Source organism: Helicobacter saguini, from assembly GCF_000762875.2.
GTDB classification, from domain to species: domain Bacteria; phylum Campylobacterota; class Campylobacteria; order Campylobacterales; family Helicobacteraceae; genus Helicobacter_A; species Helicobacter_A saguini.
The window spans coordinates 115,343-173,013 of sequence record NZ_JRMP02000005.1 but is presented as its reverse complement, the minus strand read 5'-3'; the positions used below and the strand labels follow the sequence as shown (position 1 = coordinate 173,013).

56 protein-coding genes and 1 pseudogene (1 of these 57 cut by a window edge) are annotated in these 57,671 nt (G+C 34.8%); 29 read left to right on the top strand and 28 right to left on the bottom strand.

Annotation, left to right across the window (positions count from 1 at the left end; translation table 11 throughout):
• The 4 genes from LS64_RS04745 to LS64_RS04730 all read left to right on the top strand — a co-directional run.
• Nucleotides 1-697: the 3' portion of a DNA adenine methylase gene (locus LS64_RS04745; protein ID WP_034572224.1), read on the top strand. The gene continues 548 nt to the left of window position 1, outside the view; 697 of the gene's 1,245 nt are visible here — the last part of the coding sequence; its start codon lies beyond the left edge, outside the window; its stop codon occupies nt 695-697.
• Entirely contained in the window at nt 679-1,656 is a 978-nt protein-coding gene (locus tag LS64_RS04740; RefSeq protein ID WP_081948331.1) for a DNA adenine methylase, read from the top strand. Before LS64_RS04745 ends, LS64_RS04740 begins: the two co-directional genes overlap by 19 nt.
• A gap of 7 nt (nt 1,657-1,663) precedes the next feature.
• On the top strand, nt 1,664-3,547 hold the full coding sequence (locus tag LS64_RS04735; RefSeq protein ID WP_034572222.1) for an AlwI family type II restriction endonuclease: 1,884 nt from the start codon (nt 1,664-1,666) through the stop codon (nt 3,545-3,547).
• A 344-nt stretch (nt 3,548-3,891) separates the two neighbouring features.
• Nucleotides 3,892-4,413, top strand: coding sequence for a sugar O-acetyltransferase (locus LS64_RS04730; protein WP_052062772.1), 522 nt, complete (start codon nt 3,892-3,894; stop codon nt 4,411-4,413).
• A 16-nt stretch (nt 4,414-4,429) separates the two neighbouring features.
• Here the strand turns inward: LS64_RS04730 and LS64_RS04725 are convergent, their stop codons facing one another.
• Complete coding sequence (locus LS64_RS04725; protein ID WP_034572220.1) at nt 4,430-5,830, bottom strand: restriction endonuclease subunit S; 1,401 nt, start codon at nt 5,828-5,830, stop codon at nt 4,430-4,432.
• Nucleotides 5,831-5,985: 155 nt separating this feature from the next.
• Between LS64_RS04725 and LS64_RS04720 the strand changes: the two genes are divergently transcribed.
• The gene (locus LS64_RS04720) at nt 5,986-6,165 is read left to right on the top strand and encodes a hypothetical protein (protein ID WP_138127245.1); all 180 of its coding nucleotides are present in this window, start codon (nt 5,986-5,988) and stop codon (nt 6,163-6,165) included.
• 9 nt (nt 6,166-6,174) lie between these two features.
• On the opposite strand, the gene LS64_RS04715 is transcribed toward LS64_RS04720, so the two are convergent.
• The 6 genes and pseudogenes from LS64_RS04715 to aroC form a co-directional block, all read right to left on the bottom strand.
• Entirely contained in the window at nt 6,175-6,462 is a 288-nt protein-coding gene (locus tag LS64_RS04715) for a GIY-YIG nuclease family protein (protein ID WP_034572218.1), read from the bottom strand.
• Between the two features lie 168 nt (nt 6,463-6,630).
• Nucleotides 6,631-9,132, bottom strand: a pseudogene (locus LS64_RS04710) (type I restriction-modification system subunit M); the annotation flags it as partial.
• Nucleotides 9,129-9,560 carry a GtrA family protein gene (locus LS64_RS04705; protein WP_081948476.1) on the bottom strand — a complete coding sequence of 144 codons (432 nt, stop codon included), beginning with the start codon at nt 9,558-9,560 and terminating at the stop codon, nt 9,129-9,131. The gene LS64_RS04705 and the pseudogene LS64_RS04710, both read right to left, overlap by 4 nt.
• 190 nt (nt 9,561-9,750) lie before the next feature.
• Nucleotides 9,751-10,857: a biotin synthase BioB gene (gene bioB / locus LS64_RS04700; RefSeq protein WP_034572854.1), complete on the bottom strand. Its 1,107-nt coding sequence runs from the start codon at nt 10,855-10,857 to the stop codon at nt 9,751-9,753.
• Between the two features lie 96 nt (nt 10,858-10,953).
• Nucleotides 10,954-11,829: a succinate--CoA ligase subunit alpha gene (gene sucD / locus LS64_RS04695; RefSeq protein ID WP_034572851.1), complete on the bottom strand. Its 876-nt coding sequence runs from the start codon at nt 11,827-11,829 to the stop codon at nt 10,954-10,956.
• Between the two features lie 99 nt (nt 11,830-11,928).
• Nucleotides 11,929-13,059, bottom strand: coding sequence for a chorismate synthase (gene aroC, locus LS64_RS04690; protein ID WP_034572848.1), 1,131 nt, complete (start codon nt 13,057-13,059; stop codon nt 11,929-11,931).
• A 201-nt stretch (nt 13,060-13,260) separates the two neighbouring features.
• On the opposite strand from aroC, the gene LS64_RS12380 reads away from it, so the two are divergent.
• The 5 genes from LS64_RS12380 to LS64_RS04675 all read left to right on the top strand — a co-directional run bounded on the left by LS64_RS12380 (nt 13,261) and on the right by LS64_RS04675 (nt 17,844).
• Complete coding sequence (locus LS64_RS12380) at nt 13,261-13,401, top strand: hypothetical protein (protein ID WP_160659370.1); 141 nt, start codon at nt 13,261-13,263, stop codon at nt 13,399-13,401.
• A 51-nt stretch (nt 13,402-13,452) separates the two neighbouring features.
• The gene (locus LS64_RS04685) at nt 13,453-13,932 is read left to right on the top strand and encodes an outer membrane beta-barrel protein (protein ID WP_160659371.1); all 480 of its coding nucleotides are present in this window, start codon (nt 13,453-13,455) and stop codon (nt 13,930-13,932) included.
• An 85-nt stretch (nt 13,933-14,017) separates the two neighbouring features.
• The gene (locus LS64_RS12375) at nt 14,018-14,155 is read left to right on the top strand and encodes a hypothetical protein (protein WP_160662268.1); all 138 of its coding nucleotides are present in this window, start codon (nt 14,018-14,020) and stop codon (nt 14,153-14,155) included.
• Nucleotides 14,156-14,168: 13 nt separating this feature from the next.
• Nucleotides 14,169-15,998, top strand: a complete 1,830-nt coding sequence (locus LS64_RS04680; protein WP_034571233.1) for a DUF2972 domain-containing protein — start codon at nt 14,169-14,171, stop codon at nt 15,996-15,998.
• 64 nt (nt 15,999-16,062) lie between these two features.
• Complete coding sequence (locus tag LS64_RS04675) at nt 16,063-17,844, top strand: DUF6056 family protein (RefSeq protein WP_034571229.1); 1,782 nt, start codon at nt 16,063-16,065, stop codon at nt 17,842-17,844.
• Between the two features lie 14 nt (nt 17,845-17,858).
• On the opposite strand, the gene LS64_RS04670 is transcribed toward LS64_RS04675, so the two are convergent.
• The 3 genes from LS64_RS04670 to LS64_RS04660 all read right to left on the bottom strand — a co-directional run bounded on the left by LS64_RS04670 (nt 17,859) and on the right by LS64_RS04660 (nt 19,484).
• Nucleotides 17,859-18,686 (bottom strand): energy transducer TonB, encoded by an 828-nt coding sequence (locus LS64_RS04670; protein ID WP_052062428.1) that lies wholly within the window; start codon nt 18,684-18,686, stop codon nt 17,859-17,861.
• 109 nt (nt 18,687-18,795) lie between these two features.
• Nucleotides 18,796-19,071 carry a hypothetical protein gene (locus LS64_RS04665; protein ID WP_052062427.1) on the bottom strand — a complete coding sequence of 92 codons (276 nt, stop codon included), beginning with the start codon at nt 19,069-19,071 and terminating at the stop codon, nt 18,796-18,798.
• A complete protein-coding gene (locus tag LS64_RS04660; protein ID WP_052062426.1) occupies nt 19,032-19,484 on the bottom strand; it encodes a hypothetical protein in 453 nt (150 codons plus the stop codon). The genes LS64_RS04665 and LS64_RS04660 overlap by 40 nt, the downstream gene beginning before the upstream one ends.
• 158 nt (nt 19,485-19,642) lie before the next feature.
• Between LS64_RS04660 and LS64_RS04655 the strand changes: the two genes are divergently transcribed.
• The 3 genes from LS64_RS04655 (at nt 19,643) to LS64_RS04645 (ending at nt 24,036) form a co-directional block, all read left to right on the top strand.
• Complete coding sequence (locus tag LS64_RS04655; RefSeq protein WP_064773705.1) at nt 19,643-20,332, top strand: hypothetical protein; 690 nt, start codon at nt 19,643-19,645, stop codon at nt 20,330-20,332.
• A gap of 104 nt (nt 20,333-20,436) precedes the next feature.
• Nucleotides 20,437-23,211, top strand: coding sequence for an alanine--tRNA ligase (alaS, locus tag LS64_RS04650; RefSeq protein ID WP_034571226.1), 2,775 nt, complete (start codon nt 20,437-20,439; stop codon nt 23,209-23,211).
• A gap of 42 nt (nt 23,212-23,253) precedes the next feature.
• Nucleotides 23,254-24,036: a hypothetical protein gene (locus LS64_RS04645; RefSeq protein WP_034571223.1), complete on the top strand. Its 783-nt coding sequence runs from the start codon at nt 23,254-23,256 to the stop codon at nt 24,034-24,036.
• A gap of 18 nt (nt 24,037-24,054) precedes the next feature.
• Here LS64_RS04645 and rpmE read toward each other — a convergent pair whose 3' ends face one another.
• Nucleotides 24,055-24,255 (bottom strand): 50S ribosomal protein L31, encoded by a 201-nt coding sequence (rpmE, locus tag LS64_RS04640; protein WP_034571220.1) that lies wholly within the window; start codon nt 24,253-24,255, stop codon nt 24,055-24,057.
• A gap of 97 nt (nt 24,256-24,352) precedes the next feature.
• On the opposite strand from rpmE, the gene xseB reads away from it, so the two are divergent.
• Entirely contained in the window at nt 24,353-24,556 is a 204-nt protein-coding gene (xseB, locus tag LS64_RS04635; protein ID WP_237416276.1) for an exodeoxyribonuclease VII small subunit, read from the top strand.
• A gap of 142 nt (nt 24,557-24,698) precedes the next feature.
• Nucleotides 24,699-26,288, top strand: a complete 1,590-nt coding sequence (locus tag LS64_RS04630) for an amidohydrolase family protein (protein WP_052062425.1) — start codon at nt 24,699-24,701, stop codon at nt 26,286-26,288.
• 16 nt (nt 26,289-26,304) lie between these two features.
• On the opposite strand, the gene pbpC is transcribed toward LS64_RS04630, so the two are convergent.
• Nucleotides 26,305-29,037 (bottom strand): penicillin-binding protein 1C, encoded by a 2,733-nt coding sequence (pbpC, locus tag LS64_RS12370; protein WP_052062424.1) that lies wholly within the window; start codon nt 29,035-29,037, stop codon nt 26,305-26,307.
• Between the two features lie 25 nt (nt 29,038-29,062).
• The gene (locus LS64_RS04620) at nt 29,063-29,407 is read right to left on the bottom strand and encodes a hypothetical protein (protein ID WP_034571217.1); all 345 of its coding nucleotides are present in this window, start codon (nt 29,405-29,407) and stop codon (nt 29,063-29,065) included.
• Between the two features lie 61 nt (nt 29,408-29,468).
• Here LS64_RS04620 and LS64_RS04615 point away from each other — a divergent pair, with 61 nt between their 5' ends.
• Nucleotides 29,469-30,194 carry a hypothetical protein gene (locus LS64_RS04615; protein ID WP_034571214.1) on the top strand — a complete coding sequence of 242 codons (726 nt, stop codon included), beginning with the start codon at nt 29,469-29,471 and terminating at the stop codon, nt 30,192-30,194.
• 9 nt (nt 30,195-30,203) lie between these two features.
• Here LS64_RS04615 and galU read toward each other — a convergent pair whose 3' ends face one another.
• Nucleotides 30,204-31,025, bottom strand: a complete 822-nt coding sequence (galU, locus tag LS64_RS04610) for a UTP--glucose-1-phosphate uridylyltransferase GalU (protein WP_034571211.1) — start codon at nt 31,023-31,025, stop codon at nt 30,204-30,206.
• Nucleotides 31,026-31,163: 138 nt separating this feature from the next.
• Here galU and LS64_RS04605 point away from each other — a divergent pair, with 138 nt between their 5' ends.
• The 4 genes from LS64_RS04605 to LS64_RS04590 all read left to right on the top strand — a co-directional run bounded on the left by LS64_RS04605 (nt 31,164) and on the right by LS64_RS04590 (nt 33,994).
• Nucleotides 31,164-31,586: a hypothetical protein gene (locus LS64_RS04605; protein WP_034571209.1), complete on the top strand. Its 423-nt coding sequence runs from the start codon at nt 31,164-31,166 to the stop codon at nt 31,584-31,586.
• Between the two features lie 36 nt (nt 31,587-31,622).
• Nucleotides 31,623-32,411 (top strand): MBL fold metallo-hydrolase, encoded by a 789-nt coding sequence (locus tag LS64_RS04600; RefSeq protein ID WP_081948296.1) that lies wholly within the window; start codon nt 31,623-31,625, stop codon nt 32,409-32,411.
• 24 nt (nt 32,412-32,435) lie between these two features.
• A complete protein-coding gene (mqnF, locus tag LS64_RS04595; protein WP_052062423.1) occupies nt 32,436-33,704 on the top strand; it encodes an aminofutalosine deaminase family hydrolase in 1,269 nt (422 codons plus the stop codon).
• Between the two features lie 62 nt (nt 33,705-33,766).
• Nucleotides 33,767-33,994 carry an HP1242/YdcH family protein gene (locus LS64_RS04590; protein WP_034571207.1) on the top strand — a complete coding sequence of 76 codons (228 nt, stop codon included), beginning with the start codon at nt 33,767-33,769 and terminating at the stop codon, nt 33,992-33,994.
• A gap of 144 nt (nt 33,995-34,138) precedes the next feature.
• On the opposite strand, the gene LS64_RS12365 is transcribed toward LS64_RS04590, so the two are convergent.
• The 4 genes from LS64_RS12365 to LS64_RS04575 all read right to left on the bottom strand — a co-directional run bounded on the left by LS64_RS12365 (nt 34,139) and on the right by LS64_RS04575 (nt 38,606).
• Complete coding sequence (locus LS64_RS12365) at nt 34,139-34,294, bottom strand: hypothetical protein (RefSeq protein WP_160659372.1); 156 nt, start codon at nt 34,292-34,294, stop codon at nt 34,139-34,141.
• A gap of 506 nt (nt 34,295-34,800) precedes the next feature.
• A complete protein-coding gene (gene exaC, locus LS64_RS04585) occupies nt 34,801-36,309 on the bottom strand; it encodes an acetaldehyde dehydrogenase ExaC (protein ID WP_034571205.1) in 1,509 nt (502 codons plus the stop codon).
• Nucleotides 36,310-36,492: 183 nt separating this feature from the next.
• Nucleotides 36,493-37,803: a tetraacyldisaccharide 4'-kinase gene (locus LS64_RS12360; RefSeq protein WP_052062422.1), complete on the bottom strand. Its 1,311-nt coding sequence runs from the start codon at nt 37,801-37,803 to the stop codon at nt 36,493-36,495.
• Between the two features lie 65 nt (nt 37,804-37,868).
• Complete coding sequence (locus LS64_RS04575; RefSeq protein ID WP_237416275.1) at nt 37,869-38,606, bottom strand: DsbA family protein; 738 nt, start codon at nt 38,604-38,606, stop codon at nt 37,869-37,871.
• Nucleotides 38,607-38,788: 182 nt separating this feature from the next.
• Between LS64_RS04575 and LS64_RS04570 the strand changes: the two genes are divergently transcribed.
• From LS64_RS04570 to LS64_RS13135, 7 genes are all read left to right on the top strand, one after another.
• Nucleotides 38,789-40,141 carry a hypothetical protein gene (locus LS64_RS04570; RefSeq protein ID WP_034571199.1) on the top strand — a complete coding sequence of 451 codons (1,353 nt, stop codon included), beginning with the start codon at nt 38,789-38,791 and terminating at the stop codon, nt 40,139-40,141.
• 36 nt (nt 40,142-40,177) lie between these two features.
• A complete protein-coding gene (locus LS64_RS04565) occupies nt 40,178-41,047 on the top strand; it encodes a DNA-processing protein DprA (RefSeq protein WP_052062421.1) in 870 nt (289 codons plus the stop codon).
• A 60-nt stretch (nt 41,048-41,107) separates the two neighbouring features.
• Complete coding sequence (locus tag LS64_RS13935; RefSeq protein ID WP_419879987.1) at nt 41,108-43,453, top strand: MBOAT family O-acyltransferase; 2,346 nt, start codon at nt 41,108-41,110, stop codon at nt 43,451-43,453.
• Nucleotides 43,454-43,571: 118 nt separating this feature from the next.
• Nucleotides 43,572-44,576: a hypothetical protein gene (locus LS64_RS04550; protein ID WP_034571193.1), complete on the top strand. Its 1,005-nt coding sequence runs from the start codon at nt 43,572-43,574 to the stop codon at nt 44,574-44,576.
• A 96-nt stretch (nt 44,577-44,672) separates the two neighbouring features.
• Entirely contained in the window at nt 44,673-44,867 is a 195-nt protein-coding gene (locus LS64_RS04545) for a hypothetical protein (RefSeq protein ID WP_138127243.1), read from the top strand.
• A 74-nt stretch (nt 44,868-44,941) separates the two neighbouring features.
• Nucleotides 44,942-45,106, top strand: a complete 165-nt coding sequence (locus LS64_RS12355; RefSeq protein WP_160659374.1) for a hypothetical protein — start codon at nt 44,942-44,944, stop codon at nt 45,104-45,106.
• Nucleotides 45,107-45,196: 90 nt separating this feature from the next.
• Nucleotides 45,197-46,987: an amidophosphoribosyltransferase gene (locus LS64_RS13135; protein ID WP_237416274.1), complete on the top strand. Its 1,791-nt coding sequence runs from the start codon at nt 45,197-45,199 to the stop codon at nt 46,985-46,987.
• Here LS64_RS13135 and LS64_RS04530 read toward each other — a convergent pair.
• The 7 genes from LS64_RS04530 to LS64_RS04500 form a co-directional block, all read right to left on the bottom strand.
• Nucleotides 46,950-47,879, bottom strand: coding sequence for a methyltransferase domain-containing protein (locus LS64_RS04530; protein WP_052062420.1), 930 nt, complete (start codon nt 47,877-47,879; stop codon nt 46,950-46,952). The two genes, LS64_RS13135 and LS64_RS04530, sit on opposite strands and share 38 nt — an antisense overlap.
• Nucleotides 47,867-48,634: a pimeloyl-ACP methyl esterase BioG family protein gene (locus LS64_RS04525; protein ID WP_052062419.1), complete on the bottom strand. Its 768-nt coding sequence runs from the start codon at nt 48,632-48,634 to the stop codon at nt 47,867-47,869. Before LS64_RS04525 ends, LS64_RS04530 begins: the two co-directional genes overlap by 13 nt.
• 41 nt (nt 48,635-48,675) lie before the next feature.
• Nucleotides 48,676-49,197, bottom strand: a complete 522-nt coding sequence (gene ppa, locus LS64_RS04520) for an inorganic diphosphatase (RefSeq protein ID WP_034571190.1) — start codon at nt 49,195-49,197, stop codon at nt 48,676-48,678.
• Between the two features lie 71 nt (nt 49,198-49,268).
• The gene (locus tag LS64_RS04515; protein WP_052062418.1) at nt 49,269-49,949 is read right to left on the bottom strand and encodes an ABC transporter ATP-binding protein; all 681 of its coding nucleotides are present in this window, start codon (nt 49,947-49,949) and stop codon (nt 49,269-49,271) included.
• 6 nt (nt 49,950-49,955) lie between these two features.
• Nucleotides 49,956-50,873 carry an ATP-binding cassette domain-containing protein gene (locus tag LS64_RS04510; RefSeq protein WP_052062417.1) on the bottom strand — a complete coding sequence of 306 codons (918 nt, stop codon included), beginning with the start codon at nt 50,871-50,873 and terminating at the stop codon, nt 49,956-49,958.
• A gap of 87 nt (nt 50,874-50,960) precedes the next feature.
• Nucleotides 50,961-52,205 (bottom strand): malic enzyme-like NAD(P)-binding protein, encoded by a 1,245-nt coding sequence (locus LS64_RS04505; RefSeq protein WP_034571187.1) that lies wholly within the window; start codon nt 52,203-52,205, stop codon nt 50,961-50,963.
• 86 nt (nt 52,206-52,291) lie between these two features.
• Nucleotides 52,292-53,845, bottom strand: a complete 1,554-nt coding sequence (locus LS64_RS04500) for a M16 family metallopeptidase (protein ID WP_237416273.1) — start codon at nt 53,843-53,845, stop codon at nt 52,292-52,294.
• 201 nt (nt 53,846-54,046) lie between these two features.
• Here LS64_RS04500 and LS64_RS04495 point away from each other — a divergent pair, with 201 nt between their 5' ends.
• Nucleotides 54,047-54,286 carry a DUF2443 family protein gene (locus LS64_RS04495; RefSeq protein WP_034571184.1) on the top strand — a complete coding sequence of 80 codons (240 nt, stop codon included), beginning with the start codon at nt 54,047-54,049 and terminating at the stop codon, nt 54,284-54,286.
• On the opposite strand, the gene ybeY is transcribed toward LS64_RS04495, so the two are convergent.
• Both ybeY and carA read right to left on the bottom strand, forming a co-directional pair.
• On the bottom strand, nt 54,283-54,909 hold the full coding sequence (ybeY, locus tag LS64_RS04490) for an rRNA maturation RNase YbeY (protein ID WP_081948295.1): 627 nt from the start codon (nt 54,907-54,909) through the stop codon (nt 54,283-54,285). The genes LS64_RS04495 and ybeY overlap by 4 nt on opposite strands.
• 72 nt (nt 54,910-54,981) lie before the next feature.
• Nucleotides 54,982-56,115, bottom strand: coding sequence for a glutamine-hydrolyzing carbamoyl-phosphate synthase small subunit (carA, locus tag LS64_RS04485; RefSeq protein WP_034571181.1), 1,134 nt, complete (start codon nt 56,113-56,115; stop codon nt 54,982-54,984).
• Between the two features lie 189 nt (nt 56,116-56,304).
• On the opposite strand from carA, the gene LS64_RS04480 reads away from it, so the two are divergent.
• Nucleotides 56,305-56,799 (top strand): ferritin, encoded by a 495-nt coding sequence (locus tag LS64_RS04480; RefSeq protein ID WP_034571178.1) that lies wholly within the window; start codon nt 56,305-56,307, stop codon nt 56,797-56,799.
• A gap of 17 nt (nt 56,800-56,816) precedes the next feature.
• Here the strand turns inward: LS64_RS04480 and LS64_RS04475 are convergent, their stop codons facing one another.
• Nucleotides 56,817-57,647 carry a non-canonical purine NTP pyrophosphatase gene (locus tag LS64_RS04475; RefSeq protein WP_034571176.1) on the bottom strand — a complete coding sequence of 277 codons (831 nt, stop codon included), beginning with the start codon at nt 57,645-57,647 and terminating at the stop codon, nt 56,817-56,819.
• Between the last annotated feature and the right edge of the window lie 24 nt (nt 57,648-57,671).

Here is a 57,671-nt window from a genome sequence, read left to right as displayed (position 1 = left end):
AGATTCTAGAATGATAGGCTTTATTCGCGATGATTTGGATATGAGATTAGAATCTAAAAGTATTAATCAAAAAGAGTTTTACATTTTACTTGCAAGTTTGCTTTATAGCGTTGATAAAATTGCAAATACGGTTGGGCATTATGATGCCTTTCGTAAAAATGTGGCACTTAAAAATCGTTTTAATTTTGAGCTTATAAAGCCACTTAAAAGTGATAAAAAAATAGAAATTTTTAGGGAAGATTCTAATATTTTGGCGCGTGAAATTTTGGAATCTAAAATAGACATAGCCTTTTTAGACCCGCCGTATAATTCAAGGCAATATAGCAGATTCTATCACTTTTTAGAAACGCTAACTTTAAATAATAAGCCACAACTTTTTGGCGTAGCAAAAAAACCAAAGCCACAAAACTTAAGCAAATACTGCACAAAAGAAGCAAAAAATACTTTCAAAGATTTAATACAAAATCTAGCAAAAATTAGCAAATTTATAATCGTTACTTATAATAACACAGAATCTGCAAACACGCGAAGCAACGCAATATTAAAAGAAAATGATATTAAAGAGATTCTGCAAACTTTTGGTAAAATTAGGCTTTTTGAAGTGGATTTCACTCCATTTAATAGCGGTAAAACAGATAAAAAAACAACATTTAAAGAGCATAAAGAAAGGATTTTTGTATGTCAAATCTCGCATTGATAGAATCTAATGTTATAGAATCTTTAGAATCTAACACGCAAAAATCTAATCTTTTCAACATAGATTCTAAACCCGTGCAAAGTCCGCTAAATTACATCGGTGGTAAGTATAAATTATTGCCACAAATTATGCCACTTTTCCCAAAAAATATAAATATTGCCATTGATTTATTTTGCGGTGGCGCAAATGTTGGGATAAATTTAAATGCAAAAAAGATTATTTTAAATGATAAAATGAGTGAATTAATGCAAATTTTTAAGCTTTTTAAAGAATCTAAAATGCAACATATTTTTATGCAAATTAATAAACTTATAGAATCTTTTGAGTTATCAAAAAGCCAATATTTTGGATATTTATATTATAAATGTGATAGTTCTAAAGGTTTATCAAGTTTCAATAAAAATAACTTTTTAAATTTGCGTAATGCGTATAATAAAAATAAAGATGCCCTTTATCTTTTCACACTTATTATTTTTAGCTTTAATAATCAAATAAGATTTAATGCTAAAGGCGAGTTTAATCTGCCTTGTGGAAAACGCGATTTTAACGCAAATATGCAAGAAAAACTTAAAAATTTTATGCAAATTTTGCAGACAAAAAATATAGAATTGCAAAATAAAGATTTTAGAAATTTTGATATTTCTAATTTAGATTCTAATGATTTTATTTATATTGACCCGCCCTATTTCCTAGCAAATGCAAGTTATAATGAAAATAATGCGTGGGGGGAAAATGATGAAAATGACTTGCTTGATTTTTTACTCAATCTAGATTCTAAAGATATAAAATTTGCGTTGTCAAATGTGCTTTTTCATAAAAATAAAACGCATAAGATTCTAGAATCTTTCTTAAAAAAACACACAAAATTTAAAATCCACAATCTAAACTTTAACTACAAAAATTGCAACTATCAAAGCAAAAACTTAGAATCTAAAGAAGTTTTAATCACAAATTATTAGGAATATTATGACTTTCCCACATTATAGCTATTTTGGTAATACAAGCCTTAGGGTTAAAAATCTACTTTATAATTTTGAATCTCAAATTTTATTATTTGATGAACTTTTTAAAAATGCGAATGCAAATGAAATTTGGGCAAATGATTCAACTTTGCAAATAAAATATTTAGAAATGTTGCAAACTCATAATTTGCTAGATTCTAAAAATACAACGACAAATTTAGGCACAAAAGATGCAAGGGTAAAGTCCGCGCCCCTTGAAGATTATAATCTAATCATTAGAAAAGAAAAGCTAATCACACCGCAAGGTTATGAATTATTAAATCTAATAAAAACGCAAAGTTATAAAATCAATAATGAATTTTTACAAATTGACTTAATTTCATTATTTTTCTTAAAAGCTAGTTTAAATTTCACAAAAAGCAAAGATTTATTACAAAAATATTTATGCGTATTTAAGGCATTTGATGGGACTTTAAGCAAAGATGAATTTATGTTTTTACCATTAATAAATAATTTTAAAAGTGTAGAATCTTTTATAGATTCTATAAAAAGAAAAAATGTTATAGAATCTTTATTGCAAAAAAGCATATTAGAATCTAGTAATTTAAAAATGTTTTTAAGCGACTTAGATTCTAAAAATCTAAAAACACAATATTTCAAAACTGCTAAGGGAGAAAAAAGCGCACTTAGTATAATTGCAACTTTAAAAGATATTTTATTACCATTTATAGAATCTAAAAATGCTGCCTTTTTAGAATCTTTAATAACTACAAAAGATTCTAAATACTTAGATTTTAAAAAGCTATATTTGCCCTACATTACAAAATCAAATAAAAAAGAGCAAAAGCTAAAAGATTTGCAAGATTTTTGCAGTGGCGATTTAAGCGAATTTGGAAAACGTTTTTTTAGACTTATTTTTAAGGCTAGGATTTTAGCGAATCTAAAAGATTATTATGATTTAAATGCTAGGTATTTGAATCTTACAGGTATTTTTGAATTTTTTAGCGATAAAGTTAGCATAAATGAAATTTTTAAGATTCTAATAAAACATTCACACTTTGAAAAGATTCTAAAAATTATAGAATCTAGTAAGGTTTCACAAACGCTTTTAAAAGAATATTTTAATGATAATGAAATCTTAGAATCTTTTAAAAAATATGATATAAAAACATTGCAAGATTTAAAAAACTATAAACAAAAGCAAGATAAAATCCGCCTTAAAAATCTTTTGAAAGAACGTTTTAGCAAGGGCGAAATTATTAAGATTCTAAAACTTTTTAATGATAGAAAAAATGATTTTTTAATCGCACAAAAGGTGAGCGAACAAGCGAGTGTGCCAACTATTTTTGAGTATATTATAGCGATTTGCTTTCATTATATCGATGATGAAAATGTGGATAGAATCTTGCAAGCTGGCTTGAGCTTAGATTCTAATATGCTGCCAAAAAGCCACGCAATAGGCGGAAACGCAGATATAATTTATCAATATGAAAGCCACTGCGTTATGATAGAAGCGACCTTGACTGATAAAACAAACCAACGCAGAGCTGAAATGGAAAGCGTGAGCCGCCATTTAGGAAATTTGCTTTTGAGTTTGCAATCTAATTTTAGGGCGAAAACTTATGCGATTTTTATCGCGCCACATTTGGATAAAAATGTGCTAAATGATTTTAGAATCCGCATTTTGTGCTACTTTGAAAATGATGTTGAATGTATAAAAGGGATGAATATTTTGCCACTTAGCGTAAATGATTTAGCTTTGATTTTAGAATCTAACATTGATTTTAAAACTTTGCAAACTAGATTCTATAACGCCTTTAAAAGCGAGACTTTGCACGGCAGTGCGTGGTATCAAAATGATGTTAGGGAAATGGTTAAAACTTTATAAATTTTTATAAAAAGCCCTTGACTTAGAGCAAGTATCATCTTTTATAATTGCGTTTTATTTTTAAGGAGAGAGTTATGAAAAAAATTTCTAAAGATTCTATAGAATCTAAAACGCGAGATTTAAAAAAAGATTCTAATATAGAATCTAAAATGCAAAAAACCAAAAAAGATTCTAAAAAAAGCGTGAAAAATATAGAATCTAAGTCGCTAGATTCTATAGAATTTGTAGAATCTATCCCTAGCAAAATAGGGCTTGATAGAAACCACAAAGAGTGGCGGCGAACTCCAGCACCCACGACAAATAGAGATGTTTTCACACGAGATATTGAAGGCGAGCTAGTCGATATGAATGATAAAGAATGCGACAAAATTATCAATGTGATAAATCACACAATGAGCCTAACTTTTAAATTGAATGAAAAGTGGCACACGCCGCAAAAGGTGCGAGAGATTTTTAGCGAAATTATCGGCGTCCCGCTTGATGAATCTGCGTGGATAATTCCGCCTTTTTATGTCGATTACGGGCGAAATATCCGCGTAGGACGCAACTTTTTTATGAATCAAGGCTGCACTTTTATGGACAGGGGCGGCATAAATATCGGCGATGATGTGTTTATCGCGCCGCGTGTGTGCCTTACGACTATTAATCACGACTTTCATCCGCGCCGCCGCAAAGCCACATTTTGCAAGCCCATAAATATCGGCAATCGCGTGTGGATAGGGATGAATGCCACGATTTGCCCGGGCGTAAATATCGGTGATAACGCGATAATCGCCGCAGGGGCTGTGGTGACAAAAGATGTCCCTACAAATGTAATAGTCGGCGGCAACCCAGCGCGGATTCTAAAAAGGATAAAAGATTCTTAAAAGATTCTATAGAATCTTAGTTTTTAGTTTGCAAGGCAGATTCTACCTTTTGCTTTGCAAGATTTAGCAATTCTTTGCTTTTAGTGCGTAGTTTAAAGCTTTCTTTGATTTTAGATTCTATATTTGCTTGAATCTTAGAATCTATTTTTGGGATTAGGATGTTTTGTAATTCATCTTTTGATATAGCCGTTAGTATAGTGCCGCTTGGGAATTTCTTTAAATAATTTTGAAAAAACTGCGATTTAAAAAGCACTAGCAAAGTTTCGCTATTTATTTCTTTTGTCTTTAGAACATAAAAGCCTGTTGAGACAATACAATTATCGTATTCTTTTGTGATTAAAGCACAGCTTGACAAGCTCCCCTCTATGCTAGAAACTATCAAATCGCCCTCTTTTACTAGCCTTCTTGCCCTTGTGGGTAAATCTTTGCCTAGCTCTTCTAAAGGCTCGTTAATCACGCCGTTACTACTAATATTTGCTAGTTCTATATAGCGGTATTTTTGCTCTTTTTTTGGTGTGAAATTAGAATCTTTTATTTCGTTTATTTCTAATTTGACATATCCTTTGGGGTAATTTTTAATTTTAGATTCTATATTTTCATACTTGCTTTGGTAGTATTCGCTATCTAGCCTACTTGTTTTTAGAAAGCTCTCTTTTAGGGTTTTTATAGTGATGTTTAAAGAATTAGATTCTAAAGATACAGAATCTAAATTTAATTCATTATATAGAATCTCTTCTGCTTCTTTATAAAGGGCTTTGCTAGATTCTAAAGCTTTGTGTGAATCTTTTACAAGTTTTTCTATTTCCAACTGAAATTCTTTAGAAAAAATGGGGATTTTTAGTTTCTCATAAAATGCAGTAGGCACTCTTTGTCTGCCACTTGTGCCGACCATATTATCTACTGCAATTTTTCTTATAGATTCTCGATTTAAAAAGCAAAAAATAAATTCTGTTGTAAATCTAGAATCTACTACACGAAATACATTAAATTCTGTGCTACCAAAGCCTATTTTGTTTTTTAAATCATAAGCTACGGCACATTTTCCATGTTCCATACAAGGCGTAATTTTTGCTATCAAAATATCATTTTCTCTAAAATAAGTATAACCAGATAAATATTCTTTTATTGTTCCCGTTTCTTGTTCGTTTATCACTCCGCTTCCTAAATTTTGCATTGATAAAAATGTTATTTCTAAATTTTTATTTAAATTTGAAATTTCTGTTTTTGATGGATTTATAATTGCTATTTTATTTAATGGTAAGTATTCGAAGTTATCACCATAAATAAGATTAGATTTTTTAAATGGCTCACTATCAATTCTAAAACTCTCATTATCCTTTTTTACAGAATCTAAAGACAAAACGCTAATTTCTAAATGTGGATATTTGCTTTGTAATCTTTGATTTAAATCACTCATTTTTTCTCCTTAATTTTCATAGTGAAATTATAGAATATTTTTATATTTTTTTAAGATTTTATAGATTGCAACGCTACGCTCACAATGACGTAGGATAGTCGTCTTATGATAAAGCGGTGTGTTGTGTTATTGCGAGATAAGCTACAAGGCTTGGCGTGGCAATCTATACGTCATTGCGAGACTTTTGCGAAGCGAAAGGCGAAGCAATCCATTTGTTGCGTTTTGGCTTTCGTTTGTGTGGATTGCAACGCTGCGCTCGCAATGACGACTTTTTGCGTCATTGCGAGAAGTCAGCGCGACTTCGTGGCAATCCAAAGTGTCATCGCAAACAATAGCGAATTAATTTACAATAAATCTTCATATAAATCTTTCCAAGTTGGATTAAAATTATTAATCAACTCTAGCTTTTTCTTTCTACTCCCAGCTTTTATTTGCTTTTCTCTTATAATCGCAGATTCTATATTTTCAAACATTTCATAATACACTAGATTTTTTAAATCATATTTACTTGAAAAGCCTTTAACTATTTTATTTTTATGTTCATAAATTCTTTTTATTAAATCACTTGTAACGCCTGTGTAAAGTGTGCCATTTTTCTTATTTGTAATGATATAAATATAGGCTTTTTTCATATTTATCCTTATTAAACATTAAGAAAAATTATACTATAATTCTTTTAATCCAAAGGGCTAGCCTGCCAGCGGTGCGGGCAACTCTTAAATGAGAAGGCTACTTTGGGTTCTTTTTAAAAATAATCATTTTAAATTCTTAATTTAGATTCTATAAATCTATTCTCTCCAAAAGCTTAAATTTTCCATTTTTGCAAAGTCTATAAAGGCTTCGGCGATACCATCTTGCGTTAAGCCATCGTGGTTAAATAAATCGTGTTTGACAATTAAATGTCCGTGAGTATCACGCAATGGTTGCTCTATGATAAAAGCTTCTTGTTTTAGCACTTTTTGCTTTTCTTTAGAATCTAATTTCTTATAAGATTCTAAAGAAATGATAGAATCTTCATATTGTAAAAAACTTGCTTTTTCCACACTTTCATATTTTTCGTTAAATTCTTTTAGGCTTAAAGTTTGCTCATTACTTTTATTATTTATAGTTTGTCTTAGTAGCGCTACTTTTTCTTTCACATAGATTTTATCCCCTGAGTTATCCTTGCTAGGTTCATTCATCGTAGCAAAAAAGATATTGTAATTTTCTTTAAAAGGGCAAAGATTATCATCCCATTTTTGTAAAAACAACACACTTGTTTTTGTGCCTGTGTGAGGCTTAAAGACATTTTGATGAAGTCCTACTACTGCTAAGATTCTAGCTCTTTTTGCTATAAATTCTCTTATATATTTATCACTTGAGTTATTGAATCTGCCTTGTGGTAAAACAATAGCCATTCGCCCACCAGGACGCAACATATTTAAATTTCGCTCGATAAAAAGCACATCTCTTGTGACAACAGGCTGTTCTTTAATCTTTATTTTTTTATAACCTTCATTTGTTCTTACTAGTGCTTGTGGATTATTTAAACAATCATCAAAGGTTGGATTTTCTAAAATTGTTTTATACTTTTCTATTTCATTTGCCTTAATCTTTTCAAAATTTATAGTATTTCTTAAGTCATAATGTTTAAGGATAGAATGCTCTTTTATATTTCCTGCAAAGGGTGGATTTGCCATTAAAATATCAAAATTAAAATGTGAATAATCGTTTGTTTCAAGGCTTTTATCAATTAAGTCATCTATATTTTTATTAAAAATTTTTGTTTCTTTATCAATATCTTTTTCACTATCCCATTTAGGAAAATTTAGTGAATTTAGTCTAAAAACATTAGTATGCCCATCTCCTGCTATGATATTTAGAGTCCTTGCTATACGCACGACTTTTTTATCAAAATCAATGGCAAAAACATTATTTCTAACATAATCTTCACACTCACTAATCTTTTTTTCAGCGGTAAATAAATGACTAGCTTTTAAACCCTTTTGTTTATAAATATTTTTCCACACATAAAAGCAAGTATGAATAGGAAAGCCACAACTCCCACTTGCTGTATCTATCATAGTTTCGCTATCTTTTGGATTTAGCATTTTTACACACATATCTATCACATAACGTGGGGTAAAATACTGCCCTTTTTCTCCTTTACTTTCTTTTTTCATTAGATATTCAAAGGCATCATCGATAATATCTAAGTTTGAATTAAAAAATTTGCATTCTTGCAATTCACTCACGCACACTTCTAAATGCGATGGAGTAAGACTTATAGTAGAATCACTCTCAAAAATCCCTTTCCATTTATTCTTAGCCTCGCTAAAAAGATTTTCAATTCTGTCTTTAAAAGTCTTGTCACCTGTGCCCTCATAATTTCTAAATTCTAAATTGTGCATTTGTTTATATAGCTTTTCTAGTTCATTTTTATCATTATATTTTTTTATAGTTTCATATTTTTCTATTAATCTTTCATCTTTTCTATATGTATTTAATTCATCATACAACTTTATAAAAATCAGTTTAAAAACTTCCTCAAAAGCATCTACGCCAGCCCCAGCTAAAACATCATCCTCTATCCTTAAGATTCTGCTTTTTAAATCATAGTCTTTATTCCCCTTGCTTAATGTATCCACTTGCAATAAATCAATATATTTAAAACTTTCATTTAATACTTCTTTTATACTTTGATTGTTACGTGGTAAATGATTCATATTTATAAAAGTATTTGGATTTTTTCTATGATAAATTAAGCAAGTTTGTCCATTACTCCACACTGCTAAGGGCGCACCTGTAGCGTGTGCGTAGCTTTTTAACTGCTCTAGGCCATCTTTTGCGTTTGGCTTTTTTAATTCCACTACGATATAAATGGAATCTTTATCATCTTTATTAAATATCACAATGTCCGCTCTTTTAGTATCGCGACCAAAGCTTATAGGATATTCTAACTTTATTCTATCTTTTGGATATTTATACTCATTAATTAATTTATCCAAATATAATTGTCGCACGATTTCTTCAGGGCTAAGTTTTACTTCTTTTTGTCGCACAAGGCAGGTTGTAAAGTATGCAATCTTTTTATTAGATTCTGTTGTTTTAGATTCTAAAGTTATTTTAGATTCTGGCGTTTTAGATTCTAAGGATGTTGTAGATTCTAAAGTTGCTTGTGATTTTAAGGGCTTTACCCCCCCCCCCCCGTTTGTATGCTTAGTTTCTTTTATAAAGATTCTAGATTCTAAATTATTTATAGAATCTTCATCAAATAAATCAAGCTTATAATGGCTATCTTTTAGTATTTCTTGCAAAATCATTGTTGCTCCTTTGTGTTTATTTTTGGGCTAGATTCTATAGAATCTTTTTGCTTAAAAGCCCAGAGTTTGCTAATTAGATAGCCTGTAATCGTGTAAATGACAGCTGCGATAACAAGCGAAATGTATTTGTCAATATGCAAGATTCTATAGCAAAGCGAAAGTGCTGCAAGGTTTGCAAGATACGAAATGCCCATCGCGATGATAAATCGAGTAAAGTCGCGTTTATGCGTGTTTTGCGACTTGAAAGTGAATTTTTTATTTAAAATATAAGAATTTAAAATGCCAACTGCGTTTCCTATCACATTAGCAATCTCAGGTATAATTCCCAAAAAAGTTAGCAAAATCGTAATACCAAATCCAACGCAAGTATTTACCACGCCAACTAAGGCATATTTTATAGCTGTGTTATTTAGAAGTTTTTTAATCATTTTATTATCCATTTTAGAACTTTTAGATTCTATAAGTTCATAATCTTTTAGAATCTTTTGCGTAGATTCTATAGAATCTTTTTTATGATTTTTAGATTCTACGCATTTTTTAGATTCTATATTTTAGAGTTTTTTAGAATCTTTTGGCTTTTTTATGTGTTTTGCCCTTAGATTCTATGTTTTAAATCTTTCACGCTTTCATTTCTAAAAAGCTCTCTTTTCTTAAATTAAGCCTTGCAAATAACGCGTCATCCTTGCTTGGCGCGGCGTTGCTTGTCGTTAATAATCTATCGCCATAAAAGACTGAATTTGCCCCCGCAAAAAAGCAGAGGGCTTGCATTTCTTCGCTCATATTTGAGCGTCCAGCGGATAATCGAATGTAGCTTTTTGGCATTAAGATTCTAGCTAGGGCGATAATCCTAATAAAGTCAAATTTGTCTAAATCCTGCGAGTTTTTAGAATCTATTTTGGAATCTTGTAAGGCATTTTTAGATTCCATAAAGTTATAATTTTTAGAACTTTTTATTATAGAATCTTGGCGTTTAGATTCTATAAATTCTTTAGAATCTTGCAATTTAGATTCTATAAAATTAGCATTTTTAGAATTATTTGACATTCCCAAAGGCGTGCCCGGGATTTTCACTAATTGATTTATAGGAATAGATTCAGGCGGCGTAGGCAAATTTGCCAAAAGCACAAGCATATTTATCCTATCTTTATTGCTTTCTCCTAGCCCCAAAATGCCGCCCACACAGATTTTGAGCCCCGCATCACGCACCGCTTTTATCGTATCTAGTCTATCTTCAAAAGTGCGAGTGGTTATCACTTGCGAGTAAAATTCCCGCGAAGTATCAATGTTGTGATTGTAAAAATCTAGTCCGCTTTCTTTCAACGCCTTTGCTTGTTTGGTATCCAAAAGTCCCAACGTAACGCAGGTTTCAAGCCCTAGCTTTTTTACTTCTTTGACAATCTCACAGATATTTTCAAGCTCTTTTTGGCTAGGACTTCGCCCTGATGCACCCATGCAAAAACGCGTGCTACCCTTGCTTTGCGCGATTTTTGCATACTCTAGAATCTGCTCTCTATCAAGCATACTCTCCTTTTTTACGCCGGTATCATAGTGGCTAGATTGCGCACAATAGGCACAATTCTCGCTACACGCACCCGTTTTCACACTCAAAAGTGTGCTAGTTTGCAGCATATTTTCATCAAAATTTTCTCGATGCACACCATGAGCGCGATACAAAAGCTCCATAAAAGGCAAATTAAAAATCTCATTTGCTTTTTCAAAAGTCATCAAATCTCCTAAAATTTTAAAATGCTATCGAAAATAGAATCTTAGATTCTATATTTGTATATTTTATTTTATAGAATCTACTAAATTATAAAAGTTCTACCCCAAAAGGTTTTTCATTGTGATTCCTATATCTGCAGGGCTTAAAGCCACGGCTACACCGGCATTTCGCAAGGCGTCTTGCTTTTCTTTTGCCGTGCCTTTGCCACCACTAACGATTGCTCCAGCATGTCCCATCCTTTTGCCCTTTGGTGCGGTAGCCCCCGCGATAAAGGCTACTACGGGCTTTTTTATTTTTTCTTTTATCAGTTGTGCAGCTTCGATTTCAAGGCTACCACCGATTTCGCCTACCATAACAATCGCCTCTGTTTCAGAATCTGCCTCAAACATCGGCAACAACTGCTTGTAGCTTAGCCCAATAATCGGGTCGCCGCCGATACCTACCGCCGTAGAAATGCCATAGCCTTGCCCTACTAGCTGATTTGCCGCCTCGTAAGTTAGTGTCCCACTCTTTGAAATAAGCCCGATATTTTTCGCGCCCTTTTTAAACACGAAGCCCGGCATAATGCCGATTTTGCACTCGCCACTCGTGATAATGCCCGGACAATTTGGACCGATAATGTCCATTTTGTGCTTTGTGGCGAACATTTTGGCGACCATCACATCGCGCGTGGGCGTGCCTTCCGTAATCACCACCGCCAAGCGAATGCCAGAGTTAGCAGCCTCCTTTATCGCATCGCCCACAAACGCAGGCGGCACCAAAATCATGCTAACCTCAGCGCCAGTCGCACTCACGGCTTCTTTGAGCGTATTAAACACGGGCTTATTTAGGTGCGTTTGTCCGCCCTTATTTGGCGTGACGCCGCCTACGATTTGCGTGCCGTAAGCCAAGCACTGCTCGCTGTGGAATGTCGCCTCTTTGCCTGTGAAGCCCTGCACGATGACTTTTGTGTCTTTATTGACTAGAATGCTCATGTGTGTCCTTTTAGAATCTGCTTTTTAAAAGATTAGCAAAATAGTTTGAAAAAACGCGAAAATACATGAAATTGTATGACTAAAATGTGTAACTATAATTTATTTATATATTTTTTTCAAACTATCAAGTTTGCTAGTTGCATTAAGCAAAAGCATATCAGCCAAAACCATTGCTACGATGCTCTCACACACCACGCTCCCACGCACGCCTACGCAGGGGTCGTGTCGCCCTTGCAGTTTCACACGCACATTATTGCCGTGAATATCGATTGTATCTTGGGCTTGAAATATGCTTGGCGTGGGCTTAAAATGCACCTTTATAATAATATCATTGCCATTGCTTATGCCGCCTAAAATGCCGCCGCTATGATTGCTTAGAAACTCGCCTTTTCCTAACTTTTTATCATTAAAATTAGCCTTTTTAGAATCCGTAAAGCTTCGCATAAAATCATTATTTTCGCTTCCCCTGCGTCTTGCAGATTCTATCCCATCGCCGATTTCTACCGCTTTTACCGCATTTAAGCCCATCAAATCACGCGCTAATATAGAATCTAGCTTGTAATTTAGCGGCTCACCAAGCCCTAAAGGAGCATTTTTCACACATAAAAACGCACTCGCACCCACGCTATCACCGCTCTTTTTAGCATTTAGAATCTGCTCTTTCATACTAGATTCTAAGTTAGAATCAAGTGCAAAAATCTCACTCTCACGCGCCCTTAAAAAATCGCTAAAACTAAACTCATTTAAAGGCGAAACCACGCTACCTACGCCATTTATCCCACTAAAAATAGCAATGCCAAACTCACGCAAAAGCAACTTCGCCAGCCCCCCAGCAAACACACGCGCCACGCTCTCACGCGCACTACTACGCCCACCGCCACGATAATCGCGCACGCCATACTTGTGATGGTAGGTAAAATCCGCGTGGCTAGGGCGAAACACATCTTTTATCGCACTATAATCCTTTGATTTAACATTCATATTTCGCACGAAAAAGCCGATAGGAGTGCCACTACTAAGCCCATCAAAAACGCCGCTTAGAATCTCCACTGCGTCATCTTCTTTGCGTGGTGTGGCAAATTTCCCGCCGCCTTGCCGCCTTGCTACTTCGCCTTGCAAAAACTCGGTGTCAATTTTTACGCCAGCTGGCATTCCACTTACCACGCCGCCGATTCCTTGCCCGTGACTTTCCCCAAATGATATGAATTGAAATAAGATTCCACTTTGCATGTCCGTGCCTTTAACTTAGATTCTAAAGATAGATTCTAACATTAAATATATAAAACAAGATGTAGTTTTACAATATTATGCAATAAAGTAACCATCCAAGAACAAAGCAACTTGTAATACGACAAAAATGGTAAAAAAGTTTTTATTTTGGCTATAATGAAAAGTTTGCGATTACGCAAAAATATTTTTTAGGAGTTTAAAATGAAAAAATTTTTGGTATGCAGTGTTATTGCTTGTAGTGCAATTTGCTTTGCGGATGATGAGATTGGTAGTGGTATATTTTTAGGGTTTGATACAGGATATGGGGTTAGTTTTGTCAAAACCACACAAACGCAAGGGTAGCAGACTAACTCTGCCACCACCACTATTGCCCCTAATAGTATAAATTTTGGTTTGAAAGCTGGGTACAATTTTTATTTCTTTAGTTTTCTTGGAGTGCGTGGGTATCTTGATTATCAATATGGCTTTAGCGTTAGTAGTCAAACTGAAACAGAGCAAAATCAAACTACAACCACAGGTAGTAAATTTTCTTTGCATCACATAACTTTTAATGTTGATTTATTGGCTAATTTCTTAAATACAGATAGTTTTAGTTTAGGTGGATTTGTTGGAATTGGTCTTGGATATGGGCATGCTAGCAATACTACAGCGAATGTCAATACAAGCACCACTACTAAATTAGCCGATGGATTTATTTTGCCTGTTAATGTTGGCTTAAGTATCATTGCTAGTGGACATCATAGGCTTGATTTTGGTGTGCGCATACCAACTATTGCTATGAATGCAGCCATCACTACGAACAATAATGCAAATAACAGACAAAATTCATATAGATATTTGCTGACTACCATAGGTTATAGTTATAACTTTTAGATTCTATAAATTTATTAAAATTTATAGAATTATCATTTTTTTTGCTAGAATGTTAAGCTTTTATTTTAGTTTAATAAGGTAAAACATGGCAAAGAAATCTATAGCCTTTAAATTAAAAAGAGAGACTTTTAGAATCTTAAGGCAACTTATATCGCTACCTAAGTTAAGTTTGCAAATATTATTGATAACGGGGGGGGGGGGTAATTGCCTTTCGTATTTATAAAATACAAAAGATTTTGAAAACGCACAACATTAAAGAAAAATTTAGCGATTTAAATTATCAAAATATAAAAAATGCTTTAATGGAATTTGCTTTTAGTAAAGAGTTTGATTTTAAAGATTCTATAGAATCTAATTTGGAAGATTCTAGTGTGAAAAATTCTAAAAATGCTAACTTTGAAGATTCTATAAATTTAGATTCTAAAAGTTCTAAGATTTATAATAACTTGAATGAAAAGTTAGAATCTAAAGGGCAAGATTCTAAAGATTCACAAAAAAACACAGAATCTAATTTGGAAGATTATAAAGATTCTAATAACACAACAGATTCCAAAAATACAGAATCTAAAAAAGCAAAAAATAAAAAACAACTATTTAAAATACTAGATTCTATCATTTATACAATTAAGATTCTAAATCCAAAAAATATAGAATCTTTTCTAAATTCAAGTGATTTTAAGACAGATTTTATTGATAAAAATCATCCTTATCCGCCGCTAATTAAGCCAGATTCAATAAATTATGATAGATTGCCACCACAAATTGCATGGCTACTAAATATTCCGCTGCCTAGCAATTATGAGCTAGTCTTGCTTACAAATGGCGGCAGTGCAAGCGATGTGAGTATGTATTGGCTGCGGCTTGCTGGCTTTGCGGTGAATGTTTTTTGGACGCTTGAGAAGGAAAAATATGTGCTTGATTATACGCTACTTTTAAAGGAGAAAAATGGCGAGATAAAACGCAAAATCGCCCTAAGTTTTACGCCTATTTTGTCGCAAAAAGGCGCGTTTTTACTTGCCAAAAATAGCAAGATTCTATATATCGCGCGCGACCCTTTTAGCCGTTATAAAGTTGGGGTAAATCATTTGGAGTGGGGGCAAATTATGGAAAATAAAAAGAAAAACCCTTTATCCACGCACTTTTTTCTAACTAGCGATTATAAGAATCTCTTTGTGGATTTTGCATATTATGGCTTTAGTGGTATTGTCAAAAAGCCTGAAATTGCGACTTTAAGCAAGGAATTTGTGATAAATGCGTATATTTTATTTACCACGATGTTTAACAAACTGCGTGATTTAGGGCTAGTTAGTGAGCTTTTTGTGATTGATTTTAATGAGCTTATGCCGCATAATGCGTATAATACGATGAAAAAAGTGGGAAAACATTTTAATTTTACGCCATTAGAAGAGATGCCTTGCTATACTGATAAAAGATATGGCGATTTATCGCCGAATCTACCTGTAACTTTAGAAGCAAAAAGTTGCGATATTCCTAATATTTTTGCTAGTGTTGGTGATAAAAAGTTATTAGATTCTATAGAATCTAACTCCTTAAGGGGTGGCAGGGCGGGAATAGATAAAATAGATTCTATAGATTCTAATAAAAATGTAGATGTTTCGCTGCCGCTCAACATGACGTCATATTCTAAAGAAAATATTAGTGTAAAAATCCACATAGGAATGTTTGACCATTTTAGAAATGCAAAAGATTTAATCGAAATTTCTAGCGAACTTTTTAGCGAAAAAATTATAATAGATAAAACTCAAATTAGATTCTATATTTCAAAATTTGAAATAAATACGCTAAAAAATAACCCAAAATTATTAGAATCTATTAAGATTTATCTAAAAGGATATATAAACGCACTAGATTCTAGAATCAAAGATATTCAAAAATATCTAATAAAAGAGCCACAAATATTAGCATATTTAGAATCTAATAAGCTCTTGTGCGATGAAATAAAGCAAAAAATGGACGTAGAGCTAAAATATTTTATTGACAACTACCCACAAATTGTAAAATCTTGGAAATACTACAATGAATTTATAAAAATGTGTGAAAAGTGAAAATAGATTCTAAAATTTAAAATTTAAATGTAAAATTACATTTATTTTAAAAAAGATTAACAATATGCAAACTATAAATTATATAAGGCGTTATGATATTCTCGTCTTGAGCGTGGTTTTTGTTTTTTTATTATTTATAAATGCGATTTTTCCACTGCAAAGTGATGATGTGAAATACGCCACTTTCACAAGTTTTGCAGATTCTATAAGCCACGCGAAAAAATTTTATATGGAGTGGAATGGGCGTTTGGGTGAGCTTATCCGCGTTAGCTTTGGGGATTATTTATCAACCTTTTGGTTTTATCCATTTTTTAATGCTGGGGTCGGCACGTGCGTGATTTATTTTTTCTTTTTTATAATGTATGAGCGATTTCCGCGAAATAATTTTGAAGATATTAGCACTATTTGCTTTATTTTGTTTTTTTTAATGAGTGCTACGATTTCCTTTGGCTCAGTTTTTTTTTGGCAGGCTGGGAGTATGAATCATTTGTGGGCGTGGTTTCTCATTTTGGCGTTTCTTATTCCTTATCGTGTGTTTTTGGCGCGGTATTTTGGGCGTTTTGTGGGGCTAGATTCTCATAATAATATGGAATCTAAGTCGCAAGATTGCATAGATTCTAAGAAAATAGATTCTATGGAATCTACTAACTCGAAATTAGATTCTAAAGATTCTATAGAATCTGCTAACGCTATTCACTCTAAAGATTCTATAGAATCTGTTACCCACCCCCTAACCCCCTCCGCAAGGGAGGGGGAATTAGATTCTAAAGATTCTATACAATCTAACCTATCGCCCACCCACCACCCTATTTCAAGTAGTGTGATACGCTCCATTGCAAGCATGGACAATAGCGTTTTGAAAACTTTGGCGTTTTTTATCCTTGCGTTTTTGGCTGGTTTTTCACAGGAATTAAGCATTGTGCTAATCATTACATTGCTCGCAATCACCGCACTTTGCTTTTTTAAAAAAATCGCCCTGCCAAAGTGGTATTATCTTGGAATCTTAGGCTTTATTTGCGGCTGGATTTTGCTTTATGTTAGCCCAGGTAGCACAAAGCGAATGCTACTTTGGATAGAGATGGGTCAAGCCCTTAGTATAAGTGATATTGCAAACTTGGGAATTGTCAATTTTGTTAAACGTATGCTAAAAATTTATAGTGCAAACTCTGGTTTTGGCACTATTACAATTTGTGCTGTGTGGCTAATCTGCGTATTTCAGGCAAATATTAGCCAAAAATCTAAGATTATTTTAAGCTTGGTTGCTACACTAATTTCTGTTCTTTTTTATGTTTTTAAGCTTGGGTTTATATTTTTACATCTTGGAATCTTATCATTATTTTTTTTTGCTTTTTATTATAAAAAATATAATATTAGATTCTATAAACTTATAATTATCAGCACTTTTTTATTAATATTATTATGTTTATATTTAGATTCTATAATACAATTAGGCTCAATTTTCCCTCGAGCTAAACTACATTTGGCATTCATAAATATGGCTTTAATGTTATCGCTAATGTTGTATTTGCACGACTTCAAATTCATTATAACATTGCGAAAAATCTTTGTAGTTTTGTGCATTTTGCAGATTTTGCATGTGGGCGTTGCGTGCGTGGATGCAAGGCTTAGGTGGAATAAAATGCTAGATTCTATCGCTTTGCAAAAATCACAGGGTAAGCGTGATATTGTGATAGATTCTAAGTATTACAAAACGCCACTATACAAGCGTTACGGCGACTGGGTGGACCCAGCTAGCAATCCAAATGATGAGTTCAACCAAGACTACGCAAAATACTTTGGCGTGGATACATTTGTCGCTAAAAATTTGAGTGAAGATTCTAAATAGATTTAAAAAAGAATTTATTTTACGTTTGCATAATATTCCTGCAAGTTGTAGCGGATAGGTAGGCTCAAAGTCACCTTGCCATTTTTTAGCATATCAGCTGGCGGGGCTGGCAGGGGCGAAGCACGTTCAAAAAGTGCCAACGTCTCGGCATTTAGCACATCATAAGGGCAGCCCTTTTTGATAGCACGACTTAGCACATTCCCACGCTCATCCATACTCACACGCACGATAATCACGCCCTCTTGCTCGCTAATAAGCGCGTCATTTGGATACTTTTTATATCTTGAGAGGTGCGCGGCTAAGATACTTTGATAGTTCGCCACATCGCTACTTTTGCTGCCTACTGCCTTTGTGGTGACTTGCTGCTGGGCATCTTGTCGCGGTGTGCTGGCACTTTGCTCCTTTGCCTCAGAATCTAGCTCAGCGCTCTTATCCGCACTCGCACTTTTCATTTCCACCGCTTTTGATTTAGATTCTAACTTTTCGCTAATTTCTTTGGCGCTTTTAAGCTCCGCATTCGAATCCAAAGCATCCGTAATGCTAGAATCTTTTTGCGCCTCCTGCTTTTGCTCCTTTGTCTCAACCTGCTGCTGCACGGGATTTGCCACTGCCTTTTTTTGATTGATGGCGACTTCTTTAAAGTCCTCAGTTGGCAGATTGCTAATCATCATTATGGATTGAAACGAGTCGCTAATCTCACCACTCAAGCCGCTATCCTCCATTGCTTTGTGTTTTGCCTCATAAAGCATAAAAGTGATTAACGCCAAGTGCAGTCCAAAAGAAAGGATAAAACTAATTATCCAGATTCTATAATTATTTATAAAATTTATTGTGTTATTCATAAGTTTTCCTATATTTAGAATCTTAAAATTATTTTATGAATATGGTGTAGCACCTATAGTTTAACTAACGTGCTATAGTATTATGATGTGTCATTGTAGCTAGAATTTATTAAAATTTCACATTTAGTCCCAAATGAAACATAAATGGCGTTTCAAATTCCACTTTATGCCAAATGTTTGCGTCAGTAGCGTTATTTGTTAATGCTCTAATATCAGCAGGTATATAGGTAGAGCGTTTTTCTTGTGTTTGATACATAAGGTATCGCACACGAAATTCAATCTCAAAAAGCCATATTTGATAACTTAAACCGGCATTTAAGCTCCCTCCAAAATGATTTTCATTTCCTAAATATTGAGTAGTGGTAAAGTTATAAATCGCACCCACACCAGCAAATACGCCAAGTCCACCATAATATCAAATTTATAATCGGCATTAAGTCCAATGGAATGCATTGTCATTCTACCAAGCGTTCCATCATTTGAGTTAAACAAAGTATTCATATAATCTGCATAAAGTCTTATACTATTACGAGGCAAAAAATATAAATCATAGCCAATTTTAACACCCCAGCTAAATCCACCTAGAATCTTGTCATATTCCCCAGGGACATCTTGCCAAAAGCTATTTGCAGCAGTTCTATACTCGTATTCTTGAGACATTTTTAAAACAGAAGCACCACCATATACACCAATAACAATTTTATTAGCACTATCCTTGCTTTTTTCTCCATTAGTTTCATCGGCAAAAACAGGATAAATAACAACGGCTAATAACAAGGGAATTTTTATAAATTTCATAATACTCCTCCAAAAAAGTGATATATGTCATTATAACGTAATTATTCTTAGAAATAAATTTAATGTCATAAAATAGTAATAAATAATAAAATATACTAGATTCTATAATTATAAACTTTATGCTAAAATTACAAAACAAATAAAATATAGAATCTAACATGAAAATCTTAAATGTGTTTTTTTTACTTTTTGTTTATAGTTTGTGTGTTGCATGTGCGGTTAATCGTCAAAATTTAAATGATGCACAAAGTGATTTACGAAGTTTTACTAGTGATGGGAGTTTTGTTCTTAGTGACCCTCCAAACGATAGGGCACGTATTTATTTCTTTCGTGATAATAGTAAGGTTGGTGCGTATTTGGGCTTTACTATTCGCATTATTTATGAACCAAATCTAAATTCAAAAGGTGAGCCAAACTATGATGATTATGTAGATAGTTTAGGTTATTTAGCCACAGGACGCACATTTTTTGCAGATATTTATGCTGGACATAAAGTAGCTATAGTTGCAAAAACAGAATTTATGAGCTATATCATTTTTACACCAAAAAAAGGTAAAATTTACTGCATTAAAGGTGATATGAAAAATGGAATAGGTATGCCAAGACCAAATATTAATTTTGTAAGTAAAAATGTGTGCGAAGACTCTTGGATTGATTATTTTAAGGTTGAAAATTTAGATTTCCAAAATCAATGGAGAAAAGTTTATAATGAACGTGGCGATAAGATTCTAAGTGAATCGCCTTTTAAAGATGAAGAAAAAAAGGAAGTTAAACAAACTACAGAATCTAAAAAGATTAAAACAGATTCTAAAAAACCTACAAAAACAAAAGTTTCAAAAAAACCATGATTTTTTATATTTAATTATGTTTGATGTTTATAATTGCCCTTATAACTTTACTTTCAAATTTTATTGTATAATTTCAGATTCTAAACCCGGTTTAAAGGAACATGATGGATATTCGCTCTTTGTATTTGGATTATTTTGAAAAAAAAGGGCATAAGGTGTATAGCTCGATGCCGCTTGTGCCTGATGATGCTAGCCTGCTTTTTACAAATGCTGGTATGGTGCAGTTTAAGGATATTTTTACAGGCAAGATTCCCATTCCAAAGCCGCCACGCGCGACTAGTTCGCAGCTTTGCATTCGGGCTGGGGGTAAGCACAATGATTTAGAAAATGTCGGCTACACCGCGCGTCATCACACGCTTTTTGAGATGCTGGGTAATTTTAGTTTTGGTGATTATTTTAAAAAAGAGGCGATTGCGTTCGCGTGGGAATTTGTGACGCAGATTCTAAAGTTTGACAAAAATGACTTGTATGTGACCGTGCATGAGAGTGATGATGAGGCGTTTAATCTTTGGTGCGAACACATTTCGCCTGATAGAATCAAACGAATGGGCGATAAAGATAACTTTTGGCAGATGGGCGATACAGGTCCGTGTGGTCCTTGTAGTGAGATTTATGTAGACCAGGGCGATAAATATTTTAATACGAGTGAAGATTATTTTGGCGGTGATGGCGATAGATTCTTAGAAATATGGAATCTTGTTTTTATGCAATATGAGCAACGTGATGGTGTGCGGAAGCCCTTGCCAAAGCCTAGCATTGATACAGGCATGGGCTTAGAGCGTGTGATTGCTTTGAAAGAAGGGAAAATTAATAATTTTGATACATCGCTTTTTGCGCCTTTGATGAGCGTGATTGAGCGTTTGACGGGGGAAAAATATTACCATGATGATGAGATTTACAATATGGGCAATTCGTCTCGCACGCAATCTTTGCGGGAGCTTGATTCTCGCTGTGTCGATGAACGTTTAAGTTCTATCTCCTTGCTCGAATCTACGCAACCCGCAAATCTTGCGCACGATACTAGAATTGCCAATCCCACGAATAAAGATTCCATAGAATCTATAAAAGAAATCAAGACAATTCAAGCGTCATTCAGGGTTATAGCCGACCATTCTCGTAGCGTGGCTTTTTTACTCGCTCAAGGCGTAAATTTCGACAAAGAAGGGCGCGGCTATGTCTTGCGTAGAATCTTGCGGCGCGCAGTTCGTCATGGCTATCTTTTGGGCTTACGCAAAGCCTTTCTTTACGAAGTAGTCGGCGCAGTGTGTGATTCTATGGGACAACATTACACATATTTGATTGAGAAAAAAGATTCTATACAAAAGCAGTGTAAGGCTGAAGAGGAGCGATTTTTTGAGACGATAGAATCTGGAATGGAGCTTTTTAGCAAGGAGCTAGATTCTATGAAAAGTGCGGCTAAGTCGGTATTTAGTGGCGAGACGGCGTTTAAGCTTTACGATACTTTTGGATTCCCATTAGATTTAACGCAAGATATGTTGCGCGAGCATAATTTGAATGTGGATTTAGCGGCGTTTGAATCTTGTATGCAAGAGCAGAAAAATCGTTCTAAGGCAAGTTGGAAAGGCAGCGGCGATGCGGCTAAAGATGGCGATTTTAAGGAGCTAATAACTGAATTTGGCGAGAATAAATTTGTAGGATATGAAAGTATGGAATCTAGTAGCGTGATTTTGGCGATGTTAGATTCTAATTTTAAGCGAGTTTTGGATTTGAAAAGTGGCGAAGAAGGCTATATTTTGCTTAACGAAACGCCGTTTTATCCTGAATCTGGCGGACCTGTGGGAGATAAAGGAAGTATAGAATCTAAAGATTCTAAAATAGCCAACGTAATCGACACCAAAAAATATTTTGGACTAAATTTGTCTAAAATCAAAGCCCTAAAGCCTTTGAAAATCGGCGAGAAAGTCATCGCAAAAGTCTCAACAGAGCGTTACGAAATCGCAAAACACCACTCCGCCACGCACCTTTTACACTACGCATTACGCGAGATTTTAGGCACTCACATCGCCCAAGCAGGCAGCCTTGTAGAAGCAAATCGTTTGCGTTTTGACTTCTCCCACACAAAGCCTGTAAGTAGCGAGGAGCTAGAAAAAATCCAAGACTTAGTCAATGAAAAAATTATGGAATCTAGCGTCCAAATTTGCGAAATTATGGATATTGAAAAAGCCAAAAATAAGGGCGCAATGGCACTTTTTGGCGAGAAATATGGCAATGAAGTTCGCGTTATAACCTTTGGAGATTCTATAGAGTTATGCGGTGGAATCCATGTTGCAAATACCGCTGAAATCGGTAGTTTTTACATTATCAAAGAAAGCGGCGTAAGTAGCGGCGTGCGGCGAATCGAAGCGGTGTGCGGACATGCGGCATATTTGCATGGCAAAGTCGCGCTAGATTCTATAAAAGAAGCAAAAGAAATGCTAAAAGCTCAAGATGTATTGCAAGGAATCACGCGTTTAAAAACCGAGCTAAAAGAGCTAAAAAATCGCGGAGTGCAAGGGGGAGTAAGCGTTAAAAAGCTAGATTTTGAAATGATAGGCAATGCGAAATTAATCGTTAGCTTTTTAGATTCTATAAACGCAAATGAAGCAAAAGATTTAGTGGATAAAGCCAAAAATGAGAATGAAAAAGTCGCCATTTTGATAATCACTTTAAGTGGTGAAAAAATCGCAATTACCGCTGGAGTTAAGGGCATTTCAGGGCTTAAAGCTGGAGCGTGGGTAAAAGAAGTAGCGAGTATTCTTGGTGGAAATGGCGGCGGAAGAGATGACTTTGCCACCGCTGGCGGAAAAGATTCTAGCAAAATCCCAAACGCCATAAACACCGCAAAAGAGTATGCAAATAAAATTATTATTTCATTGTAACGATAAAAACATATAAATTTTAAAACAAATTAAAGGAGGAACATGAAAATTTTCGTTTGCATATTATTTATGTTAAACATGCTATTAGCACAAAATATTGGTAGTATCGATAAAGTAGATTTAGTAGATTCTAAAAGTTTGGCTAATGATTCTAGAATCTTGGGTCAATATGAGCCATATTCTAATATGCAATATAGATTTGGTTTTGGAGCTAGTTATGGAATGGATTCTATAAATTCTAACGTGATAAAAGGGATAAATCACAAATACGGTATTATTTTCTCAAATAATTTTATTTTTCCCAATAATTTTATAATAGAGAATCCTGTTATTTTATCATATCTTGTACCTAATAATTCTTATTTTAAGGCTTATTTTAATAACATTGGTGATGGCGGCGACATTGATATATCAGCACTTGGTGGCTATATAATGCAGTTTGCTAAACTTAGAATCTTGCTAAAAGCAGGAATAGGATATTATTTTAGCTACATTTATGCTAGTCGCACTCGTCTTGATAGTGCAGGATATACAAGCGATATAGGTTATGCAATGTATAATGGTTTAAGCTTAAAAATGGGCGTTGAGTTAGGATTTGATAGTATAGAATATAATAAAAAAATAGATAACTCCAGCATTCAAGCTAGTCTCAATAAACATTCACTAGGAATTATTTTTACCTATTACCCACTTTTAAATGAAAAATTACAACTATTAGAATCTTCACAAGCTACAAATGCTGCATTTATAGCTATCACACACAAATATAATAATTTTTTATATAACACTTTTGGTTTAAATGTGTATTATTTGTATAGATTTTAACTTACACATTCATGTAAATTATTTAGCATATTTCTTTTTGAATCTTTCCACGCGTCCCGTAGTATCAGCAATCTTATCACTACCTGTATAAAATGGATGGCAAAAACTAGAAATATCTATTCGTAAATCAGGCTTTGTGCTTAGTACCTCTATCTCTTTCCCACTTGTAACGCATTTTACCTTACATGGAATATATTGTGGATGTATTCCCTTTTTCATTTTAGCTCCTTAAAATTATCAAATAAAATCAAACATTATATCTATATTTAGTTAATATAGTTATAATATCAGTATTATTTTATAAAAAAGGATAATTATGGAAAATAAAGATATGCAAAATATGGATTTTGAAGCACATTTAGAAAAAGTAAAACAAATTGTGGATGCGTTAAATAAGGAGAATATAAACCTAAAGGATGGTTTGAAACTATACAAGGAAGCACAAAATCATTTATCTATTGCAAATAGTATGTTAGAATCAGCAGAGTTTGAACTGAAAGAATTAATCAATCAAAACTAAACATTTTTTAAGTATCACTTTAATAAACAAAAACATCTTAAAGTATATTAAGACTTTACAAATTTAGATTATTTCTTATTTTATCTATATACTAAAAATTATAAATATTTTAGATTCTATAATTTAGCAAAAAGGTTAAAAAATGCTAGTTTTTAAAAATGCGAATGTGTTTTGTGAGAATGAGTTTAGGAAAAAGATTATTTGTGTGGAAGATTCTAAGATTTCGCATATTTTTTCGCAAAATGATTATGATGAGTTTAAGGCGAAATTGACTAAGCAAGATTCTTATAATATTATAGAATCTAGTATTTTAGATTCTAAAAATTCTAAATATAATAATAGCGAATTTATAGAATCTAGTAAAAAAGATTCTAAAAATATAGAATCTAAACATTACAAAAATCATAATTTAGATTCTAAAAAGTTAGAAAATATAGAATCTAAAGATTCTAAAAATACAAATATAGATTGCCACGATTTGCCAAATAAATTTGCCAAATCTCGCAATGACGCCAAAACTTTTGCAGATTCTAAAGACTCCAAAAATCATAACTTTATAGAATCTAAACCTACAATATTTGAAATAAATTGTGAAAATCTTTGCATAATTCCAAGCTGCATTGATATAAATATTTTCCCCCTTGATAAAAAAATGAATGCCAAAACTATTCATACACTAAGTCAAAAAGCTCTAAATGGCGGTGTTTCCACACTTTTCCTTAATCCATACACCACCCCTGCGATAAATAATGAAGCAATGATTGCCCTTTTGCAAAGCATAAATAATAGCGAGCTAGTCAATATTTTTAGCCTTATTCCTAGCACGATTGCACCCGAAAATGAAGCGATAAAAAATACGATTAATAGTAGCGATAAACTTAGCAATATTGATACTTTATACGCTTTAAATAAGGATTTTAATAACATTTCAAGTGCGATTTTTTGCAATTCTTACATCGGCTCAAACCTGCTATATCAAGCCATGCAATACGCCAAAATGCTAAATGTCCCGCTTTGTGCGTTCCCATTTGACTTTAATATCGAGCAGGGCGTAGCTTATGAAAGTGCCTTTGCGCGCGGTCTTGGGCTACCTATGATTACGCCGATAGGACAGATAAAAGAGGTTGCAAAAATCAAGGAAATGGCGAAATTTTTGGACTTAAAAGTCATTTTAATGAGCCTAAATATCGCGTATTGCTTTGATATGGTCTGCCATGAGCGTAACATTTTTACACAAGTTGGGCTGCCGCACCTTATTTTTAGCGAACGCGACATCAAAAACTATGACACGCGCTACAAGATTATGCCGCCTTTGCTAACGCGAAGCAAGAAAGAAAAGCTATTAAAAAAGCTAGTTGAGGGCAAGATTAGTTTGCTTTCAAGTATGCAAAATGCGGTCTCAAAGCAGTTTAAGGAGCAGGTTTTTGAGTTTGCGCCCTTTAGCGTGGAGGGCTTGGAGGGCTTTTTTAGCATTGCATACACGCATCTTGTCCGCTCTGGGCTTATCACGCTTTCGCATTTGCTGGAGCTTGTAAGCGGCAATGCGAGCGATTTAATGGGGCTAAATAAGGGACGCTTGGAAGCTAATCGTGACGCTGATTTTATGATAATTGATTTAGATTCTAAATATGTGATAAATAACCCACTTAGCCCATATCACAATATGGAAGTGTATGGAATCTTGCATAGCGTGGTGATAAATGGACATATTTGTGATGTGAAAAATAGTTGAGATTCTATAAAGATTTTCACTTTTCCACATAAAAAGTTATGGAATCTTTACTGCCATCTTCGCCTATTATTATTAATGTGTGCGAACCTAAGCCAAGATTTAATGTTCTAGAATCTAGAATATTTTCGCCTAAAAATTCGCCATCAAGATACCAAAAAACTTTCTGCCTTTTAAGATTCGCAATTCTTGCTATCACATTCTGCTCTTTATTTAAATCATTTGCTTGAATGATTTTTAAGTCATTTGTGGGATAAATGATTTTCAAAACTCTGTCATTTTGAGAATCTTTAATATGTGAATAAATATTGACATTTTGCAACTTGTAATAATTTAGCACTGATAGCGGAAGCTCGTATTTTACGCTAGGTTGGGCGTTTATAAAGTTTGGATTATTAGAATCTATTTGCTTTCCTTTAGAATCTAGCCACACTTTTTTAAGGAAAGGCGAGGGCTTTAAGGGCTTAGATTCTATGGGTAAAAAAGTAACACTGCTAGGGATGTCATACTCGCTTAAGTCCGCATCTATCGCATATCCGCTGAATGTATCAATTTTTACTTCTTTTAAATCGCCCGGGTTTTTAAAGTCCAAATCAATAGAATCTAGCTCGCCTAAAAGGGCGAAAAGTAAGCTCCCGGCGGTATTTGCCCCTAGCAAGTCGCTGTTGCCTTTGCCGGTGAAATTCCCAGCCCACACTATTAGCGTGTAAAGTGGCGTAACCCCCGCTGCCCACGCATCTTTGCGACCATAGCTTGTGCCGCTTTTCCAAGCGATTATTTTTTTGTCTTTGTGGAGATTCTCAATTCCTTCGCGTTTTAATTCTTTTAAAGATTCCAAAGTGAGAAAACTAGCTCCAGCACTTAGAATCTTTTTTGTTTTGTTGGTAGGATGGCGGTTAGATTCCATAGAATCTATTTTTTTGGTAGGGTAATGGGTGGGCGATAGGTTAGAATCTTGCGAACTAGATTCTATATTTTTAGATTCTATAGAATCTTGATTATTTGTCATGTTGAGCGAATGCGAAACATCTACTTTAGAATCTTGCAAATTAGATTCTATAGAATCTGTTTTTTTAATAGGGTGGTGGGTGGGCGATAGGTTAGATTCTATAAAATTTTGCGAGTTAGATTCAATAGAAACTACTTTAGAATCTTGCAACTTAGATTCTATATTATCCTTATTAGATGTTTCGCTCCGCTCAACATGACGAGTTAAATTTGCATTTTTAGATTCTATAGAATCTACTTTAGAATCTTGCAACTTAGATTCCATAATTTCTATAGAATCTAAACCAGCAAAATCCCCACACGGCAGGGCATAACAAATTTTTTTTATCTCCCCAAAATTCGCCAACATCAAATAGATTTTTGCGATATTTTCCACACTCATTTCCTTTGTCCCAAGTATCAAAGACAAGCCATAAATATGTGGGTCATTATCCTTAAAACCCACGATTTCCTTTAAATTAAAAAAAAACTTTGCCGCTCCATACTCTTGCAAGAGATTCACAAATGGCACATTTAGCGACTTAATTAGCGAATCTTTCGCACTAACCAAACCAAAATAAGAATGTGACGCATTTTGCGGATTAAAATTTGCGAAAAAAAGTGGCACATCAACAAGCATACTTTGCGGTGAAATCAGCCCATCATCGATACTTAACGCATACAAAAGCGGCTTCAAAAGAGAGCCCGGACTACGAAAGGAGCGCACACCATCAATTTGCCCAAAATTCTCAATATCAAGGAAATCCTGCGACCCAAGATACGCAATCACTTCGCCATTTTTAGAATCTAAAAGGAGCGCGGAGAGATTCAAAATATCCTGCCGCTGCAAATCCATCGCATATTCTTTTGCCCTATATTCTAATCGCTTTTGGATAGCCTTATCAACACTCGCTTTTAGCGTGATTTTATTTTTTTTATCTTCATTTATAAGACGCAAACTAAGGTGCGGGGCGATATTTTTATGATAGATTATAGAATCTGGAATCGGCTCTTTTAAGCTAATATTAAGGATTGTAGAATCTATATGATTTAGCTCATAAAGCCTTTGTAACAGGGCATTTCTTTTTTTTTCTAGCAAATTTTGATTTTTCTTTAGATTAATAAGACCTGGCGCATTTGGTAGCACTGCCAAAAGGCAGCTCTCAGCCCATGTTAAATCTTTTGGAAGCTTTTGAAAGTAAAGCAGTGACGCACTTTTGAAGCCCACGATATTCCCACCATAAGGAGCGTTATTAAGATACATTTGCAATATTGAATCTTTATGATAAAGACTCTCAAGTCGCAGCGCATAAATGCTCTCCTTAAATTTATTAGCATAAGTGCGAGGATTTTCTAGCAGAAGTTTTACAACCTGCATTGATAAAGTGCTAGCTCCAGCGCGTTTGCTGCGTGAAAAATTATCGCGGATAGTGCGAAAAATGGCAAAAAAATCAATGCCAAAATGGCTATAAAAATGCTTGTCCTCAAAAGTAATCACCGCGATTTTTAGCTTATTTGGAATCTGCTCAGTGTCGTTTAAATGCCACTGCTCCTTGTCATTTAAAAATACGCTCAAAAGCGCACCATTCCTATCCACAACGCTCTTACTATAGCGACTAGCAAAGGGGTCGTAGTAGTTAGAATCTTGGCTCACATTTTGGCTAAAATCACGCGGATGAAAGCTAAAAAACAAATACGCACAATAAATAATTAACGCAAAACCCGCAAGGATAAAGATTCTAAAAACGTTTTGTTTAAGATTCATAATGTTTATTTAGTAACATTTCGTATTACTCATACAACCCAAACATATTTCGGCAGTTTTCTGTGAAAACGATGTAATCGCTATTTATCTCACCGTGATTGTGACGCAGGATTTCAAAGGCTTTTTGCACGATTACAAATTGCGATATTTCACTCCTGCGACACATTATCCCTTGCAGGGTCACAGCCTTACCCAAAAGCTCGTAACGTGTGCTATTTTTCTTATCAATCGTAGCGATTTTACTAGCTAGATTTAGACTTTTTTTCAAATCTTTTAGGACTTCATTGACATCATTATATGGCTTTAACTCGCCAGCCAAAACAACGCCGCTAAGCAAAAAAATCACAAAAAATCTAAGCATCTTTAACATAATTTATCCTTTATATTATAGAATCTAATTTTTGATTCTAACAAAACTTTAAGGAGAATGTATGTTAAAAGGTTTAGTAAAATTTGGCTTAGGCATAGCCGCGTTATACACACTTCGCAAGGTCTATAAAGCATATAAAGATGGCGGTGAAAACGGCGTAAAAGATTTAGCAAGCAAGGTCGCAAAGGATGTAAAAAGCGGCAGTAGCGATATTTTTAAGGGTTTTGAAAAAGACTTTTTTAATGATTTTAAAGATTTTAAGGGGCAAAAAGATTCTAAGTTTAATACTTTTGAAGGCGAGATTTTTGGTAAAAAGGGCATTTTTGATGAGATTTTAAACGCGCTAAATTCTAAAGATAATGCTCAATCTAGTGAATCTAATAGTAAAAATGCTGATTATATCGAGTATATTAAGACTTTTAAACGTCTATTTTCTGCCCTTAGCGATGTGCAGAATTTCCCTTATAGCTACAATGTGAGCTATCTAAAACGGCTGCATTTTAATGTGAATGATATTGAAAAGGCAAATGCGATTTTTAAGCGAGATTTGGATAGTTTGTATGAGTTTATTTCTCGTTATTGTGATAGTTTTGAGACGCTAATTGCGCGTAAAAGCGACTTTAACACATTTGATACAAAAGAGCGCATTTTGTTTGAAAATCTATACTTGGCTTATGGTGGCATTATCGGTATGATGGACTGCATAGAATCTAAGCAAGACTACACAGAATCTATCTCAAAGCAACTGCGTGGCATGCTACGCGAGTTAGAGGATAGAATAGGATAGTCTATAATATCACTTTTTCATTCGTGTGTAAAAATCATTCGTAGCCTTTACAAAGCCATCGATACTACCGCAGTCATAGCGGATTCCTTTGAATTTATACGCGATTACGCGACCTAGCTTTGCCAACTCCAAAAGTGCGTCTGTGATTTGCAGTTCGCCATTAATTCCTGGCTTTGTCGTGCGTAAAATGTTAAAAATATCAGGCGTTAAAATGTAGCGACCGATAATTGCTAGGTTGGATGGCGCGAGCGATATTTCAGGCTTTTCAACCATATCTTTGACCTTGTAGATTCCATCATCGATTGTATCCGCGCTAATTATCCCATATTTATTAACCTCGTTTTTTTCGACCTCTTGGATAGCGACCACGCAGCAGCGGTATTTCTCATACACGCGCATCATTTGCGTCAAAACGCCCTCGCCATCGTTGTAGCACAAGTCGTCCGCCAAAATCACCGCGAATGGATTTCGCCCCACAAGCGTTTCGCCCGTTAGTATCGCGTGTCCTAGCCCTCGCATTTCCTTTTGGCGTGTGTAGCTGAAAGTCGCTGTTTCCATTATGTTGCGGATTTCATTTAGTAGGCTTTCTTTGCTTGTGCCATTGATTTGGTGTTCTAGCTCGTAGCTTATGTCAAAGTGGTCTTCGATGCTTCGTTTGCCGCGTCCTGTGACGATTGCCATCGTGCGGCAGCCCGCATTCAACGCCTCTTCTACGCCGTATTGAATGAGTGGCTTTGTTAAAATCGGTAGCATTTCTTTTGGCATTGCCTTTGTAGCGGGTAAAAATCGCGTCCCATAGCCAGCTGCGGGGAATAAACATGTCTCTATCATTTGCACTCCTTTTTGTTTTAAAAATAATAACACTAAAAAATAAACGCTTAGTTTAATATTTTTAAGATACAATCTTATTAATTGCATTTTTAGATTCTAAAAGATTCTAATTTTTAGAACATTTTAAAAAGGATATATATGTCTAAAATTTTTAGTATTTTCATTATATTTTTTAGTATTTTATGTGCTAGAGATTATGAGATAAATTGCGATAAATGCGTAGTTATCGTGGCTTTTAATAACAATAATATTAAAAAGCTAGAAAAAGAAATTAATAAGGATGCGTTTTATGTTATATTATCTGATGCGTTTGAATCTGCCTTTAGGCTTGGTGAGATTTTACACTTAAATGGGATTGAAAGTGTGTATGTGTCGTTTTTTTATGATGAAATTTCGCATTTGATTTTTCCTACGCAGAGTATAAAAATTAATAATAATGCACCATTTTTTTACCTATATTATATGTATAAAAAGGGCAAAAAGCCGCAAGAACTAATAGATATTATCAATCCACAAAGGGAGCTAAAGGCGTATTTTGACATTAAAGATTTGAAATTTTAAGATACAATCTCATATCTTAATTTGAAAGGTTTAAATATGAAACAGATTCTAATATTTTTCTTTGCGTTTTTTGCGTTGTTACAAGCGGAGGAAAACATTTACCACACGCACATTGACAAGGCGGATGCCTATATCATTTCGCTAAAAAATAGCGATGTCAATAAAAAGATTCTAATCCCAAATAATGACGCCCAAAAGGACTTCATAAATAAAAAAGAACTCCCGCAAAATAGGCACAATGTGGTGCTAATAAAGGGCGAGAATTTCACCGCGTTGATTGATACGGGCTTTAAAGAGACACAAAATGTCCTTTTTGAGCGGCTAAAGAGCCTAAAAATCACGCCAGATTCTATCACGCACATCATTATTACGCACGCTCACCCTGACCATATCGGCGGCATTTTGGGGCAAAATGGGAATAATTTTAAGAATGCGGAGCTAATAATTGACAAGCTTGAATATGATTATTGGCAAAAGCAAGGCGGCTTAGCAAAAGATTCTATCAATGCGTTTAAGAAAATTAGCTACATAAATCACGATAAATATTTGATAGAAACGCCTAGTGTGAGCCTGCGCGCGCTTCGTGCGTACGGACATACTCCCGGACACAATGTGATTATGATTGGGGAAAATCTTGTGTTTTTTGCCGACTTGCTGCATGTCTTTGACATACAAATTAAGATGCCAAATATCGCCGTGATTTATGATGTCAATCCTAGTGAGGCGGTGCGAGTGCGGCAGAATCTACTAAATGAATTTAGACGTGATAATTTGCAAGTGATTGGCACACACGTGCCTTTTATTGAGCCTGTGGGTTTGGAGTAGATTCTATAAATTAATAGGAAAATTATGAAACTAATTGGCGCGAGTATTATTTTGCCCTGTGATATAGAATCTAGAGATTCTAAAGATTTTCAAGTGATTAAAAATGGTGGTATTGTTTTTGATAATGATAGAATTATTGAAATTGATGACTTTCAAAAATTAGAACAAAAATACAAAAAAATTACAGAATCTAGATTCTATAAAAATCATATATTACTCCCAGCATTGATTAATAGCCACATTCATTTTGAGTTTAGTAAGAATGATTCTAGCTTTGTGTATGGCGATTTTGGTAGTTGGTTAAACAGCGTTATGGATAATCGTGGTGCGGTTTTGCGTGGCGCAAATGCGGCGATAAAACGCGCTATAAAAGAGCAGCTAAATAGCGGTGTGGGCAGTGTTTGCGCGATTTCTAGCTATGATTTGGACTTGCAGTTTTTGCTAGATTCTAAGCTCAAAGTGATTTTTTGCCATGAAGTAATCGGCGCGCTTGAAGCAAATTTCAACGCTCAAAAGGCTAGTTTAGATTCTAGACTTAAGCAAACTTTAAGCTTAAAAAATAAAAACTTTCAGCCTGCCATCGCTATTCACTCGCCTTATTCAGTTAATTTTAAGCTTGCAAATTATGCGGTAAATTTGGCAAAAAAACATAATTTATTGCTTTCAGCGCATTTTTTAGAATCTAAGTGCGAATTTGAGTGGCTAACGCGTCAAAGTGGCTATTTTAGGGAGTTTTTCACGCGATATTTTGGGCTGCAAAATACAAAACCAGGCTTTAGCATTGAAAGTTTTCTTACGCTTTTTAATGGTTGCAAAGCGATTTTTACGCATTGTTTATATGCCGATAATAGCGTAAGAAAGGGTATTTATAAGCAGGGAAATGCAATAATTTCTTGTCCGCGCTCAAACCTGCTTTTGAATGCAAAAATGGGCGAAAATACAATCATTGCAACCGATGGGAAAAGCTCGAATAATGATGTGAATTTGCTAAATGAAGCAAGAAGTGCGTTGTTTTGTAGTATTCAAAATTTTGATATTTTAGATTTTAAAAATTCTAAAAATCATAATTTAGATTCTAACTTTATAGAATCTATTTGCCAAAATTTAATCCTAGCAATGACTTCGCGTCCTGCAAAGGCATTAAATCTAAATAATGGAATGCTAAAAGTGGGTAAAAGCCCTGATTTAGCGATATTTAAGATAGAATCTAAAAATGATTTTGTCGCGACAAATTTTATACTAAATGCCAAAAAAGTTACACGATTAATAATAAATGGGCAAGATTGCTTATAGATTCTATACATATTAATTTTTTTATTTTACAATATAGGAATTTTTACATAAAGGAGTAGGACATGTTTCATGAGTATCGAGAGGAAATCACGGAGTTAAAGCAGCACAATGCACATTTTGAAAAGATTTTCAACGAGCATAACGAGCTAGACCAGCAAATTAAAAACGCTGAAAATGGTATCGAGCCACTTAGCAATCAAGAGATTGAAGTGCTAAAAAAGAAAAAACTACTGTTAAAAGACGAGGTTTATCAAATGATAGTTGAGTATCGTAAGGGACACAAGAAATAAATATCAAAAGAATTTCATTTTACATCGTTTGGTATGCAATGTCTTTTGATAGTATTTACTTTTAAAGTCGATTGGAGTTTGCGAGTTTATATGCATTTTGCCCTAATGCTCGCTTGATGGCTCTTTTTTATAAAATACAAATTCTTAGAATCTATACCCCACCTGTAAGTATTGACGTCCTAGCGGATAGATTGAGTTAATTAAAACAGAGCTAAGAAAGCCTATTGAAATATTACTTGACATATCTCCATAGCCTAGTAGATGGTAAGAATCTAGTTTATGCAAACATATTGTAACCATAATATATATTTGCTCCAAATGTGAAAATGATTAGATAGTTATTAGTGTTGGCGTAAATAGTTAAGTTAGTTAAAGGTGTTATTGTTAGATTCTATATTTCCTTATGTCTTTTCTTCCCTTGTTGGACTACATGGTATTATTCTATATTAGATTGTGTTTTCCGCCAAAGTTAGAATCTTAGAATCTATAAAACCACCAAATACAAAAAAGTATACTAAAACATTCTTAAAAAAAGAAAATAGAGAAAAACTTTATTAACCTAGAAAAAGGCGAGTTAAGATTCTATCTTTGCATTCACAACCAACAGTTTCACGATTCTAAACATCAAAAGTTTTTTAAACAAAAATTAAGATTTTTTAAATTAAATATAGTTTAACATTTTATAACATCATAACTAAGCGGACTTTTAGTGTAATATTTACAATTACCGCTAGTTTTTAAACAAACAGATTGTAAAAAAGCTCTTTTGTGAACTATATTTATAGAATCTAGATTCTAGCTAGTTCCTAAAAAAACCCAAGTTTGTTGATTGAATAGCTAACTAGCACGTTTTTTGTTTGCTGGTAATGCTCTAGCATCATTTTGTGCGTTTCGCGTCCTATGCCGCTTTGCTTATATCCGCCAAATGCGGCGTGGGCTGGATATGCGTGATAGCAATTAGTCCAAACGCGCCCCGCTTGAATGCCACGACCAAAGCGATATGCGCGATTAATATCACGCGTCCAAACCCCGCTTCCTAGCCCATAAATCGTATCATTTGCGATTTCTAGCGCCTCTTTATCATCCTTAAAAGTTGTCACAGCCAAAACGGGACCAAAGATTTCCTCTTGAAAGATTCTCATTTTATTATTCCCTTTGAAAATCGTAGGCTTAATGTAGCAACCATTCGCAAGGTCGCCACCTAGCTCATTTTTCTCCCCACCGATAAGAAGCTGCGCACCCTCTTTTTTACCGATGTCGATATAATTTAGGATGGTTTTTACCTGCGTTTCATCCACTTGAGCGCCCATCATCGTGTCCTTATCAAGCGGATTCCCAACCTTTATCGCCTTGACACGTTCAAGCACTTTTGCGATAAATTTATCATAAATGCTCTCTTGAATTAACGCACGTGACGGACAAGTGCAAACCTCACCTTGATTAAATGCAAATAGCACCAAGCCCTCCACCGCCTTATCCAAATACGCATCTTCATGCTCGAAAATATCCTCAAAGAAAATATTTGGCGACTTTCCGCCAAGCTCGAGCGTGCAAGGGATAATATTTTCAGTGGCAAACTGCATAATCTGCCGCCCAACGCTCGTGCTACCTGTAAATGCAACCTTTGCAATCTTTGGGCTAGTGGCTAGGTGCTTACCGATTTTGCTACCGCTGCCATTTACGATATTTACGACACCTGCGGGGAGCAAATCGCCGATAATATCAAAAAGCACAAGGATAGACGCGGGGGTAGCACTTGCTGGTTTTAACACGATACAATTCCCAGCAGCAAGGGCAGGAGCAAGTTTCCACGCTGCCATCAAAAGCGGAAAATTCCAAGGGATAATCTGCCCTACAACGCCTAGTGGCTCGTGAAAATGATACGCCACGGTATCATGGTCAATATCGCTAATCGCACCCTCTTGCGCCCTTATACAACCTGCAAAATAGCGGAAATGGTCTGCGCTAAGCGGTATATCAGCGTTCAAGGTTTCGCGAATAGGCTTACCATTATCCCATGTCTCAGCATAAGCGATTTTTTCCAAATTTTCCTCGATTCTATCGGCGATTTTTAGCAAGATTCTGCTTCGTTCAGGGATGCTTGTTTGCCCCCATTTGTCTTTGGCGGCTTGTGCGGCATCTAGGGCTTTTTCGATGTCTTTTTCACTTGAGAGCGGCACTTCGCATAGCACTTGCCCATTTATAGGGCTTTTATTTTGCGTGTATTTGCCATCCACTGGGGCAACCCAACCACCATTGATAAAGTTTTCATATCGCGACTTAAACACATTTTTACTATCTTTGAAATTACTCATTTTTCACCTCTTAAAGTTTTGAAATTTGGCAATATTTTTAAGGATAAGTATCATATTGCTTGTTACATTATATCGATTTAATTTACATATATCACTTTTTGTAAAAAGATTCTAAAATAAAACACTAATAGTTACTTTTTGTAAAAAATATGCTATTTTAAAATTAATTTGAATATTTAAGTATTAAGATTCTATAAATGCAGAGATTTTTTGCAATGCCTTAGAATCTATTTTCATTTTAAGCTTTAAAAGGGCGATGGGCAGAGCGAAATGCTCGCATTTTACATAATCTTTTTGCGTCATTAAAATGTAGTTTGCATTGTATTTTTCTAGTAAGTTTTTTAGAATCTGCTCGTCAAATTCATCGTGGTCATTTAAAAAAAACTTGTGGCATATTTGCAGGTTTTGCGTGTAAGATTGCAGGCGCGAAGGATTTGCAATCGCAGTTGCTAAAATAAACGTGGGTGTAAAATTTTTAGAATCTTGCAAATTAGATTCTATATTTTCTAACTTTTTAGAATCTAAATTATTAGATTCAGTATTTTTATGAAAATTTGCAGACTCAAATTTCTCCTGCATTTCAATGTCCCGCCCATTCCCACCCACTGAAAATAAAGGAGAAATTTGAGCCTGTAAATTTTGCTTAGATTCCACAATCTCAACATCCACAAATCGCGTGTAGTCGCTATTTTCACGCAAAGACAAATTACAATTTTTATAGAATCTAGGCGGCAAGCGATAATACCCACTAGGCAAGGTAAAAGGGAAAAATGGCTGCAAGGCGGGTCGCAGCAAAATATCAAACTTTTTAAACCTAAAACGATAGCCATCATCAAGGATTATAAGGCGCGCGCCACGCGATTTTGCGTGCATTATTGCAAGAGAGCGATTTTCACATACTAGCACGTTTGAGCGCACATTTTGGGCAATTAGCATCGCTTCATCGCCACTTTGAGCCACATCGCACTTAATTCCACTAGAATCTCGCACAATAACCAAACCCTTACTTTTGCGTTTATAACCGCGTAAAATAATGTAAATATCGCTATTTTTGTTTTTTTTATTAGAATCTAAGCGACTAGATTCTATAGAATCTATATTACTAGATTCTACAATTTGATTAGAATCTTTATTACTAAAATCAGTATTTTTAGTTTCTAAAACTTGCAAATTTCCTAACTTTTTAGATTCTAAAAATTCACACAAAGCAATCACAAAAGGCGTCTTCCCAGCCCCACCACTTACAAGATTCCCAACACTTATAATTTTTACTCCAAAATCCTTTTTTCTCCCAAAACTTTTTAAACCAAAAGCAATCAAAAAATAAATAAAACTAATCGGCAATAGCGTAAAACTCAACACTTTCTGCCAAAAACTTGGATAAAAAAAATAAGATTCTATAAATGATGTTGTTTGTGTGCTAGAATTTGGATTTTTGCTTATTTTTTTATAAGAATTATTTGGTTTTTTTGAATCTAATTTATTTTTATACATAATTATTAGCCCTGAAATATTAATTTAGATTCTAAAATTTTATTAAAGCAAACTTTAAGGTTAAATTAGTTGTCTTCCTCGATGATATATGGTGTGCCCTCCACTTTGCCCTTGCCCATTAAAGCGCGGACTACTTCTTGGATTACTTTTTTGTCACTTTCAGGGGCGGCTGGGGCTTTGTAGCTTTTGTTATATACTTTTTTTAGTAGGGCTAGTTTTTCGCTATCACTTTTCAAACTGCGCGCTTTTTTGTAGATTTCAGCGGCTTTATTTGCGCTCTCTTCGCCCATCCAGCCTACAACTATCATTTTGACATTGCCAGCAGCTAACTTTTTATCGATATTATCTAGCTCGACTTGGCAGTGCGGACACATAGGGTCGCTTACGATATAGTAAGTTTTTTTAGGATTTTTACCACTAAGATTTATGATGTAGTCTTTTGGCAGTGTGGCGATGGCTTTTTTTACCTCGCTGCTTGTTTTGTAGGTCATATTGTAGTTTTGCACCGAGCCTACCTCGCTTAAAAGCGTATTAGAATCAATCTCATTTTCCGTGATAAAAGCCTGCGGGACAAGCGGCTGCACGAAGCTCTCAGCCTTATTTGTCATCACAATCACCCTTTGAGATGTGCTATCATCTTTTAGCACGACAAATTTGATATTAGAATCTTGCTTTAGAGAAAACTCCTTTATAACGCTCATTTTCTGCCCTGTCACTCTTTGCACCATATCAGTCAATTTACTCGCCTGTAATATCTGTGAAATAGCACAACAAAACGCCACTAAATATAGAATCTTTTTCATCATTTCTCCTTAAAATAAACAAAAATAAAAAAAGATTCTAACAAATCAAAAATAACAAATTTATAGAATCTAACAATAAAATTTGCAAAATTTTTTATTTTTTTAGCAAAATTAATCAAATCTTAATACAAAAAAGAATATGATTAAGGAATTTTTTTTAGATTCCAACTGAAAGGGTTCAAATGTTTAAGAAGTTTTTGTTAGTTAGTGCTGCTTTGTCCTTAGGATTTATGCAGGCTCAAAGCTATAATGGGCAAAAAAGGGCGCTAGATTTTGCGGAGAATGTGTTAAGTGATTTAAAAGACGCTGGTGTGGAGTATAATTGTCATGGCGATGATAGCGATGCTGCGTGCAGAATCCGCGATATTGCGTTCCCACTTTTTAGCACGACTATTTCAAATGGGCGATTTGAAGTATCTTTCAAAGATAATCAATATAAGCAGAGAATTTATGCTGAAATTGATATAAATTCAAAACATGCTTTAGATTATGAAAGTTATGTACCAAAGAGCATAGAATGCAAAACCACTTATAATCTTAATCGTGTTGATATTATAGGCGTTGAAAATTGTGTTATTCAGTCTGGTTTAGTTACATTAGATTTTGATTTAGCAGAATCTATTCATTCTAATGAATTTACTGATAAGTCTATGTTTAGCATTATGAAAAAATCTTTACTGAAAGTGCGTGACTATGACAAAAAACTAACTTTATTAAGCACAAGTTTTGAGGAAAGGTCAAATAAGCTAAATGAAGAAAAATACAATACGATAGATAAATTGTATGATGATAGGGATTCATTACAAGAGTTGCATAAACAATCAGCAGAAAATAACTCTCCTTGTGGTTGCGGACATCATAATCATAAAAGTGTTAGCACGGTAGAATTACTAAAAGATAGACGTTACTTAGAGTCTTCTTTGGCTAAAAATGAAAAGGAGATAAAAAAAGCTAGAGAAAATTTCAATGAAGAGTATGAAGAGCTACAAGAAGAATATGATAGACATTTAAGAGCCTACAAACAGCATATAGTTAAGTGGTTAAGCAACTATGATATTGATGTAAAAGAGGCTAGATTGTATATAAAAGCTCCTGCTCTTTCTAAGCACACATTTAATTTGTATGCTGATGATTTAAGAACTTTTAATAGCGATTATAAATTAACCAAGAAACAGAAAAAAGCAAAGGCAGAGGAGAAAAAACGAATTACAGCTGGCTATTACTCAAGCGTAGAGGCTATGCGAGCTGCTAGTATCACTTTTGTAAAAGAAAGTCCGTATTTGAGTGACAATCTTAAAAAATCTTTTAGTAAGATTATAGACCAACACGCAAAACTATTTGAGCCACACACAGGTAAGAAAAGTATTAAAATTTTAGCCACTAGATTAGATAATACTCCATTTAATTTGGGTAAAGAAGCACAAAAAGTGGTAGATTATACAAATGGTGATATAAGCACTGAAGAGTTTTTGACAAAAGTATTTGATGTTATAAATAACTATGATATTAGGGCAGTAAGGTCTTTCCCTTATTAATAATAGAATCTAGATTCTATAATCAAAAGGACTTTTTTGCCAAATAGTTATAATTCAACTTTTTTTGATATAAAAGCCCTAGAATCTTATATTTCTAAGGATAAATTAAAGCTATTAAACGACATTCCAAATATCGCAAAAAGGGCGAATTTATCAAGCAAACATTTGTATAAAGAGTTCAAAGGACTGCATATAAGCGGCAATTTAGAGCTTTTCAAAGCCCCAAAAGTCGCCATTATCGGCACTCGCAGTCCTAATCAATACACAAAGCACTACACCGCCACGCTTAGCCGTGCGTTGTCAAATCGCGGATTTATCGTGGTTAGCGGTGGAGCTATCGGCGTAGATTCTATCGCGCACACGCATAGCGACACGCACAGCATTATGGTGCTGCCTTGCGGGCTAAATGTCAATTATCCTAAGGAAAATGCGCGCCTTATAGAATCTAAACGGCGTAACGCCCTTGTGGTAAGCGAGTATGAACGCGATTTTATGCCGCACAAGTATAGCTTTTTGGAGCGAAACCGCATAATTATCGCACTGAGCGACTTTGTGATTATCCCGCAGGCTGACTTGCAAAGTGGCTCGATGTCTTCGGCAAACCTTTGCTACGCGTTAAATCTTAAGCCTTTTGTCCTACCGCATCGCTTAGGTGAGAGCCTTGGAACGCAGGATTTACTTAGTAAAAATCGCGCAAATTGCATTTATAACACGCAAGATTTTATCACGCAAATGTGTGAAAATTTTGGCTTAGATTCTATAGAATCTAGCGATGAGATTTTAGATTTTGCTCGCAATAATGGGCTTTTTAGCGAAGCTTTACGCCTTTTTGGTGAGAGAGTGCTAGAATATGAACTGCAAGGTAAAATCACACGAAATGGGTTATATATCAGCACAAGTTTGTAGGATAAGATTCTATAATTTTGCTAATATTATGGTTTTATTTTAAGCTTTTTAAGGAAATTTATGCTATTTAATTCATATCAATTTATTTTTATCTTTTTACCGATTACTTTTTGTGTTTATTTTTTATTAAATCATTATAAGAAATATGCGTTTGCAACAGGGTTTTTGGCACTTGCTAGTATTATTTTTTATGCTTGGTGGGAGTATAAAAATGTTGCACTTTTGCTAATTTCTATCTCATTTAATTATTTTATTTCTGGGCTTATTTTACGCTTCTCTGCTAATATAAACGGGGGGGGGGGGAATCTAACTTTAGATTCTAAAAACACTAAATCTACTATCAATTTAACGCAAAAAAATAATTTAGATTCTAAAGAAAATATAGAATCTACTTTACAAAACACGCAAGAAATAAACAAAGATTCTAAAGATTTAAACAATTTAGATTCTAATAATTCGCAAAATTTGCAAGATTTTAAAGATTCTAAAAACATAGAATCTACTTTACAAATTTCACAAGATTCTAAGAATCTAGATTCTAAAAACGCAAATGTGCCTTATCTCCCTGCTTTGCATCACATTTCCCACCCAGCCCACCCTTTCAATGAAACGCAGGGAGATAAGGCACATTTGCTATATGAAAGTAAAGAAATAGATTCAAAAGATTCTAAAAACTCCCAAAAAATAAAAAATAATCGCGCTAGATTGTTGCTTATCATCGCTTTGATTTTTAATATAAGTCTGCTTTGCTACTTTAAATATATGGATTTTTTTATAGAATCTTTTAATGCTTTGTTTCACACAAATGTGGCGTTATTGCATATCGCACTGCCCTTAGGGATTAGCTTTTTTACCATCACTCAAATTGCCTATCTTGTGGATTGCTATGAGGGTAGAGCTGTGGAGCGAAATATCATAAACTACGCTCTTTTTGTAACTTTTTTCCCGCATTTGATAGCTGGTCCTATCCTGCATCACGCTGAAATGATGCCGCAATTTTCGCAATTATGCAACAAGATTCTAAAATATGATAACATCGCTCGTGGCTTGTTTATTTTTTCTATCGGTTTGTTTAAAAAAGTTTTCATTGCCGATAGCTTTGCAAAATGGGCGAATGCTGGATATTCTGCCCTAGATTCTGGCGTAACGCTTAATATCTTTGAATCTTGGGCTACTTCGCTTAGCTACACTTTTCAGCTTTACTTTGATTTTAGCGGATATTGTGATATGGCTATCGGCTTAGGGCTTTTATTCAATATTGCCTTACCGATTAACTTTGCCTCGCCTTATAAGTCGCTAAATATCGCTGAGTTTTGGCGGCGGTGGCACATTACTTTAGGTCGCTTTTTGCGTGATTATATCTATATTCCACTTGGTGGTAATCGTAATTTTAGGCAAGATTCTAAGGTGCAGAACAAAGATTCTAACTCGCAAAATCACACAAATAACGCAACTGAAAATCCGCTTTTTTCGCAGTCTTTGCAATCTATTCCCACCCAACCACCCATTTGTAAGAATGAAAAGACTGCGAAAAAAGCGGATTTTCACACAGATTCTGTGTTAAATAGAATCTTAACTTTGCGGAATTTGTTTATCGTGGCGTTTATCAGTGGTTTGTGGCATGGCGCAGGACTTGGTTTTGTAATTTGGGGTATTTTACACGGACTTGCAATGTGCATTCATAGAATCTATCGATATTTTTTAGAATCTATGTTTGGAATAAAGTTGAAAGATTCTAAAATTAATGTGAATTATTTGAATCTAGATTCTATAAAAAATACAGAATCTAAGTCGCAAGATTCAAAAATGGAATCTAAAATAAATAAAGTAGATTCTAATTTACAAAATTCTAAAATGGATTCTATAAAAGAAACAAAAATTACTGAATCTAATTTACAAGATTCTAAAATAGATTCTAAAGAAAACATAGAATCTAATTTTATAAATCCTAATCGCCCACCCACCACCCTACAAAATAATAAGCCCAAAAGCCCAAAATTACAAGCCTTTTTAGAATCTAAAATATACAAGATTCTATGCTGGTTTATCACATTCAATTTTATAAACATAACTTGGATTTTTTTCCGCGCGGAGAATACCACAACAGCGATAACATTAATAAAAAATCTAGTCGGCATAAACACCGCACAACTACCGATAAAATGGTATCAAGCAGGACATGCACTGCAAAAAATAAGCGGCACAGATAGGACGCTAATTTACTTTGCTTTGGCAATTTTTATCTGCTTTTTTTGCAAAAATAGCATTGAAAAACTGCGAATTTTAAATGAAAATAGCCAAAAATCAATAAAAGAAATGAAAATCGCAGCAATAATGCTTGCATTTTCACTTTGGGAAGTCATTTCCATAACAAAAACGCCGACATTTTTGTATTTTAATTTCTAAGAAATGAAAAATTTATGTTTTTTATGTAAAAAAGAAATGAAAAAGCAAAATTTAAGCTAGTTTTAAGCTAAATCACAGCTATTTTTAAGCTAAAAAACATCACAAAAAGGACAAAAAAATGAATTTATTAAAGCCATTTCTAAAAATTTTCACACTCACAACCGCCATAATTATCGCACTTTTAGTCTATATTATGTTTATTAGACAGCCCCATTATTTCCTTTATGCAGAGCGATGGCTAATTAATCTTTACAAGGGTAAGGATTTTATAAACGAAATGCCGACAAATAAGAAACGGATTCTAATTGTTTCTGGCTCAAATTCGCTTTTTGGATTTAATGGCGAAGTGATTGATAAAGCCACAAATTTTAAGCCCATAAACTACGCATCTAACGCTGGTTTGCCACTAAATTTTCACATTGATAGGGTGATGCAACACGCAAAAAATGGCGATGCGATTTTCTTGCCTTTGGAGTTTCATTACTACCGCGCGAGTGAGCCACAGCACGACATTTGGTATATCCATAATATGCTAAGTTGGGGAAATGGCTATGATAAATACATCAGCACGCGCGATAAGATTACAGGCTATCTTAAAAACTCGCCAAGCCGCAGTATTGAGTGGTTTTTCAAGGGTTTTAACCCAAAATATAAGGATGAATTTGACACGCAAAAAATGTTCCACAATCCGCCCTTTGACTTTGGCTACACGTCACTTAGCAAATATGGCGATTTTTGCACGCAAGAAGGCGAGTTGAGTGAACGCGTAAATAGCGGATATTTGGGCAGTGATTTGCAGCTTTCAACGTTTTTTTTGAGTGAATATGCACGGCTAGAATCTTTTGCAAAATCGCACAATATCAAGGTTTTTTTGGTGTTTCCTGTCACGCTTGAAAATCCGCAATTTAGCCTGCAAGATTCTAACACTTATGAAAAAATTAATAATTTGGTGTCCCAACTTGCAAAACATAACATAAAAATCTATGGAAATTTCGAAGATTCTCACTTTGAGCGGAAATATTTTTACAACACCGAATATCATCTAAACGCGTCTGGCACGATACTTAGAAGCCAAAACTTTGCGAAATTGTTAGAATCTCTAGAAAAAAACGGCGAAATATAGAATTTTTCAATATTAAAGGATAACGGGGTTGGAATAGATAAAAATATTTAGAAATTAAATTTATATTCTAATATTTCGCAAAATTTGCAAGAAAATATGGTATCTACCACCGTTAGTAATGTTGTGTTGAGCGATAGTGAAATATTTACAAACAAAAATCTACAAAATTCTAAGATTTATAGATTAGATGTTTTGACTACGGCTCAACATGACACTTTTTTAAATAAGATTCTAACCTTGTGGAATTTGTTTATCATGGCGTTTATTAGTGACTTGGGTTTTGTAATTTAGGAAATCTTACATGGATTTGCAATGTATTCATAGAATCTATCTTTGGCATTCGCCTTAAAGATTCTAAAATTAATGTGAATTATTTGACGGATTCTACAAATTTAGAGAATCTAGATTCTAAAAACATAGAGTCTAAAGTCCAAGATTCCACAATAAATAAAATAGATTCTATAAATAAAGCACAAATAATAAATTCTAATCACTCACTCATCTCCTTTAAAAAAAAATTTAAAATCTAGATTTTATTTAACCTTAAAATACGGAATCTAAACCTCCAAATTAAAACATTATGATAAAATACATTTTTATCTTGCCTTAAAGACAGAGTAATGAAGCCCACAAAATACGCCTTTTTGCAGTTAAATTCGCAGTTAGATTCTAAGTTAGAAGCGGATAATTTTTCACAACCAGATTCTAAGATAGAATCTAAACCTAGCGAAAAGTTCAAAGATGAGTGTGCTGTCGTGGGCGTGTTTAACTGCGATGATGCGGCTTTGAGCGCGTATTACTCGCTATTTTCCATGCAGCACAGAGGGCAAGAGGCTAGCGGGATTAGCGCGTGTGATAATGGCAAGATTAGCACGATTAAGTCGCAAGGTTTAGTTACGAAGGTTTTCACTCAATCAAACCTGCAAAAGCTAAAGGGCAGAAACGCCATCGGGCATAATCGCTATGGCACGGCGGGGGCGGATTCTATGAGCGATTGTCAGCCCATTTTTGCGCGGTATGATTTGGGGCAGATTAGCGTGGTGCATAATGGCAATCTTACGAATGCCCTTGAGATACGCCAAAAGCTAATCGATGAGGGCGCGATATTCCAAAGTAGCCTTGATACTGAGGTGATTATCCACTTGATTGCGCGCTCCAAAAAAACGAGCCTAACGGAGCGTATTATCGAGGCGTTGAATGAAGTGCAGGGCGCGTTTTGCCTTGTGTTTTTGAGCCGCAGCAAGATGTTTGCGGTGCGTGATAGGTTTGGGCTGCGTCCTTTGAGCCTTGCGACTTTGCAAAATAAGGATGGGACTTTGGGCTACATTGTGGCGAGTGAGACTTGTGCGTTTGACTTGCTTGGGGCGAAGTTTGTGCGGGACATCGCCCCGGGGGAACTTTTGATTTTTGAGCGCAATTCGCCTCGCACGCAATCTTTGCGGGAGCTTGATTCTCGCTGCGTCGATGAACGTTTAAGTTCTATCTCCTTGCTCGAATCTTCGCAACCCGCAAATCTTGCGCACGATGCTAGAATTGCCAACCACAAACAAGATTCTAAAGAAGTTATAGAATCTAAAACTAATATGACAAAAAATACTGAATCTAATAATAAAGATTCTATAGAATCTAAGTTGCAAGATTCTAACAACCTTTCGCCCACCCACCACCCCATTAAAAATAACCCCACAAACATCACAAGCAAAAGCATTTTCCCAACCCAAAGCCACAAGCCCTGCGTGTTTGAGTATATCTATTTTGCGCGCCCTGATAGCGTTGTGTTTAACAAAAGCGTGTATGCGGTGCGAAAAAATTTAGGAAAACAACTTGCAATCGAGCATAGGCTAGACGCCGACTTGGTAATGCCCGTGCCAGATAGCGGCTTGGCTGCGGCAATCGGCTATGCACAAAAAAGCGGTATAGATTTTGAGCTAGGCTTAATCCGCAATCACTATGTGGGACGAACTTTCATCGAGCCAACGCAAGAATTACGCGAGCTAAAAGTGCGACTGAAACTAAACCCAATACGCGAAATAATACAGGGCAAACGCGTGATAGTAATCGATGACTCGCTAGTGCGCGGGACGACTAGCAAGGCAATCGTAAAGCTATTAAAGGACGCTGGAGCAAGGGAAGTTTTTTTATTAATCTCCGCGCCCCCGACAATCTCGCCTTGCTTTTATGGCGTGGATACACCAAGCAAAGCCGAGCTAATCAGTGCAAATATGGATATAGAATCTGTGCGGAAATTCGTCAATGCCGATTATTTGGGCTATCTCTCACTGCAAGGCTTAAAAACCGCGATAGACAAGGACAATTACGAATACTGCCAAGCCTGCTTTGATGGGAAATATTTGCATGATATACCACTTGATTCTATGTTGTCGCGAGAAAAAAAATGCAATGGTATGTGAGCTTATTATCAAAGTTTTTTTCTAGGTTTTCTAGCCAAGATTTTTTTATTATTATTTGCTTGGAAGCTTTTTTTGCGTAGTTTTGTGCGTTTTTAGAATCTAGATTCTGTGTTTTTTTAAAATCTTGTTTTAATAAAGAATCTTGCGAATTTATGCCGCAGGAATTTACGCCAGATAGCTTTAAATGGCGGAAAATTTCTAGGGCGTTTTTAAATTTTAGCGTGTGAAATTGCTCACTTAAAATCACATTTTTAAAATATTTTTTTAGCTTAGATTCTATTGTTTGAAGGCTTTCATATTGCAGTCCATAGCCTGTTGTTTTTTTTATTTCTATCAAATTTTGCTCCCCAAAACTGCTACATAAAATCACGCCATTTTTGCTTAAAATCTGCACTAAATTTTGCAGAGTTTTGTCAAAATTAAGCCACTGCAAAGTCGCATTTGATGTGATTAAATCAAATTTTTGACTAAAAATTTCGCTATTTTGCAGCTCATTCATATCAAAAATCGTGGTTTTTACGCCCTTAAGACGCAAATTATAATCGCAAATATCATTTGCAATGTAGTTTTTAGATTCTATATTTTGCCTTAAAAGTTGCGTATATTCGCCGCAATGAGTGCCAAATTCAAAGACATTTTTAAAACTTTTTTGCGTTAAATTTTGCTTTAGAATCTTTATTAGCTCGCTTCGCATAAGGGCTTGAATAGGCGTATTTAAGGCATAAGTTTTTTTTGTTTTATAGAATCTAGCAGCGATTTTTTTAGAATCTAAACTTATAGAATCTTGCTTTAAAAAATTTGTGTTTTTAGAATCTAGATTCTGTGTTTTTATAGAATCTTTTATAGAATCTTTGAGAAAATTTTGCGAATTTTTAGAATCTACATTTGACATATTTCGTCCCAGCTTTTAAAGGTGAAAAATGGGAAATGTGGAGCATTGATTTGTGTAATTTTTATGCTATTTTGTTCTAAATTTTCTAACTTTTTAGAATCTTGCAAATCGCGTAAATTCTCAAAAAAATTTAAACAATTTTGCTGTGGGAAAATTAAATCTTGCTTAGAAATCAAGGCTAGATTCCAAAAAAATTCATTTTCTTTTAAGTTTTTAGATTCTATTAAATTACGCTTTTTAATAAAATTATATAATGATTCTAATTCATTTTTTAGAACATTTTCGCTAGAAAATTCTAAATTTCCTAACTTAGATTCTATAAAATCTTTAAAATCTATTTTAGAATCTAGCCCAAAAAGTTTCATTTTAAAATCATCTAATTTAAAATGTTTCATTGTGAATTTAAAGGTTTTTTCTTTTATGCCAAAAATGTCGTTAATGCCGTAATTACTGCCATTTATGGCGATTTTGCGTTTGAAATTTAGCATATTAGAATCTAAAATTTGCGAAGCCACGCACACGCCCATTGAAAAGGCGATTAAATACAAATTTTCATAACTTTGCGTTGGAATAAAGTTATTAATTTTAGAGCTTTTTTCACTCATAAATTCAATAAAAAAATCAGCATAATCATAAATCATAACCACATCAAACTTAGAATCTAAATGTGAAAAATGGCAAGGATTTGAGCCAAACCCAGCAAAAAATATAATCAAATCTTTAGAATCTAATTTATGCAAATAAGAAATTTTCATTTCTATCCTTACAGATTCTATAACTTTTAGTGATAAAAACTCTATTTTTTATATCTTTTTATCGCTTCATTTAGCAAATGTTCGGCTTCCTGTATGCCTTGAAAATCGGTGACTTTTACCCATTTTTCAGGCTCTAGCATTTTGTATGTCTCAAAAAAATTCTTGATTCTATCAAGCACGATTTGCGGTAAATCCTTGTAAGTTTTCACATCCTTGTAAGTCGGGTCGATTTTATCAAGGGCAACGGCTAGCAGTTTCTCATCCTTGCCGCCCTCATCTTCCATTAGCAAAACGCCTATCAGTCGGCACTTTATCACGCTCCCAGCCTGCAAGGGATACTCATTTAGCACCAAAATGTCAATCGGGTCATCATCGAGTGCGAGCGTGTGCGGGATAAAGCCGTAATTTGCCGGGTAATACACAGCACTCCGCATAATCCTATCGACCACGACCGCACCACTCTCCTTATCGACTTCGTATTTTATGTTGCTGCCAAAAGGTATTTCAATCACGGCATTTAGCTCGTTTGGAATCTTGCCTATGGATATTTTTTCGATGTTCATTTTTGCTCCTTTTTGAAAATATGTTGAAATATATAAACAAAAATATACAAAATAAATGTGAATTTTTAATCTCAATTTGGCTTTATTTCACTATTTTGCAAGATTAAGATTCTATCACAAAACTCTTTTGCTAAGTCTAAATCGTGCGTTATGAAAAGTATGCTTGTATCGGTGTTTTGTTTTTTTATTTGGGTAAAAATTTGCATAATTTCTCGTTGATTTATATAGTCTAAATTTGAAGTGATTTCATCTAAAATAAAAATTTTTGCGTTTGTAAGCAAGGCTTTTGCAATGCAAACTCTTTGGGCTTCACCGCCTGAAATCATAGATGGAAGTTTGAATAATATGTTTTTATCAAGTTGCACTTTTTCTAATTTTTCTATGATTAAATTATCATTTATAGAATCTAAAAGAAAAGAAACTTCGCTTAGATTCTGCAAAATATTTAAATTTGGATTTAGCGAATTTATAGAATCTTGCAATAAAATCGTGCAGATTCTATAAAAATCTTTTGGCTTAAAATCATTAATATGGCGATTTTGCAAATAGATTTTTGCACTCTTAGAATCTATTTTTATAAGCCTAGCAAGGATTTTAGCGAGTGTGCTTTTGCCGCTACCACTTTCACCCACAAGGGCTACAAACTCATTATTTTTTAGCTCAAAACTTATATTATCTAGAATCTTAATTTTTTCTACCTTATAGATTCTATATTTTTTGTAATAAAAAGTTAGATTTTCCACACGCAACATTTCGCCCTACTTCATTAGATTTATCAAGCTAGATTCAGTAATATTTTTTATGGAATCTAAATGAGACATAATTTGTCCATTTTTCATAATGTATATAGAATCTGCGATTTTCAAAGCGACACGTAAATCGTGTGTAACTAGCATTATACCGATGTTTTTCTTTTTTTTTATAGAATCTAAAAGGGAGAGAAAAAGCTTAATATTTTTAGAATCAATATCGCTAGTTGGCTCATCAAAAAAGAGAAATCGCGGCTCATTCACAAGCGACAACGCAATCATAACGCGCTGCAGCATCCCGCCACTAAGCTCAAAAGGATAGAGATTTAGCACGCCAGAATCTAGATTAACATCGTGCAGTAGGGAGTTTATTTTTTTTTCATTAAAGCCATTAAAACTAGATTCTAAAAAATGAGATTTAATTGTAAAAAGCGGATTAAAACAGCTTAAAGGATTTTGCATTATAAGGCTAAAAAGCCTGCCACGTGCGGACTTTAGATTTATTTTCTGCTCTATTTTTTGGGTGTTAGATTCTATATTTTTTTTAGAATCTTCGGGGTTAGATTCTATAATTTCTTTAGAATCTTGCTTATTAAATTCATAATTTTTAGAATCTAAAATATTAGATTCTATAATTTTATTTTTTAAAGAATTAGAATCTATTTTATTAGAATCTTGCAAATTAGAATCTAAAAAAGTAGATTCTATAAAATTAGCATTTTCATAACTTTTTATCAAAAAAACTTCCCCACTAATTCTATTTAAATTCTTAGGTAATAAATCAAAAAAAGTAAGCAAACTCAAAGTTTTCCCACTCCCACTTTTCCCTAAAAGCACGGCAATTTCTCCACTTTTTACGCATAAATTTATATTATTTAGCAAAATTTTTTCATTATATTTCACATATAAATTCCGCAATTCCAGCATTTTCTACCTTGTGATATACTAAAAATCATGCAAAAACTTTCATAAAGATTCTATATTATGGTAAAAAGCAAAGCTTAAAAGATTTTTTTATAATTTATCAAGCTCCAAGCGTGCTACGCCGCTATCTACCGCGGCTTTTGCTACCGCGTTTGCTACTTTTTCACGCAAACGTTTATCAAAAGGCGATGGGACAAGATATTCACGTCCAAAGACTAATTTGTGGTCATGCAATCTTTGCACTGTTACAGGGACCTCATCTTGAGCTAGCTTTGCTAAAGCCCTTGCAGCCGCGATTTTCATTTCATAATTTATCTTTTTTGCATGCACTTTCATCGCGCCATTAAAAATATATGGAAAGCCCAAAACATTATTTATTTGATTTGGATAGTCACTCCTGCCTGTCGCTATAATCGCATCTGGACGGGCTTTCAGTGCATCTTCTGGCAAGATTTCAGGCACAGGATTAGCAAGTGCAAAAATAAGCGGGTCTTTCGCCATCACTTTCAAATCCTCGCCACTTAGCAAATTTGGCTTAGATAGCCCCAAAAACACATCCGCGTCTTTCAAAGCCTCACGCAAATTCGCGTAATGTTTGCTGCTTACAAACTCCTTTTTATACTCATTCAAATCGCTGTGTGTAGAATCTATACATCCCTTAGAATCAAACATCACAATGTCCTTTACGCCGATTTGCTTATACATTTTCCCACACGCAATGCCAGCCGCGCCAGCGCCCACGATTACCACACGCATAGATTCTATGCTTTTACCTATAATCTCACTCGCATTCATAATCGCAGCCGTGCTAACAATCGCCGTGCCATGCTGGTCATCGTGCATCACAGGAATATCAAGCGCCTCCTTTAGCTCCCGCTCGATAAGAAAGCAATCCGGCGCCTTAATATCCTCCAAATTTATCCCGCCAAAAGTAGGCGCAATCGCCTTTACAATCTCAATAAACTTTCGCGGGTCCTTTTCATTGACCTCGATGTCAAAGGCATCGACATTGCCAAAGGTCTTAAAAAGCACGGCTTTGCCCTCCATCACAGGCTTACTCGCCTGCGCGCCGATGTCGCCTAGCCCAAGGACTGCCGTGCCATTGCTAATGACGGCTACAAGGCTATTTTTGGATGTGTATTTAAAGGCAAGTAGCGGATTTTCCTCAATCGCCTTACAAGGCGCAGCAACGCCCGGGGAATACGCAAGGCTTAAGTCATGCTCATCACGCAGTGGCGTCTTTGGGACAACGGAAATCTTGCCACCGATATGGTATTTCAACGCTTCTTTGTAGTGATTTTTATCATCGTGGTCTTTGGATTTTATCTCTTGCATTTTGTTTCTCCTTGTTTGGTGGTAATTATAAAAGAAATGTTAGCATTTTTTAATAAAGAAACTTATCCTTTGCTTTATTAAAAATTTTAATTTCTTATCACCGCAAAAGTCACATTTGCAATCTCAGGATGCGCCTTAATATACGCATTTAGGGTCGCTAAGTCTAACTCTTGGACTTGTCGCACAAATTCATCGCGATAATCAAGCGGCAAATCGCTCATAAAATAATTATATTTCGCGCCCAGTCGCTGCTCTAGCGTCTCTTCTTGCAAGGGCTTATTACCCAAGATAAATTGTTTAGCAGATTCTAACTCCTCTGCAGTTGCGCCATTTTTCACAAACTCATTCAATAAATCTTGCGTAATTTTTATCGCCTCATCTTGCTTATCTAACGCGGTTTGCATCTGCCCGACAAAATGTGTGCTAAGGCGCGTCAAATTTGGATACATATACGCCGAATACGCCAAGCCACGTTTTACGCGGATTTCCTCCATAAGCCGCGACCCAAAGCCAGAACTGCCCAAAATAAAGCCCACCACACGCGCCTTATACGCCTCCTGCCTCATATCACTCAAAGCCAAAGGCGAAGCAAAATAGATGAACGCCTGTTGCGTATCCTTTTTGACCTCTTTTATAGTGGCAGGTTTTACCGCGTAATGTGGCGTATCCACGCTTGTGCCAACGCTTAGATTTGCGAGAATGTTTTTTATTTTTTTAAGGCTAGATTCTATATCCAAGTCGCCGCCAAGCACGATAGTTAGCCGACTTAGCACAAGATTAGAATCTAAATAGCCCTTCACATCTTTTAAATCCACAGAATCTATCTCCTTTGCGTTATTGCCAAGGGCTGGGTAAGCCAAAGGCGTGTGGGCAAACACGCTTTTATAAAGCAAGATTCTAGCCTGATAGTCAAAGTCGGCACTCTTGCTAAGAAGCGTGGCTTTAAGCTTTGTTTGAATATCATTTAACGCCTTTTGCGTTAGATTTGGATTTTGTAATAAGTCGGCAAGTCGCTCTAGGGCAAAGTCCTCAAACTCGCTTAAAAAATCAAGGCTAATGCTAAGCGTGCTAGGGCTATCGCTTGCTTGAAGGCTTATAGCCTTGCTTTCAAGCAGATTTGCAAAGCCGACATTGCCTAGAGTTTTTGTGCCGTAATTTAGCAGGTTTGCACCAACTTTTGATAGCGGCTTTTTAGGCGGATTAAACACACTGCCCCCACCTATAAAATTAAGCTCTAAATGCCCGATAGGAAGCACTTTTGAGCTCTCAAAAATCACAGGAATCTTCACGCCCTTTACCTCTAAAAATGTTAAGGAATCTTGACTTTTATACTCCATTTTGCCCCCCTTTATGCTTTGGCTTTTGTAGCCCATTTTGCCTCCACTTTGGCTTTTGTAGTTCGCTTTTTTCGCTTGTGTGCTTTGAGTTTTGTAGTCCGTCTTATTCTCATTTACACTCTGGCTTTTATACTCTGCTCTCTTCTCTTGTGTGTTTTGGTTTTTGTAGCCCACTGCAACCCCCTTTGGATTTTTTGTATCTTTTGGGGTTTTTTGGGCTATTTTCTGCTCTTTTTTCTTTATACTTTGAGTATTATCACTCGCCTTAACATTCGCATCTCTAGCAACATCTTTCGCACTCATAAACGCTCCTAAAAAAATAAAAACTAATAAAATTCGCAACATATTTTGCCTTTAGATTCTAAAGATTCTAAGAAATCACAAAGAATTATAGCTAAGTATTATTAAGTTGAAAAAAATAAAAAATATAGTTGTTAATGAATTTAATCCTATTTTTAAGCATAAAATTAGTATAATATTTTATCAAATTTTAAGGATGAAAAAATGTTTGAGCGGATAAATCAAATTATTAGAAATATCGAAAGTATCGAAGATGAGCTAACTATCGCATTAAATATGGCGAAAATCACGCTAGAAGACTACATTATGATAAAACGTGGGAGTGCGGATATGCCAGAGGGCTTAAATATGAGCCTGTTTTCGCAGGTTGATGAGCAAGTGATGGCACTAAAACAAGAAATCGACACATTAAATAAATTAAAACGAGAATGGTTTGTATTTTAGATTTTTGCACGTTCGATTAATGAATTTGTTATTTTTAAGCTTTTTAGAATCTGCTTTTCGATTTTGCGTTGGTTGCCTTTGTCTTGCAAAATATTTTCGTGGTCAAAGCCTAAAAGGTGCAAGAATGCGTGGGTGTAAAGGATGGAAATTTCTGCATACAAATTGTGTTTAAATTTTTTGGCGTTTTTTAGGGCAAGTGGCAAATTAATTATAATGCTGCCAAAACACTGCTTTTGTGTTATATTAAAATTAATTTCTAAAGGGAAACTTAGCACATCTGTGGCGTAGTTTTTACCCATATACTCGTGGTTTATTTTTTTTATTTCGCTTTCACTGCTAAAAATTAGTTCGATATAAAATTTATTAGAATCTAGATTCTGTTTAGATTCTAAAATTACATTTTTTAGAATAAAATGGCTTAAAAATTCTAAGTAGATTCTAAATTCGGTATTAAAATTCATAATTTTAAAGTTAGAAAATTTAGTATTTTTTTGAAAAAAAGCTCTATTTTTAAAGGCATTATAAATATGCGGATAAAAAATATTTTTTTTAAAATAAAAAAAGGCATTTCTAACCTTAAAAGTTTTTAAAAAGTTATTAGAATCTAGAATTTCTACTTTCATTTGTTAGCCTTTTTGTAATTTATAGAATCTAGATTCTATAATTGGAACAATTAAGTTTAATTTGTTATAATCTTACAAACTCTCCACAAACTCCCTAAATATCGCACTTGCTTCCTTTGGTCCTGGGCTTGCCTCTGGGTGATGTTGCAGTGAAAAAATGGGATAATCTTTATATTTCACGCCCTCAATTGTGTTGTCAAAAAGATTGCGATGCGTGATAATGGCGACTTCCGCGATGCTTTCAGGCACATTGTAGTTGTGATTTTGCGAAGTGATTTCAAGGGTGTTTGTCTGCAGATTTTTCACAGGATGATTGCCGCCGTGCTGCCCAAATTTCAGCTTGTAAGTAGGATGTCCAAAGGCGTTACTAAGTAGCTGATGCCCAAGGCAAATCGCAAAAATGGGCATTTTAGATTCTATCAAAACCTTAATTTTTTCGATAATTTCGCTAAGGAAAGCTGGGTCGCCCGGTCCATTACTTAAAAAAACGCCATCAATTTCGCCCTTTTTATAACGCTCGACAAGCTGCTGTGCGTCAAAATCTTGTGGCACAACCTCCACAATTAGCCCAGCATTACTTAGCTCATTTAGTATGTTTCGCTTCACGCCAAAGTCGATAGTCACGACCTTTTTCTTTTTTTTCTTAGTATCAATATCCGCATAATCAAACTTGCCAAAATCAAAAATGCCCTGTTTATGAATGTAACTCTCACTCGTGCTAACCTGCTTTATATAATCGATTTCATGGATTTTTTTAGCGTTTTTTAGGTGCGTTTTTAGCGTCTCAATATCGTGGATTTCACTTGAGACAATCGCGTGCAGTGCGCCATTATTGCGTAGCATTTTAACGATGCTTCGCGTATCAATATTGCAAATTCCTATCACATTTTGCTCTTTCAAAAAGCTATCAAGCGTTTGCGTAGCGCGGAAATTTGATTTAAAATCATCAATGTGTCGCACGAAAATGCCCTTTGCAGCGCACTTTTTGCTCTCCATATCCTGCGGATTACACCCCACAATGCCGATTTCAGGCATACAAAAGACCACAAACTGCCCAGCATAGCTGCTATCGCTAATGATTTCTTGATAGCCTGTAAGGGAAGTGTTGAAAACGACCTCGCCCACGCTCGTAGCACGCACACCAAAGCCCTTTGCTCGTAAAAAAAGCCCATTTTCAAAATACACACTCACATCAAAAAGTTCCATTTTTCCACCAAAATATTCATAAAAATCTGCAATACGTAATTTTATCTAAAATAAATTGAATTAATATTGCTAAATATAGATATTTATGTTTTTATCCATTAATATATTTTAAGTATAATTCTTAATATGAAATATTATATGATTTATAGAATCTATTTTATTTACATCAATCACACAAAAGGAGACAAAATGTTGTCAAAAGCAGTTATCAAAAAGTTGAATGAGCAAGTTGTTAAAGAAATGAATGCGTCAAATTTGTATTTGAGTATGAGTTCGTGGTGCTATACAAACCGATATGACGGGGCTGGCGAGTTTCTTTTCACGCACGCAAGCCAGGAGAGCGACCACGCGCGCAAACTTATCACCTACCTAAATGAGACGGATTCTGCGTTGGAGCTAGATAGCATTGCAAAGCCTGAGAGCGAGTTTAAGGGGCTGCTTGATGTGTTTGAAAAGACCTACAAGCACGAGCTTTACATCACTGATTCGATTAATGAGCTGGTTGAGTTTATGCTAAAGCAGAAGGATTATTCGACATTCAATTTCTTGCAGTGGTATGTGGCAGAGCAGCACGAGGAGGAGGCGTTGTTTCGCGGCATTGTCGATAAAATCAAACTTATCGGCAAGGAGAGTAATGGGCTATTTTTGGCAGATTCTTATATTAAGTCGCTAAGCGGGAAGTAAGATATTGAATTTTAGGCTTATTGTAAGATTTGTATAAGTTGTTTTAAAGCTTTGGCGCGGTGGGAGATTTTGTTTTTTTCTTGCATTGATAATGTTGCAAGGGAATGGTTTAAAGATTCTAAAAATTTTATATTTTTTAAGCTAAAGTCTATGTTTTCTAGCTTAGATTCTATGATTTTAGAATCTAAATTGTTACTTTTCGTAGCATTTATAGAATCTATATTGTTACTTTTCGTAGCGTTTTGATTAAAATCAATGTAGAACATATTATCATAGCCAAAGCCCTCATTTCCTAGCTCTTTTATCGCTACGATACCTTCGCAAATGCCGCTAACAACGCCACTTTGCATAGAATCTTGTTTAGATTCCAAATGCCTAGATTCTATACACGGCGAAAAATCCTGTGAAAAATTATAAAAAATATACGCAATACTACACTTAAAATACGCCCTACTTCCCCACACAGCAGCGTTTTTAAGGGCGTTAATTAACGCCACACGATTATCAAAATCACTTGAGTTAGCCTCCAAATTATCATTATTTATAACACGTGCAAAACGCGCCGAATGCGCGCCGGGTGCGCCATTTAAGGCATCCACGCATAGCCCACTATCATCAGCTAAAATTAAAAGCGGCTTAGAAATGCCCTTTTGATTCAATAAATCACATAAAGCACGCGCCTTTATCATCGCATTTTCCTCAAAAGTTGCCCCATTTTCAGCTGGATTAAACTCGCTAATTTGCATATCTTTCAAACTCAAAACTTCCGCATTAATAGCACTATTTGCAAGGATTTCAGCCACTTCTTGCAGTTTATGTTTGTTATTTGTCGCCAAAATTATTTGCATATTTTTCCTTAAATTTTTTGTTGT

Coding starts and splice junctions, on each gene's coding strand:
- LS64_RS04525 (WP_052062419.1), bottom strand. CDS start 48,634: ATGAAAATTTCTTATTTGCATAAATTAGATTCTAAAGATTTGATTATA.
- LS64_RS04570 (WP_034571199.1), top strand. CDS start 38,789: ATGTTTAAGAAGTTTTTGTTAGTTAGTGCTGCTTTGTCCTTAGGATTT.
- LS64_RS04575 (WP_237416275.1), bottom strand. CDS start 38,606: ATGAAAAAGATTCTATATTTAGTGGCGTTTTGTTGTGCTATTTCACAG.
- rpmE (WP_034571220.1), bottom strand. CDS start 24,255: ATGAAAAAGGGAATACATCCACAATATATTCCATGTAAGGTAAAATGC.
- sucD (WP_034572851.1), bottom strand. CDS start 11,829: ATGAGCATTCTAGTCAATAAAGACACAAAAGTCATCGTGCAGGGCTTC.
- LS64_RS12365 (WP_160659372.1), bottom strand. CDS start 34,294: ATGGTTACAATATGTTTGCATAAACTAGATTCTTACCATCTACTAGGC.
- LS64_RS04545 (WP_138127243.1), top strand. CDS start 44,673: ATGGTATCTACCACCGTTAGTAATGTTGTGTTGAGCGATAGTGAAATA.
- LS64_RS04655 (WP_064773705.1), top strand. CDS start 19,643: ATGAAAATCTTAAATGTGTTTTTTTTACTTTTTGTTTATAGTTTGTGT.
- LS64_RS04515 (WP_052062418.1), bottom strand. CDS start 49,949: ATGTTGCGTGTGGAAAATCTAACTTTTTATTACAAAAAATATAGAATC.
- LS64_RS04670 (WP_052062428.1), bottom strand. CDS start 18,686: ATGAATAACACAATAAATTTTATAAATAATTATAGAATCTGGATAATT.
- LS64_RS04605 (WP_034571209.1), top strand. CDS start 31,164: ATGTCTAAAATTTTTAGTATTTTCATTATATTTTTTAGTATTTTATGT.
- pbpC (WP_052062424.1), bottom strand. CDS start 29,037: ATGAATCTTAAACAAAACGTTTTTAGAATCTTTATCCTTGCGGGTTTT.
- LS64_RS04735 (WP_034572222.1), top strand. CDS start 1,664: ATGACTTTCCCACATTATAGCTATTTTGGTAATACAAGCCTTAGGGTT.
- LS64_RS04500 (WP_237416273.1), bottom strand. CDS start 53,845: ATGAGTGCGAAAGATGTTGCTAGAGATGCGAATGTTAAGGCGAGTGAT.
- aroC (WP_034572848.1), bottom strand. CDS start 13,059: ATGCAAAGTGGAATCTTATTTCAATTCATATCATTTGGGGAAAGTCAC.
- LS64_RS04600 (WP_081948296.1), top strand. CDS start 31,623: ATGAAACAGATTCTAATATTTTTCTTTGCGTTTTTTGCGTTGTTACAA.
- LS64_RS04505 (WP_034571187.1), bottom strand. CDS start 52,205: ATGCAAGAGATAAAATCCAAAGACCACGATGATAAAAATCACTACAAA.
- exaC (WP_034571205.1), bottom strand. CDS start 36,309: ATGAGTAATTTCAAAGATAGTAAAAATGTGTTTAAGTCGCGATATGAA.
- LS64_RS04630 (WP_052062425.1), top strand. CDS start 24,699: ATGCTAGTTTTTAAAAATGCGAATGTGTTTTGTGAGAATGAGTTTAGG.
- LS64_RS12380 (WP_160659370.1), top strand. CDS start 13,261: ATGAAAAAATTTTTGGTATGCAGTGTTATTGCTTGTAGTGCAATTTGC.
- carA (WP_034571181.1), bottom strand. CDS start 56,115: ATGGAACTTTTTGATGTGAGTGTGTATTTTGAAAATGGGCTTTTTTTA.
- mqnF (WP_052062423.1), top strand. CDS start 32,436: ATGAAACTAATTGGCGCGAGTATTATTTTGCCCTGTGATATAGAATCT.
- LS64_RS04475 (WP_034571176.1), bottom strand. CDS start 57,647: ATGCAAATAATTTTGGCGACAAATAACAAACATAAACTGCAAGAAGTG.
- LS64_RS04590 (WP_034571207.1), top strand. CDS start 33,767: ATGTTTCATGAGTATCGAGAGGAAATCACGGAGTTAAAGCAGCACAAT.
- LS64_RS04730 (WP_052062772.1), top strand. CDS start 3,892: ATGAATGATAAAGAATGCGACAAAATTATCAATGTGATAAATCACACA.
- LS64_RS04705 (WP_081948476.1), bottom strand. CDS start 9,560: ATGATTAAAAAACTTCTAAATAACACAGCTATAAAATATGCCTTAGTT.
- LS64_RS04550 (WP_034571193.1), top strand. CDS start 43,572: ATGAATTTATTAAAGCCATTTCTAAAAATTTTCACACTCACAACCGCC.
- LS64_RS04620 (WP_034571217.1), bottom strand. CDS start 29,407: ATGTTAAAGATGCTTAGATTTTTTGTGATTTTTTTGCTTAGCGGCGTT.
- ppa (WP_034571190.1), bottom strand. CDS start 49,197: ATGAACATCGAAAAAATATCCATAGGCAAGATTCCAAACGAGCTAAAT.
- alaS (WP_034571226.1), top strand. CDS start 20,437: ATGGATATTCGCTCTTTGTATTTGGATTATTTTGAAAAAAAAGGGCAT.
- xseB (WP_237416276.1), top strand. CDS start 24,353: ATGGAAAATAAAGATATGCAAAATATGGATTTTGAAGCACATTTAGAA.
- LS64_RS04715 (WP_034572218.1), bottom strand. CDS start 6,462: ATGAAAAAAGCCTATATTTATATCATTACAAATAAGAAAAATGGCACA.
- LS64_RS12360 (WP_052062422.1), bottom strand. CDS start 37,803: ATGTATAAAAATAAATTAGATTCAAAAAAACCAAATAATTCTTATAAA.
- LS64_RS04645 (WP_034571223.1), top strand. CDS start 23,254: ATGAAAATTTTCGTTTGCATATTATTTATGTTAAACATGCTATTAGCA.
- bioB (WP_034572854.1), bottom strand. CDS start 10,857: ATGACTTTTGAAAAAGCAAATGAGATTTTTAATTTGCCTTTTATGGAG.
- LS64_RS04615 (WP_034571214.1), top strand. CDS start 29,469: ATGTTAAAAGGTTTAGTAAAATTTGGCTTAGGCATAGCCGCGTTATAC.
- LS64_RS04675 (WP_034571229.1), top strand. CDS start 16,063: ATGCAAACTATAAATTATATAAGGCGTTATGATATTCTCGTCTTGAGC.
- LS64_RS04510 (WP_052062417.1), bottom strand. CDS start 50,873: ATGCTGGAATTGCGGAATTTATATGTGAAATATAATGAAAAAATTTTG.
- LS64_RS04530 (WP_052062420.1), bottom strand. CDS start 47,879: ATGTCAAATGTAGATTCTAAAAATTCGCAAAATTTTCTCAAAGATTCT.
- LS64_RS04660 (WP_052062426.1), bottom strand. CDS start 19,484: ATGAAATTTATAAAAATTCCCTTGTTATTAGCCGTTGTTATTTATCCT.
- ybeY (WP_081948295.1), bottom strand. CDS start 54,909: ATGAAAGTAGAAATTCTAGATTCTAATAACTTTTTAAAAACTTTTAAG.
- galU (WP_034571211.1), bottom strand. CDS start 31,025: ATGATAGAGACATGTTTATTCCCCGCAGCTGGCTATGGGACGCGATTT.
- LS64_RS13135 (WP_237416274.1), top strand. CDS start 45,197: ATGAAGCCCACAAAATACGCCTTTTTGCAGTTAAATTCGCAGTTAGAT.
- LS64_RS04740 (WP_081948331.1), top strand. CDS start 679: ATGTCAAATCTCGCATTGATAGAATCTAATGTTATAGAATCTTTAGAA.
- LS64_RS13935 (WP_419879987.1), top strand. CDS start 41,108: ATGCTATTTAATTCATATCAATTTATTTTTATCTTTTTACCGATTACT.
- LS64_RS12375 (WP_160662268.1), top strand. CDS start 14,018: ATGGCAAAGAAATCTATAGCCTTTAAATTAAAAAGAGAGACTTTTAGA.
- LS64_RS04495 (WP_034571184.1), top strand. CDS start 54,047: ATGTTTGAGCGGATAAATCAAATTATTAGAAATATCGAAAGTATCGAA.
- LS64_RS04725 (WP_034572220.1), bottom strand. CDS start 5,830: ATGAGTGATTTAAATCAAAGATTACAAAGCAAATATCCACATTTAGAA.
- LS64_RS04480 (WP_034571178.1), top strand. CDS start 56,305: ATGTTGTCAAAAGCAGTTATCAAAAAGTTGAATGAGCAAGTTGTTAAA.